This window comes from Pseudonocardia sp. TMWB2A, assembly GCF_017312135.1.
Genome location: NZ_QKQY01000004.1, coordinates 1 through 56,911, shown reverse-complemented (window position 1 = coordinate 56,911; position 56,911 = coordinate 1). Strand labels below are relative to the sequence as shown.

56 protein-coding genes and 3 pseudogenes are annotated in these 56,911 nt (G+C 71.9%); 29 read left to right on the top strand and 30 right to left on the bottom strand.

Annotated features, from left to right (window positions below; translation table 11 throughout):
• Window positions 1-313: 313 nt before the first annotated feature.
• The 4 genes from DMP17_RS45370 to DMP17_RS45355 all read right to left on the bottom strand — a co-directional run bounded on the left by DMP17_RS45370 (window position 314) and on the right by DMP17_RS45355 (window position 4,793).
• Window positions 314-1,210: a hypothetical protein gene (locus tag DMP17_RS45370; RefSeq protein ID WP_337832871.1), complete on the bottom strand. Its 897-nt coding sequence runs from the start codon at window positions 1,208-1,210 to the stop codon at window positions 314-316.
• A 79-nt stretch (window positions 1,211-1,289) separates the two neighbouring features.
• Window positions 1,290-3,245, bottom strand: coding sequence for a type IV secretory system conjugative DNA transfer family protein (locus DMP17_RS45365; protein ID WP_337832870.1), 1,956 nt, complete (start codon window positions 3,243-3,245; stop codon window positions 1,290-1,292).
• A 155-nt stretch (window positions 3,246-3,400) separates the two neighbouring features.
• A complete protein-coding gene (locus DMP17_RS45360; RefSeq protein WP_337832869.1) occupies window positions 3,401-4,411 on the bottom strand; it encodes a hypothetical protein in 1,011 nt (336 codons plus the stop codon).
• A gap of 4 nt (window positions 4,412-4,415) precedes the next feature.
• Entirely contained in the window at window positions 4,416-4,793 is a 378-nt protein-coding gene (locus tag DMP17_RS45355) for a hypothetical protein (RefSeq protein ID WP_337832868.1), read from the bottom strand.
• Between the two features lie 234 nt (window positions 4,794-5,027).
• Here DMP17_RS45355 and DMP17_RS45350 point away from each other — a divergent pair, with 234 nt between their 5' ends.
• From DMP17_RS45350 to DMP17_RS45240, 23 genes and pseudogenes are all read left to right on the top strand, one after another.
• Window positions 5,028-5,339 carry a hypothetical protein gene (locus tag DMP17_RS45350; protein ID WP_337832867.1) on the top strand — a complete coding sequence of 104 codons (312 nt, stop codon included), beginning with the start codon at window positions 5,028-5,030 and terminating at the stop codon, window positions 5,337-5,339.
• Window positions 5,336-5,917 (top strand): DUF6879 family protein, encoded by a 582-nt coding sequence (locus DMP17_RS45345; RefSeq protein WP_337832866.1) that lies wholly within the window; start codon window positions 5,336-5,338, stop codon window positions 5,915-5,917. Before DMP17_RS45350 ends, DMP17_RS45345 begins: the two co-directional genes overlap by 4 nt.
• Before the next feature lie 18 nt (window positions 5,918-5,935).
• Window positions 5,936-6,814, top strand: a complete 879-nt coding sequence (locus tag DMP17_RS45340) for a DUF5753 domain-containing protein (protein WP_337832865.1) — start codon at window positions 5,936-5,938, stop codon at window positions 6,812-6,814.
• A gap of 203 nt (window positions 6,815-7,017) precedes the next feature.
• Window positions 7,018-8,019 (top strand): amidase, encoded by a 1,002-nt coding sequence (locus DMP17_RS45335; RefSeq protein WP_337832864.1) that lies wholly within the window; start codon window positions 7,018-7,020, stop codon window positions 8,017-8,019.
• 32 nt (window positions 8,020-8,051) lie between these two features.
• A complete protein-coding gene (locus DMP17_RS45330) occupies window positions 8,052-8,576 on the top strand; it encodes a hypothetical protein (RefSeq protein WP_337832863.1) in 525 nt (174 codons plus the stop codon).
• Window positions 8,573-9,595, top strand: a complete 1,023-nt coding sequence (locus tag DMP17_RS45325) for a tetrahydrofolate dehydrogenase/cyclohydrolase catalytic domain-containing protein (RefSeq protein WP_337832862.1) — start codon at window positions 8,573-8,575, stop codon at window positions 9,593-9,595. Before DMP17_RS45330 ends, DMP17_RS45325 begins: the two co-directional genes overlap by 4 nt.
• 339 nt (window positions 9,596-9,934) lie before the next feature.
• Window positions 9,935-11,104, top strand: a complete 1,170-nt coding sequence (locus tag DMP17_RS45320; protein WP_337832861.1) for a DUF932 domain-containing protein — start codon at window positions 9,935-9,937, stop codon at window positions 11,102-11,104.
• Window positions 11,105-11,222: 118 nt separating this feature from the next.
• The gene (locus DMP17_RS45315; RefSeq protein WP_337832860.1) at window positions 11,223-11,510 is read left to right on the top strand and encodes a hypothetical protein; all 288 of its coding nucleotides are present in this window, start codon (window positions 11,223-11,225) and stop codon (window positions 11,508-11,510) included.
• Window positions 11,507-11,809 carry a hypothetical protein gene (locus tag DMP17_RS45310; RefSeq protein ID WP_337832859.1) on the top strand — a complete coding sequence of 101 codons (303 nt, stop codon included), beginning with the start codon at window positions 11,507-11,509 and terminating at the stop codon, window positions 11,807-11,809. Before DMP17_RS45315 ends, DMP17_RS45310 begins: the two co-directional genes overlap by 4 nt.
• Window positions 11,810-11,935: 126 nt before the next feature.
• Window positions 11,936-12,094, top strand: a complete 159-nt coding sequence (locus DMP17_RS45305) for a hypothetical protein (RefSeq protein ID WP_337832858.1) — start codon at window positions 11,936-11,938, stop codon at window positions 12,092-12,094.
• A 14-nt stretch (window positions 12,095-12,108) separates the two neighbouring features.
• Window positions 12,109-13,845 (top strand): ParB/RepB/Spo0J family partition protein, encoded by a 1,737-nt coding sequence (locus DMP17_RS45300; protein ID WP_337832857.1) that lies wholly within the window; start codon window positions 12,109-12,111, stop codon window positions 13,843-13,845.
• 491 nt (window positions 13,846-14,336) lie between these two features.
• Complete coding sequence (locus DMP17_RS45295; RefSeq protein WP_337832856.1) at window positions 14,337-14,747, top strand: hypothetical protein; 411 nt, start codon at window positions 14,337-14,339, stop codon at window positions 14,745-14,747.
• Between the two features lie 82 nt (window positions 14,748-14,829).
• On the top strand, window positions 14,830-15,288 hold the full coding sequence (locus tag DMP17_RS45290) for a hypothetical protein (RefSeq protein ID WP_337832855.1): 459 nt from the start codon (window positions 14,830-14,832) through the stop codon (window positions 15,286-15,288).
• Between the two features lie 96 nt (window positions 15,289-15,384).
• Window positions 15,385-15,786, top strand: a complete 402-nt coding sequence (locus DMP17_RS45285; RefSeq protein WP_337832854.1) for a hypothetical protein — start codon at window positions 15,385-15,387, stop codon at window positions 15,784-15,786.
• Window positions 15,783-16,355 carry a hypothetical protein gene (locus DMP17_RS45280; protein ID WP_337832853.1) on the top strand — a complete coding sequence of 191 codons (573 nt, stop codon included), beginning with the start codon at window positions 15,783-15,785 and terminating at the stop codon, window positions 16,353-16,355. Before DMP17_RS45285 ends, DMP17_RS45280 begins: the two co-directional genes overlap by 4 nt.
• A 346-nt stretch (window positions 16,356-16,701) precedes the next feature.
• Window positions 16,702-17,109 (top strand): single-stranded DNA-binding protein, encoded by a 408-nt coding sequence (locus tag DMP17_RS45275; protein WP_337832852.1) that lies wholly within the window; start codon window positions 16,702-16,704, stop codon window positions 17,107-17,109.
• A gap of 95 nt (window positions 17,110-17,204) precedes the next feature.
• Window positions 17,205-17,429 (top strand): annotated as a pseudogene (locus DMP17_RS45270) (WhiB family transcriptional regulator); the annotation flags it as partial.
• A gap of 33 nt (window positions 17,430-17,462) precedes the next feature.
• Window positions 17,463-17,609, top strand: a complete 147-nt coding sequence (locus DMP17_RS45265) for a helix-turn-helix domain-containing protein (protein WP_337833020.1) — start codon at window positions 17,463-17,465, stop codon at window positions 17,607-17,609.
• Window positions 17,610-18,080: 471 nt separating this feature from the next.
• Entirely contained in the window at window positions 18,081-18,188 is a 108-nt protein-coding gene (locus DMP17_RS45260) for an albusnodin family lasso peptide (RefSeq protein ID WP_139319120.1), read from the top strand.
• Between the two features lie 117 nt (window positions 18,189-18,305).
• Complete coding sequence (locus DMP17_RS45255) at window positions 18,306-20,102, top strand: albusnodin/ikarugamycin family macrolactam cyclase (RefSeq protein WP_337832851.1); 1,797 nt, start codon at window positions 18,306-18,308, stop codon at window positions 20,100-20,102.
• Complete coding sequence (locus DMP17_RS45250) at window positions 20,102-20,866, top strand: lasso peptide biosynthesis B2 protein (protein ID WP_337832850.1); 765 nt, start codon at window positions 20,102-20,104, stop codon at window positions 20,864-20,866. Before DMP17_RS45255 ends, DMP17_RS45250 begins: the two co-directional genes overlap by 1 nt.
• Window positions 20,863-21,495 carry a GNAT family N-acetyltransferase gene (locus tag DMP17_RS45245; RefSeq protein ID WP_337832849.1) on the top strand — a complete coding sequence of 211 codons (633 nt, stop codon included), beginning with the start codon at window positions 20,863-20,865 and terminating at the stop codon, window positions 21,493-21,495. The genes DMP17_RS45250 and DMP17_RS45245 overlap by 4 nt, the downstream gene beginning before the upstream one ends.
• A gap of 315 nt (window positions 21,496-21,810) precedes the next feature.
• Window positions 21,811-22,905 (top strand): bifunctional DNA primase/polymerase, encoded by a 1,095-nt coding sequence (locus DMP17_RS45240; protein ID WP_337832848.1) that lies wholly within the window; start codon window positions 21,811-21,813, stop codon window positions 22,903-22,905.
• A gap of 590 nt (window positions 22,906-23,495) precedes the next feature.
• Here the strand turns inward: DMP17_RS45240 and DMP17_RS45235 are convergent.
• Entirely contained in the window at window positions 23,496-23,639 is a 144-nt protein-coding gene (locus DMP17_RS45235; protein ID WP_337832847.1) for a hypothetical protein, read from the bottom strand.
• 66 nt (window positions 23,640-23,705) lie between these two features.
• Here DMP17_RS45235 and DMP17_RS45230 point away from each other — a divergent pair, with 66 nt between their 5' ends.
• The 5 genes from DMP17_RS45230 (at window position 23,706) to DMP17_RS45210 (ending at window position 26,838) form a co-directional block, all read left to right on the top strand.
• Window positions 23,706-24,041: a hypothetical protein gene (locus DMP17_RS45230; RefSeq protein WP_337832846.1), complete on the top strand. Its 336-nt coding sequence runs from the start codon at window positions 23,706-23,708 to the stop codon at window positions 24,039-24,041.
• Between the two features lie 298 nt (window positions 24,042-24,339).
• Window positions 24,340-24,585, top strand: coding sequence for a hypothetical protein (locus DMP17_RS45225; RefSeq protein ID WP_337832845.1), 246 nt, complete (start codon window positions 24,340-24,342; stop codon window positions 24,583-24,585).
• A 483-nt stretch (window positions 24,586-25,068) separates the two neighbouring features.
• A complete protein-coding gene (locus tag DMP17_RS45220) occupies window positions 25,069-25,257 on the top strand; it encodes a hypothetical protein (RefSeq protein WP_337832844.1) in 189 nt (62 codons plus the stop codon).
• Window positions 25,258-25,333: 76 nt separating this feature from the next.
• Window positions 25,334-25,594, top strand: a complete 261-nt coding sequence (locus tag DMP17_RS45215; protein ID WP_337832843.1) for a hypothetical protein — start codon at window positions 25,334-25,336, stop codon at window positions 25,592-25,594.
• 377 nt (window positions 25,595-25,971) lie between these two features.
• Window positions 25,972-26,838: a hypothetical protein gene (locus DMP17_RS45210; protein ID WP_337832842.1), complete on the top strand. Its 867-nt coding sequence runs from the start codon at window positions 25,972-25,974 to the stop codon at window positions 26,836-26,838.
• Between the two features lie 154 nt (window positions 26,839-26,992).
• Here the strand turns inward: DMP17_RS45210 and DMP17_RS45205 are convergent, their stop codons facing one another.
• Entirely contained in the window at window positions 26,993-27,451 is a 459-nt protein-coding gene (locus tag DMP17_RS45205) for a translation initiation factor IF-2 (RefSeq protein WP_337832841.1), read from the bottom strand.
• 375 nt (window positions 27,452-27,826) lie between these two features.
• Here DMP17_RS45205 and mobF point away from each other — a divergent pair, with 375 nt between their 5' ends.
• A complete protein-coding gene (gene mobF / locus DMP17_RS45200; protein WP_337832840.1) occupies window positions 27,827-32,509 on the top strand; it encodes a MobF family relaxase in 4,683 nt (1,560 codons plus the stop codon).
• A 142-nt stretch (window positions 32,510-32,651) separates the two neighbouring features.
• On the opposite strand, the gene DMP17_RS45195 is transcribed toward mobF, so the two are convergent.
• The 24 genes and pseudogenes from DMP17_RS45195 to DMP17_RS45085 all read right to left on the bottom strand — a co-directional run.
• A complete protein-coding gene (locus DMP17_RS45195) occupies window positions 32,652-33,332 on the bottom strand; it encodes a hypothetical protein (protein WP_337832839.1) in 681 nt (226 codons plus the stop codon).
• A gap of 766 nt (window positions 33,333-34,098) precedes the next feature.
• Complete coding sequence (locus DMP17_RS45190) at window positions 34,099-34,557, bottom strand: hypothetical protein (RefSeq protein WP_337832838.1); 459 nt, start codon at window positions 34,555-34,557, stop codon at window positions 34,099-34,101.
• Window positions 34,481-34,681: pseudogene (locus tag DMP17_RS46630) on the bottom strand (IS3 family transposase); the annotation flags it as partial. The pseudogene DMP17_RS46630 and the gene DMP17_RS45190, both read right to left, overlap by 77 nt.
• A 53-nt stretch (window positions 34,682-34,734) precedes the next feature.
• Window positions 34,735-34,890 (bottom strand): hypothetical protein, encoded by a 156-nt coding sequence (locus DMP17_RS45185; protein ID WP_337833028.1) that lies wholly within the window; start codon window positions 34,888-34,890, stop codon window positions 34,735-34,737.
• A complete protein-coding gene (locus tag DMP17_RS46625; RefSeq protein ID WP_443218002.1) occupies window positions 34,887-35,123 on the bottom strand; it encodes a hypothetical protein in 237 nt (78 codons plus the stop codon). Before DMP17_RS46625 ends, DMP17_RS45185 begins: the two co-directional genes overlap by 4 nt.
• Window positions 35,124-35,496: 373 nt before the next feature.
• The gene (locus tag DMP17_RS45175) at window positions 35,497-36,423 is read right to left on the bottom strand and encodes a ParB/RepB/Spo0J family partition protein (protein WP_337832837.1); all 927 of its coding nucleotides are present in this window, start codon (window positions 36,421-36,423) and stop codon (window positions 35,497-35,499) included.
• A 3-nt stretch (window positions 36,424-36,426) separates the two neighbouring features.
• Window positions 36,427-37,143: a ParA family protein gene (locus DMP17_RS45170; RefSeq protein WP_224404113.1), complete on the bottom strand. Its 717-nt coding sequence runs from the start codon at window positions 37,141-37,143 to the stop codon at window positions 36,427-36,429.
• A 215-nt stretch (window positions 37,144-37,358) separates the two neighbouring features.
• Window positions 37,359-39,212 (bottom strand): type IV secretory system conjugative DNA transfer family protein, encoded by a 1,854-nt coding sequence (locus DMP17_RS45165; RefSeq protein WP_337832836.1) that lies wholly within the window; start codon window positions 39,210-39,212, stop codon window positions 37,359-37,361.
• Window positions 39,213-39,271: 59 nt separating this feature from the next.
• Window positions 39,272-39,673: an alkaline phosphatase PhoX gene (locus tag DMP17_RS45160; protein ID WP_337832835.1), complete on the bottom strand. Its 402-nt coding sequence runs from the start codon at window positions 39,671-39,673 to the stop codon at window positions 39,272-39,274.
• Window positions 39,607-40,728 carry an alkaline phosphatase PhoX gene (locus DMP17_RS45155; RefSeq protein ID WP_337832834.1) on the bottom strand — a complete coding sequence of 374 codons (1,122 nt, stop codon included), beginning with the start codon at window positions 40,726-40,728 and terminating at the stop codon, window positions 39,607-39,609. The genes DMP17_RS45160 and DMP17_RS45155 overlap by 67 nt, the downstream gene beginning before the upstream one ends.
• 49 nt (window positions 40,729-40,777) lie before the next feature.
• Window positions 40,778-41,944 (bottom strand): C40 family peptidase, encoded by a 1,167-nt coding sequence (locus DMP17_RS45150; RefSeq protein ID WP_337832833.1) that lies wholly within the window; start codon window positions 41,942-41,944, stop codon window positions 40,778-40,780.
• Window positions 41,945-41,951: 7 nt separating this feature from the next.
• Window positions 41,952-43,730 (bottom strand): ATP-binding protein, encoded by a 1,779-nt coding sequence (locus DMP17_RS45145; protein ID WP_337832832.1) that lies wholly within the window; start codon window positions 43,728-43,730, stop codon window positions 41,952-41,954.
• On the bottom strand, window positions 43,727-44,539 hold the full coding sequence (locus tag DMP17_RS45140) for an SCO6880 family protein (protein WP_337832831.1): 813 nt from the start codon (window positions 44,537-44,539) through the stop codon (window positions 43,727-43,729). Before DMP17_RS45140 ends, DMP17_RS45145 begins: the two co-directional genes overlap by 4 nt.
• Before the next feature lie 97 nt (window positions 44,540-44,636).
• Window positions 44,637-45,179, bottom strand: a pseudogene (locus DMP17_RS45135) (SCO6880 family protein); the annotation flags it as partial.
• A 77-nt stretch (window positions 45,180-45,256) separates the two neighbouring features.
• A complete protein-coding gene (locus DMP17_RS45130) occupies window positions 45,257-46,966 on the bottom strand; it encodes a hypothetical protein (protein WP_337832830.1) in 1,710 nt (569 codons plus the stop codon).
• Entirely contained in the window at window positions 46,963-47,829 is an 867-nt protein-coding gene (locus tag DMP17_RS45125; RefSeq protein WP_337832829.1) for a hypothetical protein, read from the bottom strand. Before DMP17_RS45125 ends, DMP17_RS45130 begins: the two co-directional genes overlap by 4 nt.
• Window positions 47,829-48,152 carry a hypothetical protein gene (locus tag DMP17_RS45120; protein ID WP_337832828.1) on the bottom strand — a complete coding sequence of 108 codons (324 nt, stop codon included), beginning with the start codon at window positions 48,150-48,152 and terminating at the stop codon, window positions 47,829-47,831. The genes DMP17_RS45125 and DMP17_RS45120 overlap by 1 nt, the downstream gene beginning before the upstream one ends.
• A 125-nt stretch (window positions 48,153-48,277) precedes the next feature.
• Window positions 48,278-49,342 (bottom strand): hypothetical protein, encoded by a 1,065-nt coding sequence (locus tag DMP17_RS45115; RefSeq protein ID WP_337832827.1) that lies wholly within the window; start codon window positions 49,340-49,342, stop codon window positions 48,278-48,280.
• Complete coding sequence (locus DMP17_RS45110) at window positions 49,342-50,304, bottom strand: trypsin-like serine peptidase (protein ID WP_337832826.1); 963 nt, start codon at window positions 50,302-50,304, stop codon at window positions 49,342-49,344. Before DMP17_RS45110 ends, DMP17_RS45115 begins: the two co-directional genes overlap by 1 nt.
• 3 nt (window positions 50,305-50,307) lie before the next feature.
• The gene (locus DMP17_RS46620) at window positions 50,308-52,800 is read right to left on the bottom strand and encodes a transglycosylase family protein (RefSeq protein ID WP_443218001.1); all 2,493 of its coding nucleotides are present in this window, start codon (window positions 52,798-52,800) and stop codon (window positions 50,308-50,310) included.
• Window positions 52,801-52,855: 55 nt separating this feature from the next.
• Window positions 52,856-54,205 carry a glycoside hydrolase family 16 protein gene (locus DMP17_RS45100; protein WP_337832825.1) on the bottom strand — a complete coding sequence of 450 codons (1,350 nt, stop codon included), beginning with the start codon at window positions 54,203-54,205 and terminating at the stop codon, window positions 52,856-52,858.
• Window positions 54,202-55,548, bottom strand: a complete 1,347-nt coding sequence (locus tag DMP17_RS45095; RefSeq protein WP_337832824.1) for a MinD/ParA family ATP-binding protein — start codon at window positions 55,546-55,548, stop codon at window positions 54,202-54,204. The genes DMP17_RS45100 and DMP17_RS45095 overlap by 4 nt, the downstream gene beginning before the upstream one ends.
• Before the next feature lie 23 nt (window positions 55,549-55,571).
• The gene (locus DMP17_RS45090) at window positions 55,572-55,826 is read right to left on the bottom strand and encodes a hypothetical protein (RefSeq protein ID WP_337832823.1); all 255 of its coding nucleotides are present in this window, start codon (window positions 55,824-55,826) and stop codon (window positions 55,572-55,574) included.
• An 873-nt stretch (window positions 55,827-56,699) separates the two neighbouring features.
• Window positions 56,700-56,911 (bottom strand): hypothetical protein (locus tag DMP17_RS45085; protein WP_337832822.1); only part of this gene is annotated, 212 nt, incomplete at its 5' end.

The following is a 56,911-nucleotide window of genomic DNA, read 5'->3' as shown; positions in this document are numbered from 1 at the left end:
CACCGCGGCCGGGCCCGCCCTCCGGGGACCGCGGCCAGGCCGCCTCAACTCGCCCCAGAACGCGGAACGGCCCGGCCCTGGGGCCATACGGCCGTCCGAGCGGTTGAGGCTCGAGGGCTCGCGGTCGACCGGCAGACGCTCACCAAGTCGTCGATCATCCCGTCGCCCGCCCGCATCGCCAGTTCACCACCGCCGCGGAGCCCGGTCCGGACGCCGTCCGGAGCGCACAACACTCGATACGGAGCACATCGACCCGCCCGTAACGGGCGATAATCTTGGCCAGCTGACTATCGGGATCACCTGGCCGGATGCGTCAGGCACCGGTTCCGTCCCCGCCGATGTCGGCCATACGGGCGTCGAGGAAGTACTCCCACCAATGCTCCGGGCGACTCGGCGGTGCCGGCGTCTCCGCGTCGAGCAGCGCCGCCCGAGCCTGGCGTGCGCCGTAGCTGGAATCGTGACCCCGCAGCGGCGGGAACTGGTCGGGGAAATACCGGGGGCGATCGACTCGCCGCTCGGAGGTCAGTGCCGACGGATGCTGGCCGGCGGATCCGGCCTCCTGGACGACGTCGTCGTAGCGGCGGCGTTCTTCCTCGGTCACACGATGCTTGCCCGGGGCGCACTCGCGCCCGTCGATGGCGACTGCGAGGTTGGTGATCGCGGCCGGGAGCCAGCGCACGTGCCACTCGGCTACCAGCTCCGGGCGGGTGCCGGGGGCGCTGGAGGAGATGTAGAGGGTGCGTAGCCACGCGAGCTCACGCACCGCGCGCGGGTGCACCGGCCAGCAGTCGGGTAGCTCCAGCCGCGACATTTGGTAGTCGTCGTTGAGCACCTCGGAGACGAACCCTCCCAGGGCGTCCCACGCGGCGTGCTTGGCGGTGCGATCCAGCTGTGACCAGCGCAGCGCCGGGGTCAGCGACAGCGCCTCGTCCTCCGCGTCCCCGGCACCCGTCCCCGCAACGGCGGCCTCGACCGCGCCACCGAGGGCGGCAACCCCTTGTTCGACGTCGTCAAGTCGGGGGCTCATGCGACCGAGAATGTCGGCGATCTCGGCGACGTGACCGGCGGTCTCATCACCCTGCCGGGCCGTGGCGTCGAGCTCGCGCTGCACCTGGCGCAGCTGCTCCCCCACGACGACCGCCCACGGCCGACGCCCCCCAGGAGCAGATCGATCCTCGCCCTGCGGCGGTCCCGGTCCATCGCTGGTCATAGTGACCGGTCTCCCCTCGTCCCAACGACACGGCGACAGTGGCTGGTCCGACGCAGCAGGTGCGCTGGACCAGCCAGAACTACGCGGCCACCGGACCCACCGTTTGCGTGGCGGCAGGAACCCCACCGCGTGTCTCACCGGGCGTCCGGGTGATGATCGCAGGCGGCGGGCGCAGGTCAGACCGCTCCCACACCGGACTGACTCGAACCACGGTCGCGGGGGTCGCGCGATGAATCAGCAGCGCGTGCCACTGCGGGATCGTGCGCACCCGGTCGACCGGGCACACCCGCACCTTCTCGTAGCGCTCCTCGCCCCCGCCGGTGGGCAGCGGCTCGTGCCTGTCCCCGCACAGCACCGAGGCCTTCTCCAAATCCTCACGCAGCGACAGCCCCCCGAAAATGACCTTGGCGTTGGTGGCGTTCCAGATCGTCTCGCCACCCTTAACACCCCAACGCTGAGCGAGCTGGGACGGTGACTGCACCGCCCACTCGATGTGGATCCCACGGCCACCAGCGTCGGCCACCCAGCGGTCCAGCGGCACCGGAGTGATCAACGCAGCTTCGTCGAGAAACAACCCCAGCGGCGGATCCAGACGCCCCTTCGGCCGCGACGAGGCGACCCGTTTGGCCGTCTCGAAAAGATGGCCCGTCATCGCCGCCAGCAGCGGCGCGATCGAGGCATGCTCGCGGTCCGATCCGACCACGAACAACGACCCGCGACCAGCAACGAGCTGCTCGGCATCGAGCTCCTGGCCGCCGGCGCCACCGGTGACCAGGGCAGCAACCTGCGGATCGGTCATGAACTTCACCGCTTCGGATAAGGTCATGAAGATCGAATCGCGGGTCTTGCGGGCATCGGTCGCCAGAACCTGACGCAGAGCATCCAGCGTTCCCTCCGGGACGCGCCCGCCGGGATTCCGGCCCAGGATCTGCAGAGCCTCGCCGGCTCCACCACTGCGCGCGTCACTGGTCGGAGAGAACACCCACCGGGCAACCGTGGCCATATCCGAGCCGGACAGGTCCGCGGCCATCAGCAAGGCGGTGAGCACACTGACCGACCACTGATCCCAGCGATCACCGCCGTCCTCGCTCGTCGACACACCACCGACCATCAACCCAGCCCGCACCGCAGCCACCTGCGCGTCCGCGCACCCCGACACCGGAGACCACCACACCGAGGACCTCAGATCGCCGAGCTGCTCGGGGTTGAACAACCACACCGGACCCTGCTGAGCCCGTTTCCCGGCGCAGTAGGTGTACAGGTCGGGTTTGGTCGAGGTGGCCAGCAGCGGGCCGTCGTGGTCGAGGACGTGATGGCCCATCAACGCCGTCTTCCCGGTCTGCGGCGGAGCCACCAGACCAACCACATCCCGATGCGATGCAAAGCAGTCGGTACCAATCACCGGCCCGACCACCGAACGACCCAGCCAGGTCCCGCACCGTCGGGCCGGTAGGCGCTCCACCAACCCGGGGATTAAGCCGCTCTCAGACCCGTCACAGCTGACCTCCGCGGTCACACTGGGCCTGGTCACTGCGGCGACCAGGCGAACCGCATGCGGGGACAGGTGCCGATGCAGATCCCACCACCCGGCCCACCCGTCGACTCCGTAACCGGTCCGGACCCGGGACCTCTCGGTGTGGGCATAGGCCGCTCTCCCGATCGGGATCGCCAACACCGCGCCGCCGCACGCCGCCAGGACGAGCCCGGTGACCGTCACCAGCGTCCCGGGAAAGAGCAGCATGCCTGCCCCGAACACCAGGCCTGCCGCCGGCACCACAACGGGCATGACCCGGAGCCACACCAGCAGCGCGGCGCCGCCCGTGACGACGGCGCCGACCACGATCGCCACGACCGCCGGCCCGCACAGCAACACCATCCCCAGGGACAGGGAACACCCGGCGCCCACCTGAATCACTCCTCTGGACAGGACCGCGGCCGAGCGCTGCCCGAGCCCAGCCCACACCGCAGAGGCCACGACCGACCGCACCAGCGGTAGCAGCACCCACCACCACACCCGGCTCACCGCCCACTGCACGGATCTCCACGCAGCGGCGGTCGGCCCTGACGGCATGGGAGGGCGGGACGAGGCGGAGTCGCGGGGTGGATCCGGATCGGTCGCCCGACTCTGTTGGGGCTCGAGCGTCGACGAGTCCTCGGGGGCGGGGAGCACGCTGTGCAACTCGGCAGAAGTCATGCGCTCACCCCCACCGGCGCAGAGCGCTCCGTCCCCACGACGACCAGCACACCAGGACCGTCGGACGCGATGTCGTGCTCCGGAGCGGCAGTCAGGCCTGCACGCCGCTGCCGATCGTTGGCACCCAAGTTCTGTGCCGTACCTAGCTGTCGTTCGGCTTCCTCGATATCGCGGCGCCCAGTGCGCGCCGACTGGCCGAAGATGGCGCCGACCTGAGAGCCGGTGAGCTCCACCGACGGAATCAGGCCCCCACGTATCAGGTCCTTGACCTGTTCGACCCGAACCGCCGGGGCCGCGCTCAGGAGATCCTCACGGTCCCAGCGGCCCACGACGTCCGTACCGTCCGCGGGACGAATCTGCGGCTCACCGTCAGCGCCGCCCGGTGCGGACACAGCCTGCAGCTCGGTGGGTTCAGCGGCTGTGGGCTGAGCTCCTGCGATGCCTATCGCGGCAGCGGCCTCAGCAACTGTCGCCGGCCCCCGTCCCGAGTCCGCCGCAGCGGCCTTGACCGCCTCGGTGAGACGGTCCCGGATCTCCGGTGCAGCCTCGGTCGCGACGAACACGACCAGCGGCGGAACTGAGTGCAGCAAAATCAGCCCCGGATCCAGCGCTCCCCACGCCTTCCAGGTGTTCATCGCATACGTCGCGCCCAGCGTCGCCCAGCGAGCGCGACGAGCCCAGACCGGTGTCGACAGCTGCCACCGCGACGTCGTCTGCTCCGCCAGCACCACCGCGATCAACACCAGCGACACCATCGGATCGAGCAGCCACGCTGCCCACCAGCCCGGGGACCACCGCGCTGTCCCCTCCGCCCCGAACTCCTGCACGTTGGTCATGCAGAACGCCATCCCGAGCACGATGCCGCTCCACATCAGCCGGTTCACCGTCCGGCGAACCCGCTCAACCTGCAGCGCGACCACATCGGGATGCACCGACAGTGCACGGATCTGGGCCGAGTGCTCCGCCTCGGCGGCGAGCTGGGCGGCCCGCTCCCGCAAGGACTGCACGGACCTACGCTGCGACATCCACGCCCCCGGCCCACTCCGTCGAGGTCAGCCGGGCGGCACGGGCGGCACGGGCCCGCAGACCACGTAGCCAGATCGCCGTCGAGCGACGAGCTCTGCGGCTGTCCGTCTCGACCGTCTCCGGGTACGGCACGGCCTCCGCCACGCACTCACGGCACACAGCTCCCGGCGACGCGGTCAGCGACGCCGGCGGGATCACCGCGCCGCACATCGCCCGGTAGCACCCCCTGCCAAGGCCCGAGCTGTGGTCGTCCGGCCCGATCTCGTGCTCGAGGCCGTCGACGACCGTCATCTGGACGAACGCACCGCCTCCAGCGGCCAGGGGCCCGGGACGGGGCGGGAAGGGCACTGCGATCCTGGACATGGGTCGTACCCCTCGAGTCGAAGTCAGGTCGTGCGATCCACGCCTCGGCGGGTGCTGTAACACCCGCCGAGGCACCTCAACGCTAGCGAATATTCCGAATATTCGCTAGCGTGTGCTTGGTTGCTCCGGGCGTAACCGCGCCGATTTGCTCCTCGTTGGACGTTTCGCGGGTGTAAGGGCCGCTACGCTCGTCGGTGCTCGCGGAATATTCGTCATGAGGTACGCGGAGGCGGAATGCGCAGGATCGCGGACATGGGCTGCGAGGGCGGGAACTGCCCGAACACCTACGCCACAGACCGGGGAACGATCGTCGTGCAGGGAGACGCAGTGAGGGGTGACACCGACGCGGTCGTGGTCCCGAACGAGCTGCTCCGCCGACACGCCCACGCCACCGGGCAGCCCGACTGGCCCTGGACCGTCAGCCCCGCCGGCGATGACCGCGTGCTCGTGCGGGGCAGGCAAGTCACCGATCCGATCGTGCTCAACACGATCAAGGCCCCCAGCCACGAGAACCTCGTCGAACTCGACCAGGAGGCAGTCGCATGAGTGCCGAAGAGCTCGGGCGGATGTACGACCGGTTCACTGACTACGCCTGGCGCTACGAGGGACGCGACGTCTACACCGTCGACGGAGAGCAGGAACGCATCCAGGCGTTCCTGCGCGGGGGCACACTGCCGCGCAAGACCCGGGACAACAACGGCTGGATCCGCATCGTCGAGGACGCCCGAACCCGCGGAGCGCAGATCGGACGCGTGCGGGTCGTCGGCCGACCCGTCACCGACTACACCCGCTTCGAGTTCGCGGCCTACCCCGACAACATCGCCGCCGGCGAAGACATCGAGGTCATCGACCGCGAACAGCTCGACCCAGCCTGGTCTGAGGTCCCCGACTTCTGGCTCTTCGACGACACGACGGCATTCGTCCAGCATTTCGACGACGAGGGGCGATTCCTCGGAGCCGAGCCTGTCGAGGACGTCGCGCCGTTCGTCCAGATCCGCCAGCTCCTGACCGACCTTGCCACGACGGTGCCTGCCGGGCGCTACGCACTCGACACCGTCCCCCGCCAGCGCACCACACCGGTACCCCCACCGCCCGCCCTCACCGTCCCGTCCCTGAGCCGGTAGTCCCGAAGGAGCCCCTGGTTGCAGAAGGCCAAGACACAGCTCGGTTCGCGCCTGCGCGCGCGCCGGAAGGCCGCCGGGCTCACCGGCACCGAGCTCGGCCTGCTGCTCGGCATCTCCCAGGCCACTGTCTCGAAACTCGAGACAGGCCAGACTCGCCGTCTCGACGAAGACCTCATCCGGTCCTGGGCCGAACACACCGCCGATGCGACCGGCGCGGACCTCGACTCGCTGCTCAGCCTCGCCGCCGAAGCCGGCGGCATGGTCGACTGGACCACGTTGCATACGGCCGGATGGCGCGCCCACCAGGCGCGATACGACGAGCTGGAGCGTGCCGCCACCCAGATCCGGGTGTTCCAGAACGCCATGATCCCCGGACTTCTGCAGACCGCCCGCTATGCCAACTTCCTGATGCGCGAGGTCGTCGGTCTCGGTGCCGAGGATGCCGATGCCGCCGTGATGGCCCGCCTCGCCCGCCAGGAACTGATCTACCAGCCCACGACGAACCTCGATGTCGTCATCACCGAGGCCGTTCTGCGACACCGGCTCGGCGGCCCGGCGGTGTTGGCCGAGCAGCTCCGCCGGCTCGCCGAGGTCGCCGACTTCCCGACGGTCTCGCTCCGCATCATCCCCACCGACACCGACATGCCCAGCAGATACGGGGCGAGCTTCGACCTGTTCGAGTTCACCGGGCAGGACACTCCGGCCACTGTCGTCGTCGAGCTCGAGGCCAGCGAATACCGCGAGGACGACCCCACCAGAGTGGAGCGCTACCGGCGCCGGCACCGCATCTACCGCGACGCAGCACTCGATTCCGGGGAGTCCCGGCAGCTGGTCCGCCAGCTGGCCGACGACACCTACGCTCAGATCTTCAACAGCACCGGCCACCCAGCCGACTAGAACTGTCAGCAACGGGCCCTGCCCGTGCAACTGAGGAGAGCACAGCCTCGATCAACGACACCCGTACTGCGGACCACCGCACACCCGACCCCGACCATGGCCTGAACCCGGCTGTTGATGCCGCTCTCGAGCATGCCCGCCGCGCCGACCCGGCGCTGCGCGCATTCCTCGAGATCGGCCGTCTACCCGGCGGCAGCATCCCAGTGTCCCCCCAGGACGCTCCTGGCCTAGCGGGCCTGCCGATCACCGTGAAAGGCCGCCGGGGGCTGCATCAACCCGCTGCTCAACGCATTGTCCACGCTGGCGCAGTAACGATCGGCACCACTACGGTGCCCGGACCCGGAACCCGCCACCAAACCTGGGGCCACACCGACCGCGGCCCGACCCGGAATCCGTGGCGACCGGACCTGTCCCCCGGCGGGTCGTCCGCCGGCGCCGCCGCGGCGGTGGCTGCCGGAATCGTCCCTCTGTCCTGCGGAGGTGATGGAGCCGGATCCGTCCGCATCCCGGCCGCGTGGTGCCACGTGATCGGCTTCAAACCCACCACCGGCCGTGCCCCCACCTCCGACCCGACAGGGCTCGCCGTGCCCGGAGCGCTGGTCCGCGACCCGACCCTGCTACAGCACTGGGCCGCAACCGTGCTCCCCGACTGGTCGCCCCAGGCAGGGACATCACCGAGCCCCCTGACGACCGCAGCATGGTCGGCCACCCTCGGCTACGCCGGTCCACACCTCGACCCCGAGGTGGCCGAGATCGCCGAACGAGCAGCCCAGGCCCTGTGCGCCCGCGCCGGCCTGACCCTGTCCCGACCCGGGGTCACCCTCACCGACCCCCAGCGCGCCTGGACGACGCTGCGCAGCACCTCCTCGAGTGCAGCCGAACACCGCCACGCACAGCGATCGCGACGCGACCACAACACCCGGCTCGCCGAACTCTTCCAGAGCGCCGACCTACTGCTGACACCCACAACCCCCGGACGAGCACACGGCCACGACGGCCCCGGAGACCACCTCAGCGTCGCGCTCACGTGGGGCATCAATCTCTCCGGGCACCCCGCAGCCAGCGTGCCGGCCGGATTCACTACCGACGGCTCCCCGGTCGGCCTGCAGCTCATCGCCCGGCCCCGCGCAGACGAGCTGCTGCTGCAACTACTCGACGCCCACATACCCACGGCCCCGATCGCTCCCCCACTGACCAGGCCATGACGAACCCGGAGCCGTGAACGATGATGAACACCATGACGACGGCCCACACCCACGGCCTCACACTGGCCAGCGACGCGATCCTGAGCTGGACTCACCGCTACGGGTCAACCACGTCATGCCTGGCGCGGCTGCGCGGCACCCGTGACCCGGCCGCGACCGATCGCCTCCTCCTGACCGTCGTGCTCAGCGAGCTCCGTGGCCAGCCCCGCGGCCACTACATCCTGTCCGACATCGCCGGCGCCGCGAACAATGCGTGCACCCAGCTCGTGCCGCGTAGCGTCGACCCGAACGCGATCACCTGGCTCGTCCACCACGGCCAGTTCTCCAGCGTCGACCCGACCGGCCCGGAAACACTGAGCCGCGTCGACCTGCACTGGACACTCGACCGCTACAGCATCCCGGGCTGGGACGAGGTCGTGCTGCTCGACCACGATGACTTCCGCCGACTGCTCGGCGAGCTCCGACTGCGCCCCGTCGAGGAGGTCCTCGCCGCGATGCCCTGGGACATCCCCCGACCCCGGCAGGACAGTGCCGACACCGGCACGACCCGGGGATGACCGACACAACCCAGACCCGCGAGGTCCCGGGCCGCGCCATCCTCAGCGAGGTGCGCAACACCTACCGCGACGCCTACGCCGCAACACTGCGAGAACACCGCGTCAGGGTGATGGTCGTGCGATTCGAGGCGACCACCGACGACCCAGTCTGGGCCGCGCGGATGGAGGCGTCCCGCATCTCGGCCGAACAGAAAGTGCGGACCTTCACCGCGCTCGGCGCCACGCCAGAGCTCGTCGTCGTCCCCGACACCGCCAGCACCAACGAGATCTCCGACCTCATCCACCGCGCCAACGACGACCCCCTCGTCGCCGCGATCATCATCCAGACCCCGCCACCTCGGCGCGGCCTCGCGCTGCTCAACGAGATCGACCCTGCCAAGGACATTGACTCCCTCGGCGTCTTCGCGCCAAGCACAGCATGCGCAACCGCGGACGGCGTCGCCCGCATCGCCGAGCCCTACCTCCCCGGCGCCCGGATCGCTGTGGTCGGCAGCAGCGGCTTCGTCGGCTCCGGCGTCGTCGCACTCCTCCGCCAGGGCGGCCACGACCCGATGCTCCTCGAGGTAGGCGACGACCTGCGACGTCTCCGTGACGCCGACGTCGTCTCCACCACTGGCAGCCCCTGGCTGCTCACCCCCGACCACATCCACCCCGGACATCGCCTGGTCGTCGACTCCGGATTCACCCCGCACCCAGCAGGCCCCCGCGGCGACCTCCACCCCGACGCCGCCCCGCTGCCGCGAATTCTCACCCCCGTCCCCGGGGGGATCGGACCGGTCGAGATGGCCGTCCTCGCAGAACGTCTGGTCCAGCAACGCGCCGCCCCCGGGCTCGACTCGTGGCACTTCCACGGCCTCAGCACACAGCACGAAGCCCTCACGACCGTGGATACAGACGTCGACCATCAGCTACAGCTCCACCACGAAATCCAGGACGGACAGTTCCAGACACAGGAACTCGGCGACGACATCGACGAGGCCTACGACCTCGATGAAGACAACGGCGTCGACCTGGACTGAGGACTTCAGCTGCGCCACCGGCAACAGGCCATTGGTGAGTGCAGGGCTCCGGGAGAGGTCAGACCGCAGCCGAGTGAGCCGTGGTGACTCTGCACCCCGCGGCCCGGCTTGCCCGACGATGCAGCGCCTGCCGCACCCGACGCAGGTGACACCACGGTCGCGTCGTCGGCTTCCTGTCGTGCGGTCCGGGGTGGTGTCACGCCGGTCGGGCGAGCGCGCGGCCCCGCCGCGCCGGACCGCGAGGTGCGGGCGAGTCACGTCCCACCACAGCGGTCGGGACCGCACCGGCCCCGCTTCCCCAGAGCCGGTGCGTACGCCCGAGAGAATGGAGTCCCTGCCATGGAGCAGACCACCGACCAGAACGCCGTCTCGCTGACCACCCGAAACGCCGACCTGAGCGACATGGTCGAGCTGCTGCGCACCCAGCAGGCCGCCAAGACCGACCACGTCGTCGCCGCGTCCGCCTTGGCAGCCCTTGGCGGGCAGATGCTGGTGCACGGCGCCGGCAGGAGCGAGCTGTCGATGGACGGGGTCACCACCGGTGACCTGACCCTCGCACCGACCCGTACCGCCGACTACGGCATCGCCGACAAGCTCGGCATCCCGGTCGCCTACCTGCGGCGGACCCGCGAGCAGAACATCGACCTCTACGACGACAACGTCAACGGCTGGCTCGCCCACCGGCCCGAGCGCCGGTTCCTGGTGCGCGGCCTAGTCGACGGCGACGGCCGTCACGGGGTGATGCGGGCGCTGCTGTCGGACCGCTACCGCCCCATCGAGAACCTCGACGTGCTGATGACCTGCCTGGACGGGATCCGGGAGGCCGACCACCCCGTCGACATCGTCTCGGCGGACCTGTCCGAGTCCCGCATGTACGTCAAGATCCGCTCCACCGCGGTCGCGGCGATGGCGCCGGTCCTGCTGCGCGGCTACACCTCCCCGTTCTCCGGGGACCGCGGTGCGGACAATCCGACGGTATTCGCCGGGTTCGTCCTGACCAATTCCGAGACCGGGCAGGGCAAGTTCCGCCTCATCCCCCAGCTCACCGTCCAGATCTGCAACAACGGCATGACCCTGACCCGCCACGCCATCGACGAGGTCCACGCCGGCGGGCGCCTCGAGCACGGCCAGATCGACTGGTCGTCCGACACCCAGGCCGCCAGCCTGGCCCTGGCGAAGAAGATGACCCGCGACGCTGTGGGAAAGTTCCTCGACCCGGTCTGGGTGGCCGAGCGCATCGCCGAGATCGAGGCCGACGCCGGGGTCGAGGTCACCCGGCCTCAGCAGACCATCGAGCACGTCGGCAAGAAGCTGCGGTTCTCCACAGCCGCCCAGGACTCGATCCTGACCCACTTCATCCGGGGCGGTGCCCCGACCTCGGGTGGGGTGCTGCACGCGGTCACCGCGGCCGCCCAAACCATCACCGACGTCGACGAGGCCTACGAGGTCGAGTCCCGTGGCATCGAGGCCATGCAGCTCTCGGCCACCTTCGCCGCGGCCGCGCGCTGACCGCTCCCTGCCTCGGTAGCCCGTCCGACCGGCACCCCCGCTTGTACTCAGCGGGGTGTCGGTCGGCGGGCCCGGGGGCGTGTCTGACCACCATCCCTTGCGAACAGGAGCTCCAGCGATGACCACGGTTGCCGACATGCGGCGGATCTTCTCCGTGCGCGGTATCGATCCCAACCAGCTCACCCAGACCCCACCCGACAGTCACGGCACCCCCGCGTTCGTGCTCACCACACCGGACGGGACACGGGTGTGGTTCGCTCCGCTCGAGCGGGCCGGCTGGCAGATCGGCTGGCACTACCTTGTCACCGCCCACGGTGCGCTGGTCGAGCACGGACGTACCGATTCCACCATCGCGGAGAGCGTCCTACCGGTCCTGCGCTGCCACACCAACCGGCGTGCCGCGTGATCCCCGCCGTGCTCGCTCGCCTCGCCCCGCCGGCCGCGCACCGGCCGTTCCCGCTGCGCGGCGACGCCCCTGCCGAGCAGTGGATTCTCGGGCTGTTCGTGGCCTGGCGGGATCTCCAGGACGCCGGCGGCGGGTCGATCAGCGGTGCTGATCTGGTCGGCCACCTCGATGAGATGTTCACAGCGATCGGGCTGGACGACGACACCAGTCTGCTCGAGCTCGCAGCGCAGTGCCTGCCCCCTCGCGAGTCACGCTGCCAGCACAGCCACGACCACGACACCGCCGTCGAACAGCAGTAGACGGAGTCGTCGGAGTGTGGGTCCGCCCCGCAGCAGGGGCGGGCCCACGCTGGCATCCCGACGGGTGGCTCGGTGATGAACCTGCCGCGGGGTCACCGCGGGTGAACCCGCCCCGCAGCTACCCGCATGCGCACCACCACCGCCCGGCGGGTCCACGCCGCCGCGACCACGGCAGAACCCCCACCGAACCACTCGTCGGGCCGCCGGGAGACGCGCAGCGCGCCCCCGGCCATCGGGGACGCACCACCCGGCCAGCGACGCCGGGTGGACATCACCGGTGAGTGAAAGGCCTGCTGCCCATGACCACAGAACCGACCATCGAAGCGACCACAGAAGCGACGGTCGGCACCGACGATCAGCCCGACAGCGAGTTCGCCACCACCCGCCCGGGGTTCGACACCAGCGAGGCCCTCAGCACGCTCGACCAGCTCGGTGAGCTGGCCTGGGCCGACCCCGCCGAGCTGGTGTTGGAGGTCAACACCCGCACCGAGGTTCAGCTCGACCCGCACTTCTGCGCATCGGTCCGCGACCGCGGTGTGCGCGAGCCGATCAGCGTCTACCGACGCAACGACCGCGACGGCGCCGACGATGGGGTCAGCGTGCTGGTCGTGCGCAAGGGCCAGCGTCGCACCCTGGCCGCGCTCAAGGCCAGCTTGGCACGCGTGAGGGTCCTCATCGAACCCCAGCCGACCACCGGCGACATCGACACTGAACCGGAGCGGGCTCGCCGCGCTCACGACGCCGAACGGATTATCGACCAGCTCACGGAGAACCAGCACCGAGCCGACATCTCCGATGCCGAACAGGTCACCGCGCACCAGCATCTGCTCGGGCTCGGGATGTCTGCGGCGCAGATCGCGCGCACCACGCGGACCCCGGCCAAGCGGGTCCGCCAGACCACCGCGGTCGCCGGCAGCGCCCGCGCGATCGAGGTCGGTGCTCGCTACGACCTCGATCTGGTGCAGATGTCGGTGATCGCCGAGTTCAGCGACGACGACGAAGCCGTCGCCCGGCTTACCGAGACCGCGCTACAGCGGCCTCACCAGCTTGCCCACGTCGCGCAGCGGTTGCGTGACACCCGCGCCGAGCGGGTCCTGTGCGCCGAGCTCGAAGACGAGCTGCGCGAGGACGGTGTCACCGTCCTGGGCCGTGACGACGCCGGTCACGACACCGCGATGACCCTGGCCCGGTTGCGGCCCAACCTGGACGACCCGTCGGGTACCGAGCTCACCGAGGACGCTCACCGCGACTGCCCGGGCCATGCCGCGACGGTCACGGTGCGCTTCGACTTCGACCAGGGAAAGACCGCCCACACGTTGTGGGTGTGCACCGACCCCGCCACCCACGGGCACGCCGAGCGCTACGACCGCCCGAGCAGCGGCCAGAAGCCGGCGGTGCCGGTCGGGGAGACCGACGAGCAGCGTCAGGCCCGGGAGGACCGCGAGCGTGAGGCCGCGCGTGAGGCGCGCCGCACGGTGATCGCGAACAACAAGGCGTGGGAGTCCGCGCAGGTCGTGCGCCGCGACTGGCTGCGCGAGCTGTTCGCGCGCAAGGCTGCCCCGAAGGGTGCGGCGATCTTCGTCGCCGCCGAGTTCGCTCAGGGTGACCACGACCTGCGCCGGGCGATGGAGTCCGGCAACGACCTCGCCTTGACACTGCTCGGGCTCGGCGACTCAGGCGGTGGCTATGGCTACTACAGCGGCAGACCCAGCCCCGTCGCCGAGGCCGCGCGCTCCGGCTCCGCGGCCCGGGCCACCATGCTCGCGCTCGCCCTGGTGCTCGCCGCCTACGAGGACGGCACCAGTCGCGACAGCTGGCGCAACCCGACCCCGGCGACGCGCCGCTACTTCGCCCAGCTGCGCGATTGGGGCTACGCCCTGGCCGACGTCGAGCAGCTCGTCCTGACCGACGACGCCACTGACGACGCCACCGAGGACACCACTGACGCCCCCAAGGGCGCCGGAGACGCCGTTGATGTCAATGAGCAGGGTGCACCCGAGGGTGAGGAGGACAGCGAGGCTGCGGCCTTTGGCTGATCGCCGCCTCTTCGGGGCGGGGCGCCGCAGCGTGCCCCGCCCCGTTGTGCGCCCGGCGCGACATGTCGGTGGTAGGCCAGATTCTGGCGTCGGGTGAGGCTCGGTGGCTGGATCGCCCGCAGGTCAGCACACCGGCGGAGGGGTACGCGGCGATGAACCCGTCCGACCCGGCCGGGTGAGACCGCCACGATCAGATGGGCCGTAGCGGAGCCGGTCAGCCCGGTGCCGGCGGCGACGACCCGGGGTGCCGCTCGGGCAGGGCCGCCTGTCACCTGCTGGGCCCGTAGCCGACAGCGGGCCGGTTGCGCCTGTTCCCGGCCGGGTCCTGTTCCCAGCCGCGGTCTCACACCGGCCGGGCCAGACCGAACCCCCGCCGCCCCCTGCGGGGCCCCACCACCGCCGTGCTGAGGCAGAGCCGCGTTCCATCCGCCGAGCCTCACCGACCCCGTGGAGGGCCACCATGACGATCACCAACACGAACACCAGCGCCGGTGCTCGGTGAGGCGTTGAGCCTCGACCGGCTTCGGGAGCGCTCGACCCGGTTCGACGGCTTAGGCGTCTACATCGCGCCGGATCCGCACTGGATCCGGCTGGTCGTCTCCGACCACGACGGCGCGGTGGAGATGCGCTGGCTCGCAGCACAGTGGGCCACGCGCGCGGGGACGGCCGGGCTCTGGGTCACGCTGCACTCGGTCCACCCGCTGTGTCCGGGGCGGTGGGCCGAGGAGCTGGGTGAGGGCTGCGACCTCACCGGCGACGAGGTCACCGTCGGGGTCTGCTACCTCGACACGCTCGCCGACGATGCCCTGGCTCGCGACATCGGGCCGCTCGTCGACGCCGCCGATCTCGGCCCCGTGATCGTGGTCCTGGCCGGCTACCACCGCGACCTGCTCAACCGCTGACCCCGGCGAGCCCCGGCCCCGCACAGCGCCGGGGCCCGTCGTGTCGCCTCCAATCCCACCTTCTCCAGAAGGGCCATTCGTCATGCCTACCTTCGCCGCCATCACCGAGGACCAGCTCACTGCTGCGCTGCACGCCGTGGTCGCCGACCGCGGCCTGAACTGGACCTACCCCGACATCGACACCGACCCCGAGGCCTACGTCGAGCCCGACGATCACCACCCGCTGTTCGCCGAGAACAGCGGCGAGCACGGGCTGCCCTCGTGCCGCTACGTCAGCGCCGACGGCCACCGCCCGATGTGTCTGATCGGCGCCGCGCTGCACCGCGCCGGGGTCCCCCTGCACGTGCTCGCCGACCACGAAGGCGCCCTCGCCCACGTCGTCCTCGATCTCGTGATCGACCCGGTCCTGCCCGGCCTCGTCGCCGACGCCGCCCGCGCGGCGCAGAACGTCCAGGACGACGGCGGCACCAGCGGCGACGCCCTCGCCGCCTACCACAACGTCCTGATCGCTGGGCGCGTGATGAACCGCGCGAGCGCCTGACCACCTCTGGCCACGAGGACGGGCACTCCCGTTTCCCCGGCCGCTGATCACCACAGGCTCTGGCTCCGAGCCGGTCCCGAACGAGAGGCACACGCGATGACCACCCTGGCCCACATCAACGGCGAGATCCTCCACGTTCCCGGCCTGACTCTCTGGGGTCGGCGCCAGGTCCGCGGACTCCACACCAAGCACTCGCTGATCTGCTCCGGCCCCGCCGGAGCCGTCGAGCTCTGGGCTCACCTCGACGCGCCGGACATGGGCGGGGTCGAGTTCCACGACGTACGCGAGCAGGTCCCCGGCGAGGGCCCGGAGCCGTGCGACCTGCTGCCCGGTGGGACGTGCTTCGTCGAGGGCAGCAGCGGCATCTACACCCGCCAGTTCCTCCCGATGATCACCGCCGGTCAGTCCCGCGAGGTCTGCGAGCACCTCACCGACCTCTACGTCATCCACCACGGCGGCCTGCCCGCCCGAACACCAGCAGAAGGGAGCCGACCGTGACCGTCACCTTCTTCCCCGCCGAGCCCGCCGACGGCGCGACCGTGCTCGGCGCGTCCATTCACTGCCCCGCCGACCCGCGCCAGGACCGCCGCCGGTTCCGCGACTACACCGCCGCGACCGCGGGCCTGGCCGAACACCACCGGTTCTGCACGGATCCGTGGTGCGGGGGCCGCGCGGGCTACGTCGTCGAGTACCGCAGCACCGACGGCGAACCGCGCCTCAATCTGGCCAGCGTCCACGCGCGCACGCTGCTGCGCGCCCTGGGCCTGTGCCCGGAGATCGGCGCCGGCGACCTGCACCCGTCGACCATGGCCGGGATCGCGCCGTCCACTCCGCAGGACGCCGAGGATGCCCTGGTGGGATCTCTGCCCGCGGAGCTGATGCTCGGCCGGGTCGAGCTGGCCTTGGCGGCGGCGCCCGCCGACGCCGGCGTACCAGCCACCGAGCACCGCGACGGCGCGTTGATCGACTTCGGGCGCCAGGTCGGGTGGCTGCAGGACCGGCTCGCGGTGCTGCGCGAGGTCACGCTCTACGCGCGAGTACACCAGCGCGACGTCGTCTGGGCCTGACGACGCTGGAGACCCCGGTACCTGTCCTGCGCTGTCGGGCTGTGGGAGTCCGCTGCGATGCGTCGGCCGAGACGAGTGCCCGTACGGGTCGGGATGCCTCCTGGGGTGCCGGTGCCCAGGTGTGGAGACGCCCGAAGGTCAGCACCCCGGTGCGAGGTACGCGGCGATGAACCGGCGCCCGGACGCCGAGCGGGTGGGACAGGGGCCCCACTGCGTTCGGACCCGCTTCGCGGGTTCCCACCCGCTCGGGCCAGCACCGAACCCCCGCCACCCCTGACGGGCCTCGCACCGCCGCGCTGAGGCAGGGCCGCGTCACCAACCAGCCCGACACCCCAGGAGGCACCCCATGAACGAGATCACCCTCGCCGGCAACATCGGCAAGGAGCCCGAGCTGACCTACAACAAGGACACCGGCGAGGCCCGCCTGCGGTTCTCGATCGCTCAAAACGACCGCTACTTCGACCGCCGCAGCGGCGAGTGGCGCGAGAACCCCCCGGTCTGGACCGACGTGGTCGCCTTCCGCGAGCTGGCCGAGAACGCCGCCGAGTCGCTGCACGCCGGGGACGCCGTGATCGTGATCGGCAAGCTCGCCGACAACTCCTTCACCCCCGCCGGGCAGGACTCCCCGGTCCGGCGCACCGAGCTGCGGGCCCAGAGCATCGGCGCGGACCTGCGCCGCGCGCGGGCCAGCGTGACCCGCCAGGCCGGGCGCGAGCGGGCCGGTTCGACCACCGCTCCCCAGACGGCCGACTGACCCCCGGTCGGCCACCGGGCGGGGCACCAGCCACCCCTCAGGCGGTGCCCCGCCCGGTCTCCACCCCACCCGACCGCCGAAAGAGGTGAGCAGCGATGAACTTCCTAGACAACGCCCTGCCGTGTCGCGACGAGGACCCAGAGCTGTTCTTCGTCGTCGGGTCCGGGCCAGCCGCCGAGCACCAGCTCGACGCCGCCAAGGCCGTGTGCCGCCGGTGCCCAGCCATGGCCGCCTGCCGGGAGTGGGCCCTGTCCACCGGGCAAATCGGGGTATGGGGCGGGCTGAGCGAGGACGAGCGCCGCGCCCTACGGCGAGGCCGCGACGCCGGCCGCCCCCGCCGCGCCGACCACCGGATTCCACGCAGTGAACGGGCCCGACGACGAGCCGATGCCATCGCCCGGGTCGAGCAGGGCGATCGGATCGACCACGTCGCCGCCCAGGTTGGCGTCAGCCGCCGCACCCTGGACCGGTGGCGAGCCGACGCCCGCACCAGCGCATGACCGGCACCTACACCTGGAACTGACCCAGACCGCGGACCGTCGCGCGGGGCTTCCGCTGTTCGCTCCACGGTCAGGAGCCGGACGCGACCGGGCCCATGTGTGGTCGGTAACACGATCACGGGTGCCCGGACCACTGCGGCGCATGTACGGAGCAGCCTCCGCCGTCGAGGTGGGGACGTGGTGACTCTGCACCCCACGGTCCGCCTTTCCCACCGATGCCGCGCCGGCCACACCCGACGCGGGTGACACCACCGACTTCGTCCCTCGGCCCCCTGAGTGCGGGTGGGGTGGTGTCACACCGGTCGGGCGAGCGCGCGTCCCCGGCGCGGCGGCCCGCGCGGTGCGGGCGAGTCACGTCCCACCGCGACCGGCGGTGGGCCCGGATCCGGCCGGTAGCGGCTGGGGAAGGCAGCGCGCGGCCGGTACCTGGTCGATGCGCCTACGAGCACACCCGAGAGGAGGTGATCTTGCATGTCGCAGCACAACGAGACCGAGATGGTCGAGCTCGGTGACGCCGCGGTCCTGACTGAGGGCGGTGGTTCGGGCACGTCGGAGGACAAGCGCTACGTCTACGCCTGATCCAAGGCCGTAGGCGCGAGGGCCCGGTGAACGCACTGTCGTTCACCGGGCCCTCGTCGTGACAGCACCCCACTTCCTGGGGTGCGCCGGAGAACCCCGATCTGGGAGGTCGAGACGATGAGCGTTCGATGGTTCGGTGGCCGCGGCACCGCCGCCCCCGGCCCTGCCCACACCGGTACCGGTTCGACCGGGGCCGGGTTCCCGGCCGGCGCCTGCGCGCTCGGCCGGGACGTCAGGACGGCGTGGGTGTGCGGAGACTGGCCCAGCTCGCAGGCCGCGACCGTGCAGGGCCCCGGCCGGACGGTGGCGGTCCTGGGGCGCGCCCGCTGCGACGTCGAGGTACTGGAGCACTGGGTCCGACACGGTGTTCCCGACTCGGCGGTCACCGCGTTCGCCGGGGCCTACACCGTCGTGGAGATCACCGATGAGGCCACGGTGGTGCTCACCGATCCTGGCTGGGTCCAGCCCATCTACACCGCGACCACCGCCGACGGCGCCCCGCTGTGGGGATCGAGCGCGTTGGCGCTCGCCTCCCTGATCGGCGTCGACGTCGACGACACGTGGCTACACGCCCACCTGCACCCGGCACACAGCACCAAGCCCGGCAGCGGGACCGGGGACCGGTCGGCGTTCGCCGGGGTCACCGCAGTACCGCCCGGTGCCCGGCTGACCATCTCCGCGTCGGGGACCACGATCCGCCCGCTCGCCATCGCCGGCGCCCCGAGCAGCGGGCACGATCAGCCGGCTGACCGGCTGCGGGCGGCAATGCAGGGAGCGGTCGCCGAGATCGCCGCGGGTGCCAGCTCGACCGGCCATGCAGTGGCAGCGGACTGCTCAGGGGGGATGGACTCGACGTCGCTGGCGATGCTGCTCGCCCAGTGCCGCACCGCGCGCGCCGAGGACCTGGCCCGCGCCGCTGTGGCGGTGACGGTGCACCCGGCCGGGACCACCGCGGGTGGGGATCTCGACTATGCCCGCGCTGCGGTCGCCTACGCCCGCACCGGGCTGGCCGGGCGGGCCCGGACGCTGGAGCATCTGCTCTGCCCGCTGGATGACCGGCACGTCCCCTACAGCCGGATGGGTGAGCTGGTTCCGGCGACCGATGAGCCGGCGCCGTCCACGGTCGCGATCGCCCGGTTCGACGCCGAACTCGCGATGCTGGCCGGCCGTGGGGTCGGGGATCTGGTGACCGGCGACGGTGGGGATACCCTGCTCGGCCCGCAGCCTGGATACCTGCCCGACCTCGCCGCCACGAGAACCCTGCGCTCGCAGGCGCAGCTGCTGCGTCACGCGCTGGGCTGGGCCCGGCTGCGGCACGCGGCGGTCTGGCCGCTGCTCGCCCAGGCCCGGGCGGCCGCGGCCCGCGGCGAGCCGGGCGAGGCGGCACGCACCCGCACAGCGGTGCGGGTCGTGGCCCGCACCGCCCGCGCCGACGCACAGATCACCGAACAGCTCCACGGCATCACCCTGCACAACCCGTTCACCGACCCCACCGTGGTCGACGCCGCACTCGCGGTCCCCGGGCCGCTGCGCGCCGCGCCGGGTGACTACAAGCCGGTGCTGCGCCAGGCCATGGCCGGGTTGCTGCCCGAGTCGGTGACGGCGAGGCGGACGAAGGGCGACTTCACCCCCGACCAGTACCGGGGACTGCGCACCCACCTCCAGTCCCTCACCGGGCTCGTGGACGGCGAGCTGGCCGCCCGCGGCCTGATCGACCCCGCCCACTACCGGGCGCTGCTCACTCGTGCCGCCGCCGGCGCCCCGGGTATCGGGTTCCACCAGCTCAACCCCGTCCTGGCCACCGAGGTGTGGCTACGCGCCCTCGACCAGCGGCCCGCGGCCGCCCGCTGGACCACCACCGACGAGGACCCGCGACCAGCGGGCTCGACCAACTCCCGATGGGAGGGCTTCTGATGACCACGCTGCTCGTCCGTCCGCCCGAGGTCCGCGCCGCGGATCTCGGCCACACCGTCGTGTTGCTGCACGCACGCACCGGCACGGTGCGCGCCCTGCTCGGCTCCCAGCGCGAGGCCTTCCTCGCCCTCGACGCCACCGGCACCTGGGCTCCCGGCACCGCGGCCGAGGCGCTGGCCGCGAGCCTGTCGAGCGCGGGGTTCCTGCACCCGGCCCAGCCGGGCCAGGTGCCCGCGCCGATCGTCGACATCCCAGAAACCGACGCCAGCTGGGGCACTCAGGAAGCTCCCGGCGTACTCCCGGTGCGCGAGCCGCTGTCGCCGGCGTGGGCGCCGATCGCGGCGTGCGCGCTCGCAGCAGTGCTGCTCGTCCGTGCCACCGGGCGCCGGGCCCGTGCGTTCTCCCGCATGCTGCGCCTGGTCCGTATCGCGGCCTGGGTGGCACGACGCCCGGTACGCGACGTCGAAGCCGTGGCGGTCCTACACTGTGTGCGCGTCATCGGAGGCGTGTCTCCGTTCCGGACAGCGTGCTTGGAGGAAACCGTCGCGGCGATGCTCGCCCTGGCCGTCACCGGCCGGCGAGCTGGGTGGTGCCACGGGATCGCCGCGGATCCGATCAGGCTGCACGCCTGGCTTCGCCTCGACGGCCGCCCCGTCGGCGAGCCCCCCTCCACGCTGCGCTTCACACCACTGATCCAGCTGCCCGAACCCACCGCGGCGCCTACGCGCGGCCATGACCGGGTAGCGAGAGGAGACTCCTCATGACGCTGACCTCCAACGGCCACACCGACACAGCTGACACCACCGCCCCCGGCGCCACGAGTGGCGCCCCTGCCGCCGCGGCCACACCGATGCTGTGGATGCGGGGCGATCGTGCCGCGCTGGGCCCGTTCACCCGCGAGCTGGCCGAGCGGTATTGGCAGTGGGAGAACGAGCCCGCCGTCATCGCCGGGATGGGCCGCCAGACCCCGGAATCGCTCGAAGCGCGGCTGGCCGGCTACGACGCCCAGGCTCGCAGTATGGGCACGATCCCGCGGTTCACCATCTACGACCTGACCCGGCCCGGTGGGCCGGTGCCGGTCGGGACCAGCGCGCTGCGCATCGACCACTACGTGCGCACGGCGGAGTTCATCATCCTGCTCGGCGCCGACGGTCGCGGCCGAGGGCTCGCGGTCGAGGCGACCCGGCTGACCCTGGACTACGCGTTCACCATCTCGGCGCTGCGTTCGGTGTGGCTCAAAGTCCTCGCACCGAACACCGGCGCGGTCGCGGCCTACGAGAAGGCCGGGTTCGCCCACGCGGGGCGGCTACGCCGCGCCGGGTACTGGCGCGGCGCGGAAGCCGACGAGCTGATCATGGACGTCGTCGCCGACGCCCACCTGGCCACCGGCTGATCTCCCGGCTCGGCGGGCCACACCTAGCCCGCCGAGTACCAGGCCGCCCGGCGGCCACAACCCGGTGGAGCGGCTACGCCGCACGGTGACCCTGCAGGAGATCGGGCCGATCCTGCGGGCGCGTTCCTCACGCCTCAAGGGCGCTGACGCGTCGCTGTCGCGACAGCCCTGGCGGGCTGCCCTGGACCCGTGAGCCTCGACGCGCCCTCGGGGCGAGGCCCCCGGAGGGGCAGGCGCACAGCCTGCCCCCGGTTGGCCGGCCCGGATCCCACCCGGGTCGGGCACAGGGTCCACAGAGCATGGGAGGAGCACCCCATGACCGTCACGACCAGCACCAACCGCCCCCGCAGTGTCGGGGAGCGGTGCGATGCTGTGCACGAGCGCGGCGCCCGGGCCGGGCGGGAGGAGGTAGCGCGCATGCCGCGACGTGTCTGCCCGCGCCTGGATGGTGAGGTGACGCGGCTGCGTCAGGTCGCGCTCGACGCCGCGGCCGCCGGGCTGTTCGTGTTCCCGGTCAAGGCCGGATCGAAGATCCCCGCCTTCCACGGCGAGACCCAGTGCCGCGGGCGCGGGCCCTGCGCCGGCGGGCATCAGGGCTGGGAACAGCGCGCCACCCGCGACCCCGCCCAGATCCGGCGATGGTGGTCCCACTCGTCGTCCCGGTGGAATGTCGGGATTGCCTGCGGACCCTCCGGGCTGGTGGTGATCGACCTCGACACCCGCACCGAACCCCTCCCCGAATGGGGCGGGGCTACCACCGGCCGCGAGGTCCTCGACCAGCTCGCCGCCCAGCACGGCCAGACCCTGCCCGACACCTACTCCACGGTGACCCCCACGGATGGGGAGCACCTCTACTACCGGATGCCCGAGGGACTGGCGCTGCGCAACACCCACGGCGGGCACGGGCACAGCCTCGGTCCACTGATCGACACGAGAGCGGGTGGTGGGTTCGTCGTCGGCGCGGGCAGTGTCCGGTCCGAGGGCGCCTACCTGGTCGCCGAACACGGCCAGATCGCCGAGCTGCCCGCCTGGCTGGCCACGCTGCTCACCCCGCCACCGGCGCCCCGCCCGCAGCAGGGATCGGCGAAGGGGCTGTCGACCAGGCGCGCGAACGCCTACGTCGCCGCGATCCAGGCCGACGAGCTCGACAAGGTCGAACACGCCGCGGAAGGCCGGCGGCAGATCACCCTGCTGGGCGCCGCCCGGGTCCTCGGCCAGCTCGTCGGCGGCGGGGAACTCGACGCCGACAACGCCTACGCGGTCCTGCTCGACGCCGCCACCGTGCACATCGGGGTCGCGGGATTCACCCGCGCCGAAGCAGAGCGGACCGTGACCCGCGGGATGAGCTTCGGGATGCGTGCCCCACGCACCGTCACCCGCGGCCGTAGCGCCGACGCCGGCGAGGAGTAGCCCGGAACAGGCGACGAGTAGGACTGGAGGTGGGGGATGTCGCTGACCTCGCAGCTGCAGCAGGGTGTGCTCGCGCGGTGGTGCGCCACGCACCTGCCGGGCACCACCGCCGCGGTCGATCAGATCCGCGCCGTCACGGCCGCGGCCGAGGTACTGCGGCCGACCGGCCGGGTCGGCCCGGGGCACTGGCCCATGGTGGGCGGGATCGTCAGCGCGCGGCTGGCCGCGCTGGTCCACGACGCCGCTCCGTACGCGGCGCTCTACGGGCTCGTCGCGGCCGAGCTGATCTCGCCGCAGGTGAGCAACGCGATCGCGGCCGGCTACCCGGCCCAGCAGGCCGTGCTGGCCCAGGAACCGGACCTGGCCGAGGTCGCGGTGGGGCTGCGCCCCTCCCCCAGCGACGTCATCGCGCTGTCCGCGCCGCGGGCTGACGGGCATGGCCGGCGCCCCGGCGATGCCGTGTTCGCCGAACTCGCCCACCGCGGCCACGCCTTCGCGCGGCGTCATGCCCCGACCGGAGTGATCGGCACACCGGGCGCCGAGACCGCGCTCGCCCGTACCCACGCGGTGTGGACTCTGGGCGAGGACCGCTACCGGTCCGGGACCACCCCGCCGGCGCTGGCCCGCATCGCGCAGTCCGGCGAGGCGACGGTGGAGCGGTTGCGCGCGCTGGCCCCACCGGGGGTCGTGGCCGACGCGGCCGCGCTCGCGCGGGTGGTCGAGTCGTCGGGCACGCTCGCGGCCTGGCGCGGGGGGCCGGCGGTCCGGGCCGCGGGCAGGACCTGGGTTTCGCCTCGCCGGTGTTGGTGCCGCACTGGGCTGAGGCCGACCTGTTGGTCGGCGAGACCCTGGTGGAGGTCAAGACGGTGCTGCGGGCCGATCAACCTGCGCGGGTCGCGCGGTGGGTGTGGCAGCTGCTCGGCTACGCCTGGCTCGACCGGGGGGACCGGTGGAAGGTCCGGTATCTCGCGTTCTACCTGGCCCGGCACGGGGTCACCCTCCGGTGGTCGCTCGAGGAGTGGGAGACGCTCCTGGTCGGTGACCCGTCCCGGATCGCGGACGTGCGGGAGGAGTTTCGTGGGCTGGCCGAGCAGGGCGCGGTGAACGAGGGCGCCACGCTGTTGCCGGTGCCCTGATTGCTGGTGCCTTGAGGATTGCTGCCGGGGCCTGCTCGGGCACGGTCGCGCAGTGGCCAGGGTAGGTACGTCTGGATCGCCCGGAGGTCAGCACACCCCGGGTGGGTGCGCGGCGATGACCGTCGCCGACGCCGCCGCGGGTGGGACGGGCTCGCTGCCCGCTCGTCGGCCTGCGGCCGATCCCACACCGGACGGGCCAGCACCGGCTCCCCGCCGCCCCTGACGGGCCCACCCGGGCCGTGCTGAGGCAGGGCCGCGTTCTAGCCACAACCACCCAGCCACTGCGAGGAGGATCGTGATGAGCGAGCACTTCCCGATCGTCAACCCGCGGGTCGAGGACGGCCTGGCCCTGAGCGACGCGACCATGGTCGAGTTCGGTGACGGGTGCACCGACGCGATGAGCATCGTGCCCGGCGAGCACGAGGTGGGTGACCGCGTGCCGTGCCCGAGCTGCGCGAGCGAGCACGAGATCAGCTCGGCCCTGTCGATCCCGATCGCCCACAACATCACCATCACCGAGGTCGAGCCCGAGCCTGGCGACTGACACCGGCGCTCGCGCGCCGTCCCGCTTACCGGACGGCCGGCGCGTTCGCTGGCGGTGCCGGTCACGTGGCCGGGTCACCAGCTCGGGGGCGGTCAGCGTGTTCGTCTCACCAGGCCCGGTGCCGGTGGGCACCGCCGGTCGCCGGCGCGGTGCCGGCCGGGGTGGTCGGGTCACCGGCTGCGGTGCCGGTCGGTCTGCAGGGTGGCTGTTCGCCCGCAGTGGTGGTGCGGGGGTGGGCCTCCGGTGCTCAGCACGTCTGGATCGCCCGGATGGTCAGCACACCCGGGGTGGGGCAAGCGCCGACGAACCTGGCCGACCCATCCCGGTGAGACCCCGTCACCTCGAGGCGGGTCGGCGGCGGTCGCGCACGGGGGTCACACCGGGATGGGCCAGCCAGGACCGCCGCCGGCCCTGCGGGCCCCCACCCCGGGCGTGCTGAGGCTGCGCCGCGTTCCAGCCGCACCGAGCACCGGAGGCCCACACATGAGCAGCACCAGCGCTACCCGACGCGTCGAGGTCGACACCGAGACCGGCCTCTGGACCCTCGACGGGGTCATCGGCTCCGATCTCAGCATCAGCGACCAGCGCGTGCTGGAGGACCTGCTCGTCGACCTCTACGAGCCGACCGACTTCGGCGACGCCGAACTCGGCGACGACGAGCCTCCGTTCTGAGGGCGGCTCGCCCGCCGAGGGGCCCCGCCCGCCGGGCGGGGCCCCTCCCCGTGTGTTCCGTTGAGGAGGCCCAGCGATGCAGATCGAGATCCACCAGACCTACACCACGAAGCTCCGGGCAGGGGACCTGCTGCCGCTGGACACGATCGATCGGATGCGCCACGACCACGACCGCGTCCCCGCGCGGGTGGACACCACCACCTGCGCGCGGGTGGCCGACGTCGTCCACCACGGCCCCGGCGAGCCGGTGTCGGTCGTGCTCGAGGGCGGAGTCGTCATCGAGGCCCGATCGAGTCGAATGATCGTGTTCGTGCGCGAGGTCGCGTCGAGCAGCTGAGACCGATCCCGGGGTGCGGTGGCGGCCGGCGCAGCGCCTGCACCGCCAGGTGCGCCGGGGTGCCGGCGGGCGGCCGCGGCCGGCGGCCGGGTGGTGGCGCTCATGGCCGCGCCGGGGCCGAGGAAACCCGGTGGACCCGCCTTCGGCGGGGTGGGCCTGCCGGCCCTAGAGCTGAGCACGGCCTGTCTCCCTGTCAAGGGCGCTCCGCTGACGCTGCGCGTCGCCTTCGGCGACAGCCCTTCGGGCTGCCCTGGACCGCGAGCCTCGCAGGCCGCGCGGCCGCCGCGAAGCGGCAGCGGGGACGACACCCGCTGCCCCTCACGGGCCGACAGGCCCACCCGGTCCTGACCACCGGCCAGCGAAGGAGTGCAGTCGCGATGAACCCCACCGACACCACCACGACGAACACGACGGCGATCATCGCGACGGCCACGACGGGGGCCGCGATGATCGACGCGGCCGACCAGCTGGGCGAGATCGCCGAGATGATCGAACGCGGGGCCGTGCGCGGCGCTCGCGCCCGTCTGGCGCGGCTGCTGGACACCACCGACCCGGCGACGCGGCTGCTTCTGGTGCGGTGCGTGGAGGCCCTGGAGGCCGAGCACCCGACCACGACGCTCGCTCGCCTTCGCCGCGAGTGGCGCCAGGCCGACGCCGACGGGCGCGCGTTGGTCGAGGCGTGCGCGCCGAGCGCGGAACGGCGAGCGGAGAAGACCCGCGACGCCGAGCGCACCGCGCGCGCGAACCGGGCCAAGGACCAGGCTCACGCAGCCCGCAAGCCGGGCACGATGACCACCCGGCGGAGCGCTCCGCGCGGGCGACGGGACCCGCGCGCCGCCGACGGCGACACCGTCGCCCGCCGCTACTTCGCCGACCGGATCGACCCGGGCGCCGACACCGACGAGCCCGCCCGCGATGACCGGCTGGACTACGACCTTGCGGCGGTGCCGCCGATGCGCGGACTTCCGTGCGTGGCCTGCGGGGTCGAGCGGTCGGCCACCGACCAGCGCCGCGCCGTCAACGACGGGCTCTGCCAGGACTGCCGAGAGGACGGCACCCTAGGGATCGCCGTCCAGGCCGACGGCGCGACTCGGCAGGCCATTCTGACCGCCCGATGCGACTACATCGCCGCCACCTCAACCAGCCCGGCCGAGCGTGACGCCCGGATGCGGCGGGACTGGCGAGGCATGACCACAGCCGACAAGTTCGCCGTCATCGCCTGGCGCGATGCGCAGCCCACCTGACCGACACCCGGGGCCGGCCACGTTCGCCGGCCCCGGGCCGAGCTGGCGCTCAGGGCCGCGCCGGGCCGAGGGGACTTGGAGCGGACCCGCCTTCGGCGGCACAGCGTCGCCCGCGAGCACCATCCGGACGGCCAGGAGCCGCGGTCACCGGATCTCAGGCGGTGGCCGCGTTGTCGCTCGTGGTGGCCGATGGCTTCGGTGGGGCGGACACCGTCGGCGAATCCGTGGCCGCGCTCGCGCGGCGGGCCTGGCGCAGATGGCCACGCACGCGTTTGAGCGGCAACTCGAACATCGCGGCCAGGTCCTCGGCCTTACGGCCGTCCCGGTGGAGCTCGGCGAGAATCTCCCGCTTGCGCACCTCGACCTCCCCGAGTCGCGTCTCGGCCTCGCCCTCAGCGTCGCGCCGGCGCCGCTCCAGGTCGGCGATCACTGCATCCCGGTCGGCAACGATCTGCTCGGCGTCCCGGTCCGCCCGTGCGTAGCGGGCGAACGCCTCGTCTTCCCGTCGGCGGCGCTCGGCCAGATCGGCATCGAGACGATCGCGCGCCGCCGCGATGGCCTCTGCGTGATCCCGCACCGCCCGCTCTGTCTTCGCTGTCTTCCTGGTCGTCATCGCGTGCTCCCCCGCATCCGCCGTAGTGCCGATCGGCGGCTGTCTCTGGTCACTCGTCGGTGACCCTCACCGACGATCGGTGGGCATCAGTCCGTGCCCCCGAGTCGCTCGCGGCGGCGCGGTGCGACACCACACTCGCCCCCGCCGCAGCGCCTCCCGTTTCCTTTCCACACGCTCCCTCGACAACTTCCAGCTCTGGACCTCTCTTGCCGATCTGTCCCCATCTCAGCTTCTCGACCCGTCTGGCTTTCCCAGACCTTCCTTGTCGACTCTTTGCTGTCGATCTTACATCCTCATCCCTCTGCTTCGGACGCCTCACACCGATGCATCAAATGATCTTGCTGGATGGGTCGCCGGTCGCGTAACGTTCTCGCCGTGGGCGTCGTGCGGGTAACTGCGATGGCGCCCGGGTCTGTCGAGTACCTGCTCCACGGGTGCGATTCGCGCTCCGAAAAGGGTCACGAACACGGTTCAGAACAGGGTATCGAGAACGGCGGCGACGGCCTGCAGCGCACCCCCGGTGCCGCCGAGTACCTGACCTCTGCGGCCGAGCATGGCGAGCCCGACGGCGTCTGGTTCGGCGCCGGGATCGAGGCGCTCGGGCTGCCGTTCGAGGCCGGCGCCACGGCTACCGCAGATGACGTTCGGGCGGTGTTCGGGCAGCTGCGTTATCCAGAGCACGTGCTCGCGGGGTCGACCGAGAAGACGCCGGTCTACCTCGGTTCGAAGCCGCGGAAGTTCCGCACAGCAGCCCAGATCGTGGCCGACGCACTCAAGGAAGAACCGACCGCGTCGGCGGAGCGGCGATTCGAGATCGAGACGGCGGCGACCCGCAACACCCGGACTCCGACGGCCTACTACGACGTGACGTTCTCGCCGGTGAAGTCGGTGTCGATGTACTACACGGCGTTGCTCGCCGCGGGCGACAACGACGGCGCGGAGACGGTCCGCTGTGCGCACGACGAGGCGGTGCGGATCGCGTTGTCGTCGGTGCAGTCCGACGTGGCGTATGTCCGCTCGGGCCGCCACGAGGGCCGGGGCCCCTCGGGGCGGACAGTGGGGCAGTGGGAGGCGGCCACGGGCCTGGCCGCCGTGGTCTATGGCCACCACACCAACCGTGACGGTGAGCCCCAGCTGCACTCGCACGCCGGGGTGCTCAACCGTGCCGCGACCGCCGATGGGCGGGTGCTCGCGCTGGATGGGCAGGCGTTCCGGCCGGTGAAGGAGGCGCTGTCGGCGGCCTACACGCGGGCATACCAGCAGCTGCTGACTGAGCGGATGGGGGTGCTGTTCCAGCTGCGGCCTGACGGGTTGGCGCGGGAGATCGCCGGGTTCGACCCGGAACTGCTGGCGCAGGCGAGCACCCGCACCTTGGAGCGTGTCCGCCCGGCGGTCGCGGAGCTGGTGGAGGCCTACACAGCCCGGCACGGGCGGGCCCCGGGGCCGCGGGCGCGCCGCGCGCTGGTGGAACAGGCGGTCAAGGGCACCCGCGAGCCGAAGCGCGGTCTGGCCGGCCCGGCCGCGGTACTGGCGTGGACGACCGGACAGCCGGGGCGGGTGGACAGGCTCGCGGCCGCACTGGACGCGGTCGACGAGGTGGTGATGACCGCGGCGGCCAACGGCACCCATCCGGTGTCCGGACGTGGTGACCAGGCACAGGCCATTGACGGACGCGAGGCTGCGCTGGAGGTCCTGGCGGTCATCGGCGCCGGCCGAGCGGTGTCCGGCCATAACATGCCTGTCGGTGAGGGCCCGGCCCCCCTCGCGGGGGCAGTGGCCATCGCTATCGAGGCCGGAGTGGCCGATGTCCAGAGCCGGTATGCGACGTGGACGGTCGGGAACCTGACCGCGGCCATCGACGACCACCTCGGTGACCACGCGGCCGCGCTCGGGGTGGCGGCGGCCGCCCGTCCGGCGTTCATGGCTACCGTCACCGAGGCGGTGCTGGCCGCGCCCGGTCAGTTCGGGATCGTGCAGGTCTCCGCGTCCGACCCGGTGCCGGTCCCGGACGAGCTGCGCCGCCTCGGCGCCAGTGGTGACGGCCGATCGATGTTCCGTGCCCACATCGATGAGCGCTACGCGACCACCGCGGCGGTCACCGCCGAAGAGCGGCTGCTGGGCCACAGCCGGACCGACAGCCTCACCCCGCTTCCGGCCGCGCGGCTCGTCGAACTCGCTGAGATACTCGGCGCCCAAAGGCTGTCTGCCGATCAGGCTGCCGTGGTGGCGGGGGTGCTGGGGTCCGGTCGGACAGTGGACGTGCTGGTCGGGCCGGCGGGCACCGGGAAGTCGCACACCGTTGGCGCACTGGCAGCGGTGTGGGCGGGTGAGCAAGGGGGCCGGGTGCTGGGGTTGGCGACCGCGGAGATGGCCGCGCGCAACCTGGGCGAGCTCGGCCTGGAGGGGATGAACACCGCGCAGTGGCGGCAGCGGTTCCTGCCTGACCGGGCTACCGGCGAGGTTCGTGATCGGCTCCGGGCCGGGGACCTGGTGGTCGTCGATGAGGCCGGCATGAGTAATACCGCCGAGCTGGTCGAGATCAGTGACGTCGCTGCGGCGGCCGGGGCCAAGGTGCTGCTGGTCGGCGATCACCACCAGCTCCAGCCGGTCGGCGCGGGCGGCATGTTCGCTCACCTCGCCGCTCAGGCCGGTGTCCTCAAGCTGGACACGGTGCACCGGTTCCGCCACGCCTGGGAGGCCGAGGCGTCGCTGCAGCTGCGCGTGGGTGACGTCGCAGCCGTCGCGGCATACGCCGACCGGGGTCGGCTGCGCACGGGCACGCTGGAGGAGATGAGCGAGCACGCCGTGCGCGGGCACATGGCCGACATGCTCGACGGCAAGGACGCCCTGCTTATCGTCGGAACCAACCGGACTGCGGCGGAGATGTCGCAGCAGGTTCGCCGGACCCTGGTCGGGCTTGGGCGGGTCTCGCCCGACGCTCTTGCCACAGTGACTGTTGGCGGCGTGGAGAACGATATCGGGGTCGGGGACGTGATCCAGGCGGCCCGCAACGACCAGCGACTGCGCGTGGATCCTGCACCGGATGGGACCGTTGGAGAGGTCCTGAACAAGGAGCGCTACACCGTCATCGGCCTCAGCCCCGACGGCGCGATCCTGGCCCGAGACCAGCGCGGCGCGGTCGCACATCTGACCCCCGAGTACGTCAAGAAGCACGTCATCCTCGGCTACGCCGTCACCGCCTACGCGGCCCAGGGCGTGACCGTCGATGTCGGGCGGGGCCTGCTCGACCGTGACGCGACCCGCGAGTCGGTGTATGTGCCGATCAGCCGCGGGAGGGAGAACAACCTGCTCTACATGGTCACCGAGCAGGCCCCGGACGGTCACGATCAGCGGCGCATCGAGGACACACCCGCACAGCGGCTCACCGACATCCTCGCGCGCACAGAGGTCGCGGAAGCGGCGCTGACCGTGCGCGAGGTCGCCGAGCACGACACTGCCTCGTTCGAGACTCTGGGTGCTCTGATCAACCAGGTCAGCATGCGTGCCTCCGGCGGCCGCAACGCCGAGATCCTCAGGGAACTGCTCACCGACGAGCAGATGGAACGCCTGCAGGGCGAGGAGGCCTACGGGCGCATGCTGGCCGCCGTCTACGGCGCCGAACTCGACGGACACGACCCGCGCGCACTGCTCATCGAGGCCGTGACGCGTCGCGGGTTCGACGACGCCGAGTCCATCGCGAAGGTTCTGCACTGGCGCGTCGGAGAGCTCACTGTCGACCGCGCACCGGAGAACGGAACTGCCGAGCCGGAGCACGACTGGACCGCGGTCGCCGACACCCTGGCTCCCGGCCCCGTCCGCGACTACCTCCACCAGCTCGGGGAACTGGCCACCGACCGGCAGCGCGAACTCGGCACCGAGATCGCTCTCGACCCGCCGCAGTGGGCGCTCGACCGGCTCCCAGACGTCCCCGACCAGGACGACGCCGACGCCCGCCGTGCATGGGAGCACCGCGCCGGAGTGGTCGCGGCGTACCGGGAGTACCGCGGCATCCCCGCGCATCAGTCCTCGCTCGGGCAGGCGCCCCCGACCCAGCAGCCCTTCGCCTATGCGCTGTGGCGCGAAGCCACCGAAGCTCTCGACCCGGACTCAACCGCGCTGGCCTGGCAGCACAAGACCGACAGCGAGCTCTACCAGGCCCGCGAAGCCTGGGCGCTCGCGTTGTACCACGCCGATGAGTACGGGCCCCGCGCCGTCGGTGGAGACCTGGCCGCGACCCAGCGGCTGGCCACCGAGATTAGCGACGACGCCGTGCTCACCGCAGCCGAAGCAGACGTGACCGCCGACGGACCTGGCCGAGACGAGCTGGTCGCGGCCGCCGACCGCTATCGGGCCCTCGCACAGGCCTACACCGCCCAAGCGGCGGACATGGCCGAGGAGTACGAGGCTCGGCAGCAGTGGTGGGATGAGGTTGCCCCGCTGCGCGAGGCCGACCAGGCCGCGGCCGGGGAACTGGAACGGCGCCAGCTCCCCGCCTGGCGCGACACTCCGACACCGGCGGCCGGAGAACAACTCACGCTGCCCACCGAGGTCCCGGCGCCCGCCGGGGCCGCGGAGTCCGAGAGCAGCCCAGCCGCCACGCGGAGGAGCGCCGAGCATGAGGGACCGGGCACGCGCTCGGGGACGGCGCCGGCCACCGGGCACCGCGAGGACTCGCCTGCGGCCGAACCGGACGTGCAGGAGCCGCCGCGCGGGAGCGAGACACCCGAGGCCGCCCAGGAGGTACCCTCCTCGGACAACGGTGCTGGTCACAGCGCCGAGCGCGATCCGGGCGCGGTACGCGACGCAGTCGATGATCTACGCCGCGTGACCCGCGGGTCGCAGCTCCGAGAGCTGCACCAGCAGGCCCGTGTCCAGAACGACCAGCCCCACCAGGACCGCGACCTCGATAGTCGCTATGCCGAACGGGCCCACCGCGACCAGCTCGCCATCGAGAACGAACGCCACCAGCACCAGAGTGGCCAGGACGAGCAGAGCCACGAACAGGGCCATGAGCACGGCGCGGACTACGACCCCTACGACACCGACTACGACCACTAACCCCACCGCTAAGCCAGCGGTCGACGAGAAGCAAGGGGCCCGCCGTCTCCCGCACAGCGACGCGGAGGCGTCCCATGCGTGTCTCAGACACCCGTGGGGATCGCAGGACCAGTGGCAGCGATTGCCACGCGGACGTCTTCGGTCAGCGCGACGGCGGCGAAACTGCATCACCGAGCAACTCGGCGTACCGCTCCATCAGCGACGGCGGCGACGGTTGGGGCTCATTCGCACGCCGCTCCAGCTCCGCGCGGAGGAACACCTCCTGCTGGGCAGCAAGACGCAACGAGCGCTCGTCGGCAATTACCCGGACGCCCTGGACCTCCCAGGGGCCGGTACACACACCACGGACAGCCGAAGGATCAACATGCTCGTGCCACGGCGGATCCACGATCTCTTCGATCGTGGCCGTCGGGCCTGGATCGCCCCACGTAACACCAAACGCGCGCTCCGCGAGCTCTCGCACGTCGGCGTTGTGGAAACTGTGTGCGAGGCCGAAGACCCCCTGCTCGATCTGGGATGCGTAGACGGGGAGCCGCTCCCCCGTGGCCAGCACACATGCTGTCGACCCGACGTAGACGTGACAGTGCCATCGCGCTGCGTCGATCCCCGGGACCGCAGCCTCCACCACCGCGGCCAGCTCTAGACGTGCCGGCAGGCCGACGTCGGGGTTCGCTGGATCTGCTGCGTAGCCACACGCCTCCTGCACCCGACGTAGAAGCCGCTCCTGCACCAGCTGGGTGTAGGCCGTCCCCCACCCCGCGACGTCCTGGTCCAAGCCTGCTGTAGCCATGCCGTCGAGCAGTGCCGACAGCGAGAGGGACATGCGGAACTGCACTTCATGCGAGTCAGCCGGCGGGGCCGCATGCGGATCACAGACATCGAAGAGCGGCACCGGGGCGACATGCGTGTCGCCAAAGCGACCACCAATCATTTCGGCCTCCGATCATTGCCGTTGGTCCCGGTGTCGCTGCAAGTGCAGGTGGGGCCCTCCCTCAGGCTAAGGCAACCTTCGGTCAGAGTTCTGAACCAGCCAGTTGGATGGACTTTCCGCACCGGAAGGCTCGCCTGTCACTAAAAGTGATATACTATCGCAAATAGTCTGGTTTTCAGATGGTAAGTCCATCGGTTGCGCCAAGATCCAGCGAGACTTGCAGCTGAGCGAGGTGTGCAGCTAGACCCCCAGTGGGCGGGGAAGTGCAGCATGGGGACCTACGGTCGGCGCGCTAAGAGCACGGCAGGGAGTAGTTGTAACAGTGGTAGGGCTGGCAGTACTGAGTCATCAGGGACAGATGTCCTTTCACCTGACCGATGCCGGACCTCCGTGAGGTCTGCACCGCTGTCGAAGCGGGGAGGGCCAGGCTGCAGCATCTCGCGAGGATAGTGCGAGCGCGTTGTCGGGCCACACCGGGCTCGGGCAGCAGCGTGGGATGTGCGGCGACCTCCATGGCCTATTTCAGCGCTGCACCCTTGCACGCCATCGAAGACGTCGCTGCTCATGGAATCTCGGCTCCGGGAGCGAAGACGCGACCGTGCGGGATGGTGTAAACGCCGTTTACACGCCTCTGGCTGCGGAGCTGACACTGACTCGATCAGCAGTCGGCGCTGGTCTGGGGGCGGTCGTCCTTTCGACATGGCTTGATCAGTTCGGTCTTGAACAGCTTGATTGTGGACTCGGCCATGGCGTTGTCGTAGACGTCGCCGACCGACCCGACCGAGGGCGCCGCTCCAGCCGTGGCGCGGCGTTCGGTGTAGGCGATGGACCGGCATTGCGACCCGGCATCGGAGTGGGCGACCAGCCCGGACAGGTCGTCGTGGCCGTGCCGTGCGCGGATCGATACCGCTTGCTCGGTGGGTCGAGCACGAGCTCGGTGCGCATCGAGGTGGCTGCGCGCCAGCCCAGGATCCGTCGCGAGTACGCGTCGATGACGAACGCGACATAGACCATCCCGGACCAGGGTGGCGTAGGTGAAGTCAGCGACCGGCAACCGGTCGGGCGCTGGCCGGTCGAACGGGCGCCCGACCAGTCCGCCGCCCGGGTGCCCGGGCATCGGTGATCGCGGTCCGGATCCGGCGTTCGCGGCGCACTCCGACTAGCTCGGCTTCGCGCATCAGCCTCTCGACCGTGCAGCGAGCGATTTTGGCTCCTCCGCGGTTGAGCTGAGCCCACACCTTCCGCTCCCCATAGCCGCCCTAGTTCTCGGCGTGCACCCGCCTGATCTGGGCGGTCAGCTCCCCGGTCGCACTGCTGTTGGCAAGTCGGCGCGGGCGGCGTAGTAAGTCGGCGGGACGATCGCCGCGCCCACCTCGGCGAGCTGGGCACAGGTCGACCCCACCGCCGGCCCGCGGTGGTGTGGGGCGGCGTGCGGGTCGATAAACCTCACCAGCGCCCTTGTGGCCGGTCGATCGCGGCCGCGGAGAAGGCCGACGCCGTCTTCAGAATCTCGTTGGCCCGTCTGAGTTCGGTGCTCTCTTGCCGCAGGCGCTTGAGCTCCTCGGACTCCTCGGTCGTGGTTTCCGGCCGGTCATCGGTGTCGACCTCGGCTTGGACATATTGCGGACCGTTCCCACCGAGCCGACCTCCAACTTCTCCGCGACCGCGTGCATTGCTGGCCACGGCGAGTCGTAGTCACCCGCAACCTCGGCGAGCATTCGCACCGCCCGTCCGCTCCCGCAACTTCGGTGGGTAGTGCCCCTGGGAACGACGACGTGTCCTGGCTCCATCTCCTCGGACGATCAAGTCTCCGGACATGCCGGGGCGGTTCACTGGTGGGGCTCGACCGGGCCGTGGTTGCTCTATCGCGGACGTGCACAACGTTGGTGCGAGCTGTCGGCACCAACAGATCGCGTGTGTGCCGACACCCGCGGCGGTGGATCATCAGAGGATCGAAGGGGCAGCGAAAGGCCTGGGTGTAAACGTCGTTTACACCCAGGCCCTGTGCAGGTGCCGCTGCACTTCGGAGCCAGAGGATCTGGCTCGTCCTACGCCGTCACTCCGCAGGACTGGCGTCAGGCGCGGTGGTGGACTCGAGCAGGAGACGGACGAGCTCGGCCCGTTCGGTCTCGGTGAACACTTCCCGGATCGAAGCAGCGGCGCGAGCCGGGCTCGACACCGCGATGCTGCGGCGCGTGCGCTTCGGCGACTCGGAGTTCCCCAGGGCCCCTCCCGCCGGCCGCCGGCGATACGGGGGGCCGGCTGCGGCGATGGCTTCCTGCTCCGATATCGGCAGAGTGCCGAACTGGCGGGCCTGCTCGAGCTTGAGCGTCCCGGTCTCGAGTGCATCCCGCAGCGGAGGAATCAGATCGAGCAGGGCCATCCGTTGGCTGACATACATCGGAGTGCGTCCGATCCGTGTCGACAAAGCCCGCCGGCTGATGTTGGCCTCTTCGAGGAGGCGCTTCATCGCCTCTGCCTCATGGAGTGGACCAAGGGCCTTGCGGTGGCTGTTCTCCACCAGCATGACCTCGTACATCGAGGCGACCCGGTCGTCGTTGACCAGAGCTGGGATCTGTTGCAGCCCAGCCACCCCAGCGGCGCGAAGCCGGCGATTGCCGATCAGCGCTACCCATCGGGCGCTGCCCACAGCGGCCTGCTGCTCGGGGTACCGATCGACGAAGGCAGCAGCCGAGCAGACGACGATGGGCTGCAAGACCCCGTGATTGCCAATCGTCGCGACGAGCTCGTAGAACTCGGCATCCTCTTCGTCCGCGGCAGCGCGTTGGTTGAGCGGGTTGGACACGATGTCCCCGACCGGGAGCATCGACGTGGCCGGACCGGGATCCGCTTCCACGACAGGTTGGGGGGCGGTCGGCGGCGGTGGCGCCGGGGCGGCTGATTCTTCGACTGGCGTGCGGGCCGAGTAGTCCTCGGGCACCTCTTCCCGTGCGAGCTCCGCCAGGTTGACGCGCTTGCCCACGGCTCAGCCCTCACCAGGGGTGTAAACGTCGTTTACACCGCTCGCGTGTCGCGGCCCTTCACCACCAGTGCCGAGGACCTCCAGGGCGAGTTTGAAGAAGTCCTGACGCGCTTCCAGGGCCACGCGGTTCTTGGCGTACTGGACCACGGTGACGCCCTCGGCTGAGGCACGTGTGTGGAGTTTGTAGTGCCGGATGACCGTGTTGAACACGGGCCACTTCTTCGCGGCCACATACTCGCGGGTCTGGTCGAGGTCGCCCGTCCCGTCGCGGGGATCCCAGTTGTTGAGCAGCACGCGCCACGGGACTCCCGCGGGCTCGATGACCCGCTGAATGGAGCGCGTCGCCGGCGAGAACGACATTGGTTCGGGCTCCAGCGGGACGATGACATCATCGGCCTGTGTCAGGACGGTCTGTAGAATCGACTCGTCTTCCAGGCTCCCCGGGGTGTCGACGAAGATGTGTGAGTACTGCTTGATCTCCCGCAACTTGCCGAGCAACTGCGGATTGTCGTGGCACTGCTCGAAGTCGAACGGCAGGTCGTCCCCGACCCGCTGGGCCCACTCCAGCATCGAGGCCTGTGGGTCAGTGGAAACACCCAGAACCGGCGACGACTCTGCGGTCCCGCCCAGGGTGTCCGCGACGACCGCGGCCAAGTTGACCGTGACGGTCGTCTTCCCGACGCCGCCCTTCTGATTTGCAACCACATGTACGCGAGCCATGGAGTAATCCCTCCGTCTGCTTCCCACCTGGCAGGTGGTACTTCGGATCCCCTCCATCGTGGCAGACCCTGCCCACACCTTTGTGCAGGTGGGGCGTCCTCCGCGCGCCGCTGAAAACATCGAACATGCATTCGACGAACATATGTACGATTGATCTCGTCAGGATGATCGAGCCGCATTCCACCCTGTCAGCCCCCGATACCAGTCGAGCGCGCCTATGCGGGGTGAATCGACTGGTAGCCGCGAGCATCGATCGGAATGCTGGACCTGTCCCGCAGGATGGCTGTGTCGGTGGCGATATCCGAGTAGTCGGATCGATCCGTGACGTCGACGGCGTCGGCGACGAACACCGGCATGCCGCGGTGGATGACCAGCACGCGACCCGGTGGAAGCTTGCGAATGTCGCCGGGACGAAGGACCGGGGTGGTCTCGCTACTGAGCGAGTGGCGCGTACTACTGAACAGACCATCGGTGTGACTCTGGCGCCGATACGTCTCGTGTGTGCCGCAGAGGTCGGACAGCGCGTGCAGCGTGCGATCGTCCTTGATTCCGCCCCACACACTCAGACTGACGGTGTTGTCCAGAACCTCCCGAGAGCCCACCGGGCCGAACAAACGTTCTAGCTGAGCAAGTGACTGCGCCGACCAGTGGATGATCACGCCTCGACCTGCGGCGTCGGAGATCACCTCAGCGAGGCGGGGGACAGGTGTGCCGTTGGCGAGCTCGTCAAACACCACCGTCACAGGCGGGTCGACACGACGGGCAGGGAAGTCCATAGCCATCTCCTGAGCCGTCCGCAGCCAGTGCTCCGCCAGAGCTGTCAAGACCGGGACTGCCTCGGCCGCCTGCTGCTGGTCAGCGATCAGGAAGAGCGACCCGCCCTGTGCGATGAAACGACGAACGTCCAGACCGTGCCCGTGGGCAGGGCTGATCAGCTCCCGGACCCGGGGATCGGTCCAAGCCCCGACGACGCGGCGCACCGACATCCACACCGCCGACGCGGTCCGGGGGTCGAGCGCCATCTCCGCAGCCAGGTTGGCGGCGAGTTCCCCGCGGCCTGCGTTGCGGAGAATCGTGACCGGTGCCGGATCCGCGGGGAGCCTCCGCCTCGGTGCCGCCGTAGGGGGCCGGACCCCTGGCCTACCCGCCGCTGCCGGCGCCGCTGAGTCAGCCTCAGGAGGCTCGGTGGCCCAAGCACGGATGGTGTCCACCGACGAGCCGGAAACTGCAGCGGCAACGAGGTAGGCGGTGAGCACTACGACGGCGCGCTCCCGGAACACCCGATCGTTGCCAGCACCACCACCGCCGCCGGCCTCCACCCGCAGCGCTGAGGCTTCGACCAGGGTGTAAGCGCGTCGATTGGCTTCCTGTTGGTCTTCGCACCCACCGATGAGGGCCCAACGCAGTGGAGCGGGCCACCGCAGCCGGCCCGTGCTGTCGTGAACGATGACAGGACCAGCCACGGGGCGACGAGAGCGGGCCAGCGCGGCGAACTCCACCAAGTCCAGCTTGGTGGTCGAGCACAGCAGTGCCCCGGGAGCGTCGAGGACCTTGTGCACCAGGTCTTTTCGAGACTTCCCCGACTGGGTCGGGGCCAGAGTGCCCGTGAGGTTGACGAAAGATCCGTATAGCTGCTTGTTGCGGTACCGGTAGAAAGGGAAGCCCAGCTCGGTCGGCGGGACGCTCCGTACTTCGCCTGGGCTCAACGACGGCCGGGTCCGTTCCGCGCTCCGTCGGAGCGCCGTGGCGGACAGCTCCGCGTTGATCTCGTCGACGCTTGCGTGGCCGCCCGGTGCCGGGGCGAAGCGTCGACCACCCCACCGGACGGCGTAGGCGGTCACGGCGACCAGCACCACGGCCGCCACCGCGGCGCAAACAAGGAACAGCGTCCAATGCCGCATAAGACGCCCAGCAGTGCCATCGGCAGACAACGGAGCACCGAGAGAGCCCCGGACGATGTCTGCGACATCGGAGAACCCAACCCACATCGGGAACGCCGCGCCGAGAAGGAGCCCAGTGACCACGGCCGCCAGCTCGACAATGACGGCGACAGCCAGCGCGAACCCCACAGCCGTCACGGGGAGGGCAACGTCCTGAACCCAGGGACGAGGAGCTCCGGACCGGGTCCTCACGACGCGTCCCGTTCAGAACGGCGGGCCGCGCCCTGATCGCGGCTCGTGGAACCCCATTCGGTGCCAGCTTTGAAGCCCTGCGATTGAGCGCCCCGCGTCGTGCCCTTCTCCGCCGAGGTACTCTGCCCGGCTTCGGCGCCCGTCTGCCAGGGGCCGGTGATGGCGAACAGGGTGCCGGGCTGCTGGATCCCGGCGAACAGCACTGTCCCGTCGGGGGAGAAGGTGGGGCCGGTGAACTCCGAGCCCATCTGGCTGCGGGCGATGGGGAACGCGGTCCCGTCATCGGCGACGCCGGCGAGGTGGTTGTCGCCGTCGCCGTCGGTGGACACGATCAGCCCGCCGAACGGGGCGGCGACGATGTTGTCGGGTGCCTCGACGGTCTCGTCCTCGGCCTCCACGGCGAACACCGTGGTGTCGAGGCGGCGGGGTCGTAGTGCCAGATCTGGCCACGGTGGGAGTCGGAGAAGCTGGACACCAGGTAGGCGCCGGGGGCACCGTCGTGGTCTGCCCACCAGGCGCCCTCCAGCTTCTTCGCCCGGGTGATCCCGTCGAGCGAGCGAACCGAACCCCGCGCTGCGTCGCGGTCGGTGACCGGCACCCACGTGACGGTGTAGGAGGTGCCGACGGTGTCGGCCTGGTCGAGGTCGGCGACGACCTTGCCGGACCGGTCGGCAGCCGCCATCGCGGCGAGCTCCCCGGCGCCCGCGTCGAGGGCCTTGAGCGCGCCACTGCGGCCGCGGAACCCGGTGGGTGGGGTCCAGCGGTAGACGGTGCCGTAGGGGTTGGAGGTGTCCTCGGTCAGGTAGATGGTGAGGGTGTCGGGGTCGACGCAGCAGGCCTCGTGGACGAATCGGCCGAGGGCTTTGATCGGCTGCGGGTCTCGGTTGGCCTGCAGGTCGACCGGGTCGACCTCGAAGACGTAGCCGTGACCGTCCTTGTCGGTCTCCTCGCAGGTCAGCCAGGTACCCCAGGGGGTGACACCACCGGCGCAGTTGGTGGAGGTCCCGGCGAGCGCGACGGTCTCCCAGATGAGCTCGCCGTCGGGGGTGGTCTTGACGACGGTGCAGCCGCCGCCGGCGTCCTCGCGCCAGGTGTAGCCGCGCAGGTGCGGGACAGCGCCGCCGTCGTCAGGGCCGCCGCGGACCTCGTGGTTGAGCACCACGAGCACGTTCCCGTCCGGAGCGGCGAACGCCGCGGCACCGTCGTGGACCCCGGGGGAGGCGTGGTCGGAGTAGAGGCGGGTCTTCCCGGCCTGGGTGACCACCCGGTAGGAGAACCCCTCGGGCAGGGCGAGCATGCCCTTCGGGTCGTCGACGAGCGGCCCGTACCCGGCAGCACCCGGCTGTGCCGCGGTCCTGGCGCGACTCAGCAGACCGTGGACCGGGCCGGACACGGCGACACCGAGCCCGACCTGCCCTGAGCTACGTAGGAACTTCCGTCGGTTGATCAGCACGAGTCCTCCCGGGAAGCGGCTGCCGGTGATGTCAGGCGAGGGACGGCGGTCATGAGCCCGCGGCCCCGGCGAGGGCTGTTTCAGCGCGGGCAGCGGGGACGGGCGCCGCGGCCGGTGCACCGGCGGGGCCGGCGATGTGGCGGACGTGGGTGATCTTGTCGGCCCAGTCCGAGAGCGGCTGCAGGATGACCCCCGTGCTGGAGTCGTAGGCGTTGACGACCAGGCCGTTGCCGACGTACATGCCGACGTGGCGGGGGTTGGTGGGGGAGCCGAGCGAGCCGGGGATGAACACCAGGTCCCCGGGGGCGATGGTCGCGGGGCTGGCGGGGGTGCCGGCGTTCTTCTGATTGACCGTCCCGGCGGGGACCGGGACGCCGGCGGCGGCCCAGGCGGCGAGCATCAGCCCGGAGCAGTCGAACCCGTTCGGTCCCTTCGCACCCCAGATGTAGGGCTTGCCGAGCTGGGCCAGGGCGTAGGTGACCGCAGCGCGCTGTGCCGGGTCGGTGGGCGGTACGAACCCGGGCGGGAGCTTGGTCGGGTCGATGTTCGACGGGGCCAGCGGGACCCCGGCGCCACCCTGGTCGGGGCAGGCGAACGCGGTCGAGGCCAGCTGCACGTCCGGTGCGGCACCGGGCGCGGCGGGGACGGGGTTGTCCGGGCCGACCCAGAACCGGTCGACCAGGGCTGCGGCCGGTGCTTCCTGGGGTGCGTAGCGGTCGGGGAACGCGCTGCGTTGCACCGCCTGCGCCGCGGTCCCCGGCGGCATGGTCGCCCAGCCGGGCAGGGCGATGAGACGGTCCAGGAAGATCCGGGTCGCGTAGTCGGGGTTGAGGACCTGCTCCGGTGAGCCCCAGCCCTGCGAGGGCCGCTGCTGGTACAGGCCCAAGGAGTCGCGGTCGCCGTGGCCGACGTTGACCAGTCTCGATTCGACGATCACGGTGGAGATCGCGATGACCGCGGCCCGGCGCTGGAGGCCGCGCTGGGCGACGATGTTGACGATCGTGGCGGCGTTGTCGGTCTGCTCGGCGTTCCAGTCGGTGCCGCCGATCGTCTGCGACCCGCCGCCCAGGCCGCCGTCGCCGCCGCAGCCCCCGCCGGGGAGCGCGCCCCCGGCGACGATGGTCAGCATGGCCACGCCCATCGTCAGCACGGCGCCGGCGAAGACGAGGATGACCGCGCCGATCGCCAGGGCGATGGTGCTCTTCTTCTGGTCCACCGTCAGGTCACCGTCGCGGTGGTGCGCCGCCGGAGCCACGGCCGTTGTGGGCTGTGCCGTTGGTCGAGATCCTGGCGGCCGCGGCCAGGTGATCGACGGTGGCGGGCGCGGCGGCGTCGGGTCCGGGGGCGGCAGTGGAGGCACTCACCGAGACCAGCCGTGGGCGGCCTGGGGGGCCGGTCGGCGGTGCGGGTTCCTGGAGCGCGGGGCGCTGCGCTGTCGCGTGGGGCTGGTCGTCTCGGGAGCGCAGCCCGGCGTTGGTGTCAAAGATGGCCCGCTCGGTGGGGGAGAGGACTGTCTGGATCTTCATGCCGGGGCGGTTCTCCAGCTTCCACAGCGCACGGCCCTGGCCTTCCATCGCCCAGCCGGTGAGCACGGCCTGTTCACGCTCGGACAGGCCGAGTTCGTCGGCGAGCTCGTCGCCGACCCGGGTGGACTGGCCGAGCAGGATCCGGGTCGAGCACAGCGCGAGCAGGTCCTTGGCGATGGAGACCTCCTGGGAGCCGGCGGCGCCGACGGAGAGCAGGTCGGAGGGCTTGTGCATCACCAGGAGCTGGATCTTGCGTTCGGCGCGGGACAGCCGCAGGTCGGAGTCGACGGCCTGGACCGCGCGCAGCCCGAGTCGCATCTGCCGCCAGACCTCGTCGCGAACGACGATGCGCACGTCGCCGTCGTCCTGCAGGTCGGTGATCATCGAGGACCAGGAGCCGAGGCAGGTCAGAGCGACCGCGATCGCCTGATCGCCTCTGCTGCGCAGCAGGGAGAGGTCCATCGACTGGACAGGGGCGTCCCAGTCGAGGTCGAAGTTCGTCGGCTCGTCGAACAATCCCGACAGCGGGCCGACGACGAGGTTGGACAGAGCGTCGGTGATCTGGCGGGTGTGGTCGAGGAACTGGCGGTGGGAGGCGAAGCGGGTGGCCTGCCACAGGTCGTCGTCGGGGTGGGCGAGCTGGTCGACGACGTCGGGGATGGTGATCGGGCGCAGCTCGTCCGCGCCGTGCTCGGCGCCGACGAGCCGGTTGAGCACCGTCGAGAGGACGTGCTCGTCGGTGACGGTCGGGTCGTAGCCCTGGGCCTCGGCCAGCGCGGTCAGCAGCCTTGTCCAGCGCGCCAGGATGCCGGTGAGTTCCTCGCGCTGTCGCTCGGTGCTCCAGGTGCCCCACCTCGATCGGATGGGTCCGAGGTCCAGGGCGTTGAGGCGGTGGTGGCTACCGCGGCCGAGCGCGATCGGGGTGATCCCGAGCGAGCGCAGCAGCGGGGTGTACTCGCCCTTCACATCACCGGAGATCAGCGAGCGGACGCCGAAGAGCATCATCCGCAGCATCAAAGCGACCACGGTGGAGGACTTGCCGCGGCCCGGTTCGCCGAACACCACCAGGTTCGGGTTGGTGACCATCTGGCGCAGCACCCACTCAGTGGGGTGGACGTAGAAGGCGCCCCCGGACTGGGTGTCGTAGCCCAGCCGGGCGCCGATGGCCGGGACGCCGTTGGAGGCCAGCAGCGGGAACAGGCCGCCGACCTCGGCGGTGGTGGCCCGGTAGACCGGGGCCCGGCGGGCCGCGTCGACCGCGGCCCATCCGCGGCCCGGTTCACGGTGGCCCTGGCGGGGGGCGGTGGCCTGGTTGACCCGACGCCGGCCGCCTCGCCGGCCGTTGGCGCGCTCCTCGTCCGTACTGATGGAGTCGGCGGGTGCGGAGACGGGGATGCCGTCGAGGTCGGTGAACTGGCTCAGCAGTTCGCTGGTGGTGCGCGGCTGTACGTGGCGGCGCTTACCGAAGATGCTCATGAGTCGAACGCCCTGGTCAGACGGGGCAGCCCGATCCCGACCGGGAGGGCCGCGGCGACGAACGCGGAGTCCTGGGCCAGTTCCAGGCGCAGCAGCCGGAACCGGCCCGAGGAGTCGTTCTCCAGACGGGCGGCGTGGTCCTCGAGGTTCCACTCGGTGGGCACCGTGAGCGAGGAGGCCGCGGTGAAGCGGACCAGAGCGTGCCCGGCGGCGACGGCGGCCTCCTGCTCACGGGCGCCGGTCTGGCGGCGGGTGTCGACAGCGGTGGTGTTGAACCCGCGCTGGGCCTTGGCGTCGACCAGGACGTTGTTGCGGAACCGCTGGGAGCGCACCTCCCGGGCGGCGGCGGCCGGGGACAGGATCTCGTAGTGGATCGCCAAGGTGCGGCGCTCTCCTGCGGTGCGGACCGCGAGCAGCGGGCCGAGCGACCCGAAGATCGTCCCGCATTCCGGGGGCTGCACCGCGTAGGAGACCGAGGAGAACCCGTCGTGGTGATAGGCCCGGGCGGCCGGAGCGGGAGCGAGGGCGGGGCCGGCTTGGGATATCGGTAGCCCCACCGAGCCGTCCGGGTCGGGCCGCATGAGGTGCTGGTACTGCAGGGAGGCGGCGGTAGCGGGGTTGAAGCCGGTCTTGATGGCCTCGGCGACCCCGGTGGAGGTCAGCCAGGTCACCGACTGCACGCCCAACCCGCGCAGACCGTCGGCGACGGCTTCCAGGACGCGGTAGAGCGCGTACGCGCGGCCCGCGACACCGCCGCCGGCGGCCTTGGCCGGACGGCGCAGCGCGTCCTCGGTGCCCGACACGGTCACGAAACAGCTCGGTCCGCACGCTGACCGAGGCGACGTCGCGGTCGATCTCGGTGGTCACCTGCCGGGCCAGGGTGGGGGCGTCGGCGCGCTGGTGGCGCTCGCGCCAGACCGCGTACTCGGTGCCGTCGTCGGGAACGGTGCGCACGAGCAGCGAGATGCGGTCCACGACCTCGCGGTGCCCGAGTCCGACGAGCATCGAGCCGAGGCGGCGGGCGAGCTCGGCGCACTCGTCGTCGGACAGCATCCCGACACCGGAGTGGGTCAGGCGAGCGGTGGCACCCCAGCGTCCCTGGTCGGTGTCGTGGATCAGGCAGATCCGCGAGCCGTGGAACTCCGGGCCGTCGGGGAACTCCAGGCGCGACAGCACGCCGGGCAGGTCGGGCTCGCTGCGGTCACCGGCCAGCCCGGCCGCGGCGCGTGATTGCCAGGGTGACCAGCGCATCAGCACTCCTGTCTGGAACATGATCAGGTCGGCCAGCCAGCGGAACGCGGGGCGGCCGTGGACGGGTACGACGATCAGCACGACCAGCACGGCAGCGAACACGCCCCAGCTGAACGCGGTGGACCACTGGTTGCGCGACATCGCGATCAGGGCCGGGGTGCACGCGGCGGCGACCAGGAATGCTTGGACCGGGGTCATCCCGGCGATCCAGCCCATCCCTTCTTTGAGGTTCAGCCCGCGGTACACGCGCGGGCCGACAGGCCCGGTGGCGGTGCTCATCGGTCGCGGTCCTCTCGATCGGGGGCAGCACGGTCAGGGGCGGGGCGGGGCGGCGCGGGAGCCCATGCGGTCGTGCTGGTGTCAGTCGGTTCCGGCGTCGTGGAGGGCCCGTCCGAGCCGGTGTTCACCGGAGGGGCCTCATAAGGGTGGGGCGGGGTCGAGGGGCCCGAGTCGGGGCGCCCCGCTTCGGGCGGCCCGGCGTCGACGCTGGGCGGGGCGGGCCCAGGCTCCGAGCCACCTGCCGGGGCGCCACCGGGCTCGATCGGCCCGTTGTCGCCCCCCGCGGGCTGGCCGGACCAGCCCGAGGTGGCTGTCGCCCCCGCGTAGGCGCCGCCGGCCGCCGAGCTGACGTCTCCACCACCGGCGGCGGGCGCGGGGCCGGGGTGCCCGACGCCGGCCTGCGCCATCTGGGAGGAGGCGTAGCCCCCGGCGGCCTGCCCGGCGGCCTTGGTGGCCATGTAGCCGCCGACGACCGCCGCGGCCGCGACACCACCGACCGCGCCCAGCCCGGCAGCAGCACCGCCCGCCGCCGCGCCGCTACCCGCGCCGCCACCGGCAGCGCCCGCACCGGCGCCGCCGGCGCGTCCGGCGGCCGCGGTGGACCCGGCGGTCGGGGAGGCCGCGGTGGAGCCGCCCAACTCGCCACCGCCCCCGGCCGACGGACCGCCCCCACCACCGCTGCCCGAGCGCGCCATGCGGGCGACGTTGATCGACTCACTCGTGCCGCCGTCCGCACCCGGTGCGGACGAGCCGCGGGAACCGCCGCCGGAGCGCAGCGCCATCCCCGCGCCGGCGCCGGGGTCGACGAAGGCCAGCAACCGGAAGAGCACCATCGGGCAGAACAGGCTGACCAGCAGCACCGCGGTCCCGGCCAGGAGCCCGGCGACGCCCTCGGCCCGGGCCATCACCGACACACCGATCAGCAGCACCAGCGCCAGTGCGGGCTTCATGAGGATCGCGGCGAGCAGCCAGCGCACGCCGCGCCAGAACGACGGCGCGGTGGAGTCGGCGACGAGCATTGCCGCCAGCATCGGGATGGTGGCGACCAGCACCAGGATCGCGGCCTGCCGGAAGATCATCTGCAGGGCGAAGCCGATCCCGGCCGGGATGATCCCGAACAGTGCGGCGAGCCCGAGGATCATCGAGCGGGCACTGTCCTCGACCTCGCCCAGGTCGGGGTTCTCCCCGATCCGGGCGGCGACGGTGTCGTTGGCCAGCGCCTGGTCGAAGGAAGTGGCACCGTCGAGACGGGACAGGAAGAACTCGGTCAGCCCGTCGGAGGTCTGCAGCAGGGCCACGACGACGCCGGTGGTCAGCGCGATCGCCAGACCGAACTGCAGCGGCCCGGTGAACGCGCGGAACATGCCCCGCCCGCCGCGCAGCGCGACCGAGATCAGCTGGAAGAAGAACAGGCCCAGCGCGATCATCCCGGCCACGCCCATCAGCGACGACCACAGCGACGACGCCCCCTGGCTCTGGCCGGTGACGCTGTCCAGCTCGACCGTGGACACCTGGTCGGCCAGGGTGAACCCGGCCTTGAGCAGCCAGATCCCGGCGTTCCACACGTTCTGCATGGCGGTGTCGAACGCGGACTGCGCCGCCGACCCGATGGGGTTGGAGATGTAGTCGCCCAGGCTCGGCCCGGACGGCCCACCCCCGCCATCGGGCGGCGGTGCCGGTTGGAGCGGCAGCAGGAGCGCGGTCATCGTGTGATGGCCCGCCAGCCGGCCGAGACCGCCTCCTCGCTGCCCGGCCAGGCCGAGGGCGCGGTGGCCGCAGGCGGGCCCGAGGCGATGCGCCACTGGTCACCGACCCGCCGCATCGGCAGGCAGTTGCCCCACCCGAAGGTCACGACCCGGCCGTCGTTGTCGGCGACGAGCTCGCCGAGCGCGCAGGCCACGGTGTAGGTGCCGTCGTCGGTGGTGCCCTTGACCATCACGCTGGTCGGCGCCCACGAGATGCGCATCCCGGACCGCAGCGGGCCGGTCGGGTTCATGTTGGAGCCGCGGCGCAGGTCGACGAGGTCCTGGCTGGTCCGGGTCTGCGCGGCCGGTAGCGCGCCGGGCTCGGCCAGCGAGTCGTAGGCGCGCGCCCAGGTCTGGGGGTCGGCATCGGCCATCCCGACCTTCATCAGCTCCACGAGCTGGGCCAGCGCGCCCGCCTCGGTGGCTGGGAACCCGGTCGGCACGAGAGCGCCGGTGATCTGCTCGGGCTGCGGAAGCGCGATCGGTGGTCCCGCGCCGCGGGTGCTCAGCGTTCGCGGTGACACGGCGCTGACCGGTAGCTGCAGCATCGGCGCCTGTGCCAGTGCCGCTTCGGCCTGCGGGCCGCTCCCAGCGGACGGACCGAGCCCCGGGGAGGACAGCACCGGGTCCGCAGGCGGCCGAGTGCCGGTGGTCTCGGATCCGGCGAACATGCCGGTCAAGGACATGATCACCGCGATGATCAGTCCGAGCAGGAGTACCCCGACCCCACCGAGGATGAGCATCGCGCGCGCTCGCTCGCCCGGACTCGGGCGCCCGGGACGCGAGTACATCTGCCGGCCGTCAGGGTTCATCAGGCGGGCCATCAGGCGCTCGTCTGTGCGAATTGGTTGATCACGCCGTAGCCGATCCCGTAGAGCACGGCCAGGGCGAGAGCGCCGACGATCAGGCGGGCCCCGAGACGGCCGGATCCGTGGTGGTCCCAGAGCCGGCCCGCGGTCGAGGCGATGATCCCGCCGAAGAACAGTCCGACGATGCAGACCCCGGCGATCCACTGGATGTAGCCGACGATGTCGCGGATGGCCCCGCCGGCGCCGGGAGGCTCGATCGGGCTCGGCTCGGGGAGGTCCTGTGTCGGCAACAGATGGATCTGGGTCAGCGATTCGCTGATCACGTGGATGACAGACATGGCGTGCGCTCCGCAGGAGGGGTGGGGTGGACGATGTGGGTTGGGGCTCAAAGAAGTTCCGGGGCGAAGGCGGGCTGGTGCCGGTGTGGGGGCGCCGGACGCAGCGGGGCGGACCGGTCGGCTGGTCAGCGGCGCCTCGGCGAGGGGATGAGCCGCCAGGAGGCGAGTAGCGGGCGCAGCGCCTCCACCGCCTTCGGGGGGCTGGGTTCGTCGGTGACCCCGCCGAGCTCCCAGGCCGGGATGTGCGGCACGAACAGGGCCTCGTCGAGCAGGGCCGCGACCCGGGGCCCGGCCGCGCCGGCGACCCCGGCGGGCCACTTGCGGGCCCCGTTGACCACGAGCTGGTAGATCGGGGTGGCCAGCCCGCGCTGCACCCAGGGGTCCAGGCGGGCGAGAAGCTGCTCGGTCTGGCGCAGAGACGGGCGGGTCGCGCGGACCACCAGGATCGGGCGCTGGGTCGGCAGTCCGCGGCGTAGCCAGCCCCCGGCGCCGTAGATCGGGGTCGCGGCGGCCCGCCAGCCGCCGTGACCGAGGTCGACGACGGTGGCGTGCAGCGGGTCCGGTGCGGGGTCGGGCAGCCAGTCCGGGGGTGGGGGCACCATCCCGGGGGTGATGGTCGGCAGCGCTGCGGGGTCGCGGGTCTCCAGCCGGGCCAGCAGCGCCTCCTCGCGCCAGCTGTAGCGCACGGTGAGGTGGTCGTTGACCTGCCGGGTCCAGGGGCCGTCCACCGAGGAGGCACCGGCGAGCCCGGAGCGGGCCGGGTCGTCGGCGTCAATCAGCAGCGCGCACCGCTGGTCCTGCTGCAGCGCGTCCACGATCGCGGCCGCGACACACGAGGCGCCGGCGCCCGCGGACCCGGCGAGCACCGGGATCAGCGGCCCGAACGCCGCCCAGGACACCGGGCGGGACTCGGGGAACACCGTGCGGGTGCGGTCCTGCGCGGCGTCGGTGGCCGCGCCGAGCTGCTCGGCGACCTCGACCGGGTCCGGACCGTGGCCCTGGTCGGCGGCGGCTGCGGCGGAGGTGGTGTCGACGATGGTCTCGGTGTCGACCACGCCCAGCCCGCCCGGGGCGTGGGTTCGCGCGGCGGCGCCGAGGCGCTGGTTGAGCTCGTAGGGGCTGCGCGGCGGCGATGCGCCCGGCTCTGCCCAGCGGTGGTGCGAGTCGGCCGCGTTCCGGGGTGAGGTCATCAGCTGGTCCCTCCTCGAGGGGCGGTCCGGGCGAGCGCGGGGTCGGGGGTGGTGGGCTGGTCGGGGATCAGGGCGGCGGAGTCGGCGGCCTCGTAGATCTCGCGGGCCGCGGCGCCGAATCGGGGTGAGACGAGCTGGGTGGCATCGCCGCCGGACACGACCCCGACGACCTGCCCGCGCCCGGCCGCGGCGTCCGGGCCGGCCAGCCACGGCCCGCCCGAGGCGCCCTCGGTCATGTCGCAGGTCATCGCCAGCACCTGCCCGCCGTCGCGGTCCGGCCGGGTGAAGGTCTCGACCGCGGCGGGGCCGTCGCAGCCACGCAACGACTGCCCGTCGTAGACGCCGGTGGCCGGGTAGCCCAGCGCGGCGACCGGGAGCCGGTCGGGGGTGGAGAAGCGGATGCCCTGCGCGCCGAGGACCTGCTCGGGCAGGATCCCGCCGCGGGGCAGCAGCGTCACGAACGCGAAGTCGGTGTCGGCGGCGACGTCGTTGATGGGGGAGTTGATCTGTTGCCAGGCCGGTGGCACGTAGGCGGTATCGACCGTCCACCGGCCCAGCGGTTCCTCACCCGCGGCGTAGCCGGGGATGAAGAACGCCCCGTCGACCCGCCAGCCGCCGTCGAGCCACACGCAGTGCGCCGCGGTGGCCAGCACCCGCCGCGACCGCGAGGCGACCACCGCCGCCGAGCACTGGTGGCGGCCACCGTCGACGACCAGCACCCCGACCGAAGTCGCCGACAGGCCGCCGACGACCGGCCCGGCCTGGCCCTGCACCGGCGGCGGCGCCAGGGGTGCGGTTGGGGCCCTCGGGTCGGCCGACCCCCACGGTGCGGCCGACCCGAGTCCCACCACCCGAGCGCCCTGCGGGGCCTCGGAGGTCCACAGCGCCAGCGCCAACGCCGCGGTCATCACCGTGGTGAGGACCGTGGTCGTCGACGTCGTGCGCCAGCAGCGGTTGCTCATCGCTCAGGCCAGACCCAGCTTCTTCGAGCACGCCGGCCATGCCGAGTAGCCGTCGCGGTCGGCGCGGACCTTCTCCGCGACCGCGATCTGCTCCTCGCGGCTGGCCTCGTGGGCCGAGCCGGTGCCGCCGTAGGCCGCCCAGGTGGCCTGGTCGAACTGGAGGCCGCCGGAGTAGCCGTTGCCGGTGTCGATCGCCCAGTCCCCGCCGGACTCGCACTGGGCGAGCCGGTCCCAGGTCGCGGCCTGCGCGCTGTCACCGGCCGCCGGTGCGGGTTCGGATCCCTCCGGGTCCCGGGGCTGCTCCCCGTCCTCGGCCGAGCCGCCCTGCGCATCCGAGGCGCTCTGCCCGTCGGAGCTTCCCTGCTCGTCGGAGCCGGTCTGCCCGGCCTCTCCGGCACTGTCGCCCTGCTGGTCACTGGGCTGGTCGGCCTGCCCCGCCCCGGTCTGGCCCTGCCCGTTCTGGTCCGCGCCGGGCCGCGAGATCGGGTCCCCGGCCTGCGGGCTCTGCACGTCGCCGCCCGCCGCGTCGCTGCCGGAACCGGTGCCCGACCCGGCCGCTGCACCGGTGTCGGCGTCGCCGTTCCCAGTGGAGGGCTGCTCGGAGCTGCCGGTCTCGCCCTGCCCCGTGCCGTCCGTCGCCTGCTCATCGGGCTGCGTCGAGCCCGAGCCGGCTTCCGACCCAGTGCCAGTGCCGGAGCCAGTGCTGGAGTCGGAGCCGCTGTCGGTGCTGGAGCCGATGCCTGCGGCGTCGAGCTTCTCGGCGAGCTGCTCGGCCAACGGGTCGGCGTCGGCGGCGTCGCGCACCTGCTCGGCCAGCTTCTCCGCCCCGGCCTCCCACGCATCACCTGCGCCACCGGCACTGGCCTGCTCGGTCGTCGACGACGACTCACCACCGCCCGACGACGACATCGTCGGCGTGTCACCCGAGCCCGAGCTCGTCGACGAGTCGGTATCCGAGGATCCCGAACCGGCGCCGTCGGAATCGGCCGTGCCGGTGCTGTCGGAACCGGTGCTGTCCGTGCCGGTGTCGCTCGACCCGGAGCCCGATGAGGCGGGGGAGTCCCCGGAACCGAGGTCGTCGAGCTGGTCGAGCTTGGCCAGGTCCGCGGGGTCAGCCCCGAGCTTCTCCAGCTGCTCACGGTCCAGAACCCCGAGCACGGAGTCGCGGACCTGGCCGGCATCGGCGTCCGAGCTGGCACCCAGAGCCTGCATCAGCTCACCGACCAGCTGCAACGCGATCCGCGCCTTCTCCAGGTCCTGGCCCGAACCGCCCCCGGACGAGCTGGCGGAATCGCCGGGACCCGACGTACTGTCCGAGCTGCCCGGCGAGGTGTCCGTGGTCGTCGAGCTGTCCGAGCCGGACCCGGAATCGGCACCGGGGCCTGTGCTGCTGTCGATCGCGGTGTCGTCCGGGTCGTCGGTGCTGGTGTCGTTGTCCGACGGCCCGGAGTCCGAGCTACCGGAGTCGGCGGAGCCGGAGGTGTCCGGCCCGGGAGAGCTGGGTTCCGAGGAGTCGGTGTCGGTCTCGTCGGCGGTGCTCGGCGCGCCGGTGTCGGGCTGCTCGGCGGCGTCGCCGTCGTCGGCGGGGCTGTCCGAGCCGGTCTCGCCGGTGCTCGGGCTGCTGGTGTCCTCGCTGCCCGGTGTCGCATCCGAGGCCGAGTCCTCGCCCGGCTCGGGGTCCCGTGTCGCTGCGGGCGCCGCCGGTGCCGCAGCTGGGGCTGGGGCGGCGGGTGCGGCCGCAGCGGGCTTCGGCGCCGGCGCAGCGGGCTTCGGTGCCGGGGCGGGGGCTGCGGTGGCACCGGCGTGGTCGATGCAGGTCTGGGGCAGCGCGGGCTCGGCCTGGCGCTTGGGGTTCGAGGCGGCAGGTCGGCCGGCGGACCCGGCGCTGCTGGGCGTGGGTTTGGGTTTCCCGATCTCGGTGACCGCCTCACCGGCGGAGGTGACCGCACCGACGGCGCTGTCCGCGGCGTTGCCGAGGGACTCGCCCAGCTCGGCGACCGGGCCCGGAGAGGGCGGCGGCGGGTCCTTGGGCAGCAGGTCGGCAGGGGTCGGCCCGAACCCGGCGCGGGCCAGCTTCGCCGCGACCTGCTGCAGGTGCGGATCGGCGGCGTCGAGGGTGTTGAGCTGGTCGGAGACGTCCACGGCCTTCTGCCGCCACCCGGGCGGCTGGGTCGCGGGGGTGAAACCGAGCCCGGCGATCTCGCGGGCCAGCCCCTGAGCCCTGGTGTCGTCGCTGACGGCGAGATCGGCCAGCAACGCCCGGGTCTGGGTGCGGGTCTCGCGGGCGGCCTCGAGCTGGCGCACGGCCTTGCCCTCGTTGCAGCCGACCGCGGTCAGGCCGAGCTGGGCGGGTAGCGGGCTCAGCGAGAACGCGGTCACCCCGACCAGCGCTCCGGCGGTCAGCACCGCGACCGCGGCGCGGCGCGCGGCAGGACCGCGCGAGGACGGGGGAAGGTGCTGGGCCCACGAGGGGCGCGGCGTGCGGTTCCAGGGCATGTCACAGGTCCTCTGTCAGGTGATCCGGGGGCTGTCTCACGAGCAGGTCGGTCGGTCAGTCGCCTCCGCGGGACCCGCCACCGGAGTCACCGCGTTCGCCACCGCCACCGCCACCGCCATCGCCACCGCGGTCGCTGTCGCCGCCGCTGCGGTCGTCGCTGCTCTGACCGGTGGAGTCGCCGTCACCGCCGCCGAGGGAGACGTCGGCGCCGGCGTCGACGCCGTCCTGCCCGGCCGAGACGTCGACCCCGGCCGAGGCTCCGCCGCCGGTGAGCTCGTACTGGCGGACCCAGTCGACGTGCATCGCCGCCCCGCCTGAGGCGTCACCGCCGAAGTAGTCGAGCTGGATGGTCAGGTGCATCGGCCCGGGCGGGTTGTGGGACTTGTCGTCGTCGGTGAACCACGGCTTGCCGTCGACGAGGTAGGTGATCTTGTCCGGGGTCCACTCCACGGCGAAGGCGTGCCACTCGGTGGCGTCGATCTCGACCGAGCCCTGGGTCTGGGAGTTGTCCGAGCCGTAGTGCAGGAACCCCTCGACCTTCTGCCGGGTCCCGTCGGAGATCTCCATGAAGTCGACCTCGCCGCCCTCGGGCCAGTTCTCCGCGGTCGGCCAGAGCAGGAACAGGGTGTGCAGCGACCCGGCCCCGGGCGGGGACTGGGCGCAGCCCTCCCAGCGCCCGTACTGCTGGCTGTGGGGCGACCAGGCCATCCCGCCTGCGTCGCCGTTCTCCGAGCCGGTGATGGTCAGCTGCCCGTCGGCGACGCTGATCGCGTCCGGGGTCCGGCGGCCGTTGCCGCCGTGGCCGGGCCCGTCGTAGGCGTTCCAGTCCCCGGAGATCGAGGTGCCCTCGAACTCATCAGCCACCTTCGGCTCGCCCCAGCCGAGCGTCTCCGCCGCGGTGGTCTTGCACTTGCTGGCAGCTCCGCCGCCCGAGGCCGTCCCGCCGCCGGAGCTGTTCCCCGCGTCGGCGCCGTTGCCTGCGGAGCCGTCGCCTCCCGACCCGTTGCCACCGGAGCCGTTGCCACCGGAGCCGTTGCCACCGGAGCCGTTGCCACCGGAGTCGTTGCTGCCCGAGCCGTTGCCTGTGCTCGGGGCCGTACCGGTGTCGCTGGAATCGTTGCCGGACCCACCGGACCCGGACCCGCTGGAGTTGCCGGAGCCGGGCTCGTAGCACTGGGCCGGGATGAAGCCGGGCTTGTTCGCGCCGACATCGAGCAGGGCCCGGCGCAGCTTCTCCGCCCGCGCGGAGGTGTCGCCGGTGAGCTCGGCGAGCACGTGCACCGCGGTGATCCGCCACCCGCACTCGACCCCGCCCTCGGGGGCGGCGGCCGGGACGAGCCCGGACGCGGTCAGGGTGGTGGTGAGCGCCAGCGCGGCGCCCACGACCAGCTGGGGACTGATCACCGGGGACCACCGGGGTCAGTCGGCGGGGTGCGGAACCCGTGGCTGGCCAGCCCGTGGGTGCGCCGGCCCTGGAAGCCCTCGGCGACGGTCGCGGCGAGCTCGAGCGCGGCGTCGCGCGCGGCGGGGGTGAGGGCGTCGAAGTCGATGATTCCGCCGGCCTGGAGGTGCGGGTCCGGGGGGAGGACGATCACCGCGCGGCAGCGTTCGGCGAAGAAGTCGCGGATGACGCGGTCGTCGATGTCCGGGCTGTGGCGGTCATAGGACAGCACCACCACCGCGTCCTCGGTGAGGTGGCGGTATCCGTTGGCGGCCAGCCAGCGGAAGGTGCGAGCGGCGCGGGAGGCGCCATCGTTGGTCGGCGCACCGACGATGACCAGGGAGTCGGCGTGGCGCAGGCTGCCCTGCATCGCCGAGTGCACGATCCCGGTTCCGGAGTCGGTGATGATCGCGTTGTAGTAGCGGGCCAGCAGCCGCAGCGCGGCCTCGTAGTCGGCCGCGGAGAACGTCTCCGACAGCTCCGGTTCCTGCTCGCTGGTGAGGACCTGCAGGCGCCCGGCGAGATGGGTGTAACCGGCCAGGTCGGTGTGGGCGCGGATCTCGTCCAGGGCGTAGAGCAGGTCGCGCACGGTGGTCTTCGCAGCCAGGGTCTCGCCGACGAGGCGGTCGCCGAGGGTGCCGGCGTCGGGATTGGCGTCCATCGCGATGACCCGGTCCCCGCGATACTCGGCGAGCGCGAGCCCGAGCAGCGCGGAGACGGTGGTCTTGCCGATCCCGCCCTTGATGGAGCCGACGACGACGCTGTGCGGGCCGGGCAGCGGGGTGCGGATCTTCTGCAGCTGGTCGCGCAGCCGGGCCTCGGCCTCGGACAGTCCGGGGTTCCAGCGGCCGCCGGTCAGCTGGTAGGCGAAGTGGCGCCATCCCTGCTGAGGACGGGCCCGCCGCTCGCGGACCACTCCCGACAGCACCCCGGTCTGCTCGTCCCACGCCGGGCGGAACGCCTGCGGATCCTCCGAGGCAACCGGGTCCCGATGAGCCGGGGCGGGGGGCGGGTCCGCCGGGGCGGCCGATGACGACGCTGCCGATGACGACGCCGACCGACCGACCGGTTCGGCCCTCGTCAGCGGTGGCTCGGCGAGGAAGCGCTCCGGCGCGGGCGCCGCCGGGCGAGATGGCGAGCTGCTCGGCCAGTTCGCCGACGCGCTCGCCGGCGCGGCCGGGGGCTCGGGCTCGGTCGCGGGGACCTGGGCCCCGTCGTGCCCGGTGGTCGGAGCGGCCCATCCAGCGCCCGCGTCCAGCCAGGACGGGGCAGCGGGGGTGTTATTGGTGGCGTTGGACGAGGACATCAGCAGCTACCTCTTGGTGGGGGTCAGGAGGAATCGGTGGGACGCAGGTGCGGGTCGACGACCAGGTGGCCGTCGTCGTCACGGGTGATCGGGACCGTCATCCGGACCCAGCTCGCCTCGGCCGCCACCCACCTGGGGTCGGCGTCGGGAGGCGCACAGGAGGGGCCCACGACTCCGGTCAGCTCGGACTCGACCGCCGTGGGGCGCGCCGCCGGTTCGTCGGGCTGCGGGCAGGCGCGCGCGTACGTGGTGACACGGACGATCACCTCGACGAACACCACCGTGTCGCTGGGCCGGTAGATCCGGCCCGGTAGCGGTGAGTCAGCGCGCTGCCTGCCCGCGCCCGACCACCCCCAGGTGCAGGCCTGGGGGTCAGCGAGCAGAGGCCGCAGTACCTCTGCCCGACGGCTCGGGACGTCCTCGTCGAACGACTGGAAGTCGGCGGCGAAAGCGGCCGGCGAAGCTCGCGGCCTCGGGTTCGGAGATCGGCTCCAACGACCGCACAGAACGGGAGAACGACTCCCGCGCTGGGGTGTATCGGGCGACCGTCCCGGACCTGCTGCCGTTCCTGCGTCGAAGCGAGGGCAGCTCGCTGTCGAGAGGCACCTGCGGTGCGGCGAGCTCCGGCTCCTCCGGACGCACCTGCTCAGGGCCGGATGGGGCGAGGGGGGGAGGGGTTTTGCGGTCTGCTGAGGCGTCGCGAGGTCCGTGAGGGCAACCGGGGCGGCCTCGGCAGCGGTGGCCGCGCCGGGCGGTTGCTGCGCGGTAGTCGGCTGCTGTGCGGCGGGCGCGGCGTCGTCCTCGTGCGCTACGTCGGCCGTCTGGTCGGCGGGTGCGTCTTGCTCCGACGGTTCGCACGGGCCAAGGGCCGAGCGGGCCCAGACCAGGCGTCTCGCGGCGCTGCGGGTCGGGTGCAGATGGTCGCCGGGCCGCCGTGGGCTCTTCGACCGCCGATGCGTCGTGGAGGGCGGTGGCCGTCGCACCGAGCCCAGGAGCAGTTCGCCACTGAGGACCGGTCCGAGATGTCCGTGCCTTCGGCATCACACCACGTCCCGCGGGGCCGGGATGGGCCGGTGTGCAGCACCGCGATCAGATGAGCCGTCACGGCACACCTCCTTAGCCTGGTAGCTGAACGTTCTGTGTTGTTTCTCCTAGGAGAAATCAACAGCGGCAACTATCCTGTCGTCGTTTCGGGATGTCAACGTGTTCTGACCTGCAGATTCGAGGTCACTCAGCGGGTTCCCGCCGGGGTGGCTGCCGGGGCCAAGGAGGCGCGCCGACGTGAAGGCCGGGCCCTCGGCTTCCTGCGGCCTGTCGGCCCGGCTACCGTCGCCCGATCCATCAGCGGCACTCCGCGCCTCGG

What these genes read in the sequence shown, in the direction of transcription:
- DMP17_RS45115 (WP_337832827.1), bottom strand. Translation starts at nt 49,342, where the DNA reads ATGACCTCACCCCGGAACGCGGCCGACTCGCACCACCGCTGGGCAGAG.
- DMP17_RS45260 (WP_139319120.1), top strand. Translation starts at nt 18,081, where the DNA reads ATGTCGCAGCACAACGAGACCGAGATGGTCGAGCTCGGTGACGCCGCG.
- DMP17_RS45240 (WP_337832848.1), top strand. Translation starts at nt 21,811, where the DNA reads ATGACCGTCACGACCAGCACCAACCGCCCCCGCAGTGTCGGGGAGCGG.
- DMP17_RS45220 (WP_337832844.1), top strand. Translation starts at nt 25,069, where the DNA reads ATGAGCAGCACCAGCGCTACCCGACGCGTCGAGGTCGACACCGAGACC.
- DMP17_RS45285 (WP_337832854.1), top strand. Translation starts at nt 15,385, where the DNA reads ATGACCACCCTGGCCCACATCAACGGCGAGATCCTCCACGTTCCCGGC.
- DMP17_RS45355 (WP_337832868.1), bottom strand. Translation starts at nt 4,793, where the DNA reads ATGTCCAGGATCGCAGTGCCCTTCCCGCCCCGTCCCGGGCCCCTGGCC.
- DMP17_RS45190 (WP_337832838.1), bottom strand. Translation starts at nt 34,557, where the DNA reads ATGCCCGGGCACCCGGGCGGCGGACTGGTCGGGCGCCCGTTCGACCGG.
- DMP17_RS45305 (WP_337832858.1), top strand. Translation starts at nt 11,936, where the DNA reads ATGCGCACCACCACCGCCCGGCGGGTCCACGCCGCCGCGACCACGGCA.
- DMP17_RS45095 (WP_337832824.1), bottom strand. Translation starts at nt 55,548, where the DNA reads ATGTCCTCGTCCAACGCCACCAATAACACCCCCGCTGCCCCGTCCTGG.
- DMP17_RS45215 (WP_337832843.1), top strand. Translation starts at nt 25,334, where the DNA reads ATGCAGATCGAGATCCACCAGACCTACACCACGAAGCTCCGGGCAGGG.
- DMP17_RS45315 (WP_337832860.1), top strand. Translation starts at nt 11,223, where the DNA reads ATGACCACGGTTGCCGACATGCGGCGGATCTTCTCCGTGCGCGGTATC.
- DMP17_RS45110 (WP_337832826.1), bottom strand. Translation starts at nt 50,304, where the DNA reads ATGAGCAACCGCTGCTGGCGCACGACGTCGACGACCACGGTCCTCACC.
- DMP17_RS45130 (WP_337832830.1), bottom strand. Translation starts at nt 46,966, where the DNA reads ATGACCGCGCTCCTGCTGCCGCTCCAACCGGCACCGCCGCCCGATGGC.
- DMP17_RS45125 (WP_337832829.1), bottom strand. Translation starts at nt 47,829, where the DNA reads ATGGCCCGCCTGATGAACCCTGACGGCCGGCAGATGTACTCGCGTCCC.
- DMP17_RS45205 (WP_337832841.1), bottom strand. Translation starts at nt 27,451, where the DNA reads ATGACGACCAGGAAGACAGCGAAGACAGAGCGGGCGGTGCGGGATCAC.
- DMP17_RS45120 (WP_337832828.1), bottom strand. Translation starts at nt 48,152, where the DNA reads ATGTCTGTCATCCACGTGATCAGCGAATCGCTGACCCAGATCCATCTG.
- DMP17_RS45350 (WP_337832867.1), top strand. Translation starts at nt 5,028, where the DNA reads ATGCGCAGGATCGCGGACATGGGCTGCGAGGGCGGGAACTGCCCGAAC.
- DMP17_RS45330 (WP_337832863.1), top strand. Translation starts at nt 8,052, where the DNA reads ATGACGACGGCCCACACCCACGGCCTCACACTGGCCAGCGACGCGATC.
- DMP17_RS45250 (WP_337832850.1), top strand. Translation starts at nt 20,102, where the DNA reads ATGACCACGCTGCTCGTCCGTCCGCCCGAGGTCCGCGCCGCGGATCTC.
- DMP17_RS45245 (WP_337832849.1), top strand. Translation starts at nt 20,863, where the DNA reads ATGACGCTGACCTCCAACGGCCACACCGACACAGCTGACACCACCGCC.
- DMP17_RS45290 (WP_337832855.1), top strand. Translation starts at nt 14,830, where the DNA reads ATGCCTACCTTCGCCGCCATCACCGAGGACCAGCTCACTGCTGCGCTG.
- DMP17_RS45170 (WP_224404113.1), bottom strand. Translation starts at nt 37,143, where the DNA reads ATGGCTCGCGTACATGTGGTTGCAAATCAGAAGGGCGGCGTCGGGAAG.
- DMP17_RS45370 (WP_337832871.1), bottom strand. Translation starts at nt 1,210, where the DNA reads ATGACCAGCGATGGACCGGGACCGCCGCAGGGCGAGGATCGATCTGCT.
- DMP17_RS45320 (WP_337832861.1), top strand. Translation starts at nt 9,935, where the DNA reads ATGGAGCAGACCACCGACCAGAACGCCGTCTCGCTGACCACCCGAAAC.
- DMP17_RS45195 (WP_337832839.1), bottom strand. Translation starts at nt 33,332, where the DNA reads ATGTCCCTCTCGCTGTCGGCACTGCTCGACGGCATGGCTACAGCAGGC.
- DMP17_RS45145 (WP_337832832.1), bottom strand. Translation starts at nt 43,730, where the DNA reads ATGAGCATCTTCGGTAAGCGCCGCCACGTACAGCCGCGCACCACCAGC.
- DMP17_RS45275 (WP_337832852.1), top strand. Translation starts at nt 16,702, where the DNA reads ATGAACGAGATCACCCTCGCCGGCAACATCGGCAAGGAGCCCGAGCTG.
- DMP17_RS45345 (WP_337832866.1), top strand. Translation starts at nt 5,336, where the DNA reads ATGAGTGCCGAAGAGCTCGGGCGGATGTACGACCGGTTCACTGACTAC.
- DMP17_RS46620 (WP_443218001.1), bottom strand. Translation starts at nt 52,800, where the DNA reads ATGCCCTGGAACCGCACGCCGCGCCCCTCGTGGGCCCAGCACCTTCCC.
- DMP17_RS45210 (WP_337832842.1), top strand. Translation starts at nt 25,972, where the DNA reads ATGAACCCCACCGACACCACCACGACGAACACGACGGCGATCATCGCG.
- DMP17_RS45325 (WP_337832862.1), top strand. Translation starts at nt 8,573, where the DNA reads ATGACCGACACAACCCAGACCCGCGAGGTCCCGGGCCGCGCCATCCTC.
- DMP17_RS45225 (WP_337832845.1), top strand. Translation starts at nt 24,340, where the DNA reads ATGAGCGAGCACTTCCCGATCGTCAACCCGCGGGTCGAGGACGGCCTG.
- DMP17_RS45255 (WP_337832851.1), top strand. Translation starts at nt 18,306, where the DNA reads ATGAGCGTTCGATGGTTCGGTGGCCGCGGCACCGCCGCCCCCGGCCCT.
- DMP17_RS45300 (WP_337832857.1), top strand. Translation starts at nt 12,109, where the DNA reads ATGACCACAGAACCGACCATCGAAGCGACCACAGAAGCGACGGTCGGC.